This is a genomic window from Streptomyces sp. NBC_00005 (assembly GCF_045160215.1).
In the GTDB taxonomy this organism is placed as follows: Bacteria; Actinomycetota; Actinomycetes; order Streptomycetales; family Streptomycetaceae; genus Streptomyces.
In genome coordinates this window covers 1-54,537 of sequence record NZ_CP108317.1, presented here as the reverse complement: position 1 = coordinate 54,537, position 54,537 = coordinate 1, and the positions used below count along the sequence as shown (strand labels likewise).

The following is a 54,537-nucleotide window of genomic DNA, read 5'->3' as shown; positions in this document are numbered from 1 at the left end:
CCCGCAGACACGACGCGCCGCCGCTACGCGGCGGATTCCGGCTTCGCCGGAATAGGCCCGGAACTCCGTTCCGGGCACCGGATCACTCCGTGATCCGGCAGGGAATCCGGCTCCGCCGGCTTCCAACGGCACCCAGTGCGCTCCGCGCCCTGCATGCCTCAAAAGACGCAGCCACAGAGGGGGGTGACGGGGTGTGAGGTGAGGTCCCGTCACCCTGCCGAACGGGATCCAGTGGGTCGACTGCAGCGTCCTCAACTCCGAGTCGACTACCGAACCCTCGGGAACGCGACACAGTCAATCACATCCGGCCATCTTCACGCAAGCGCATGCGTCACTCTTGCTCGCCGGATAGAGTCTGGGATGTTGGCTAGGTACCCCTTCCGGGCGAGACCGGAAGGAAGCCAGAACGAGGAAACCGGCAAAATGGCCAGTGGAAATGAAACGGGAAAGGAAAAGGAATGACGCGCATGATGCTTCGTCCGCATCAGGTTGAGGCGGTTGATTCCGTCCTCCGGAATCTCTCCGAAAAGCCTGGCGCCGGTATTCCTCCAGATGGCTTGAGGACACAGGTAATCGCTGCAACCGGCTCCGGTAAAACCCTGATCGGCGTGGAGTCAGCGAATCGTCTTTCGGCTCGCCGGGTGCTCGTTCTGGTGCCGACTTTGGACCTGCTGACGCAGATGGCTGCCGCATGGCGGCAGGGCGGTCGCCGGGGCGCCATGGTCGGTGTGTGCTCTCTGCGAGCGGAGGAGAGCGACGGTGTCCCGTGCACGACCGACCCGCAGGAGCTGACTTCCTGGGTGTCCGGTCTGGAGACGGTGACCGTGTTCGCCACCTACGCGTCCGTGGGCCTGGGCATCCTCCAGCGGGCGCATGCCGCCGGCCTTCCGGTGTGGGACCTGATGGTCGTGGACGAGGCCCATCGAAGTAGTGGTGACGGAGCGAAGCCGTGGGCGGCCGTGCATGATCAGGCGCGGATTCCGGCGGTGCGGCGGCTGTACATGACCGCGACGGCACGGGTGTGGGAGGCGGAGGGGGGTGCGCCTCGGCTGGTGGCGAGCATGGATGAGGACTCACCCGTGTTCGGGCCGGTGGCGTACAAGCTGAAGCTGTCGGAGGCGATCCGGCTGGGGCTGGTGGCTCCGTATCAGGTGCTGTGCCTGGACATCCGCGATCCCGAGTTGTACGCGGCGCTGACGAGTGAGGACACCGGTTCGGACGCCGTGCGCGGCGCCCGGCTGGCGGCCGTGCAGACCGGGCTGATGCGTGCCTCGGTCGAGGAGCGGTTTCGTCGGGTGCTGTCCTTCCATAGCCGGGTGAACGAGGCGGAGGCGATGGCGGCCTCGGTGCCGGCGGTCGCAGCCCGGCTCGCCGAGGATGACCCGGATGAGTTCCCGCCCGCGGACCAGGTCTGGGCTGACTGGCTGTACGGCGAGCACCCGCCCGTGCACCGGCGTCGTGTATTGGATGAGTTCGCGTCCGATTTCCTCGGTGCAGACGAATTCGCGGGGCTGGATGTTCAGGCCGTCTTGCGTGTTCTGAGTTCTGTTCGCGTGTTGGGTGAAGGCGTGGACACCGCGAATTGTGATGCGGTGCTTTTCGCGGATGCGCGCGGCTCGATGGTGGACATCGTGCAGATGGTCGGACGGGCGTTGCGTATCACGCCGGGGGCGGGAAAGATCGCCACATTGATCGTTCCTGTATTCCTCGGACCGGATGAGGACGCGAACGAACTATTGACCTCGGATGCGTACGGGACCCTCGCGAAGATCGTCGGAGCGCTGCGCGCGCACGACACCGAGACCATCGAAGGGCTGGCCGATCCTCGCGTACGCAACAGTCGTCCGGCGGCCGGAGAGGACAACGAGGGCCAGGACGGCGGGGATGACGTCGTCGGGGACCAGGACGAAGACGAGGGCGAGCACCTGGTGTCCGCCAGGGCGTCGGGGGTTTTGCGGTTCAGTGAGGAGCGCGACCCGGCCGCGCTCACTCAGTTCGTACGGCTGCGAGTGATCGACCCGGAGGGCATCTACTGGCGGCGCGGGATCGAGGCGGCGACGCGATGGCGGCGGGAGAGCGGCTCGAGCGAGCTGCGGGTGCCGTACACGTACGTCACGCCGGAGGACTGGCCCGCGATCGGCGGGCATCCGCTGGGGGTGTGGATCGCCGATCAACGCAGGTACTACGCGGCCGGAACTCTCGAAGCCGAGCGCGTCACCGAGTTGGAGGCGCTGGGCATGGTGTGGTCGGTGCAGGCGAGCGCGTGGGACACGGGGCTGGACGTGGCCCGTGCGTACGCGGCCGCGCACGGCCACTGCCTGCCCGCGGCCACGGTCGTCTGGGACTCCTTTCCTGTGGGGACCTGGCTGAAGAATCAGCGTGCGGCGGCCCGCAAGACGCGTGAGAACGCAGTACGGCGCGCGGCCGGGGAAACGGGCGTCTCCAGCGCTGGTGAGCTGTCAGAAAGCCGTCTGGAGGCGCTGGAGGACGTCGACCCGGGGTGGTGCCCGGAGTGGGAGATCAGTTGGCAACGCTGCTACCGGCTCGCCCTCGCGCATGTGAAGGCGGGCGGCGATCTGCCCGCCGGGCTGGGCGAGGTGATCGTGCAGGGCGAGGACCTCGGGGCGTGGATCGCCGGGCAACGGGCCGGGTGGGCCCGGCTCGTACCTGTGCAGCAGTATCTGCTGGAGACGCTCGGCATCGAGCCCGCGAACGGGGATGCGCCGCAGCCCGCGCGCCGCTCGCAGAGCGCGGCCTGGGAGCAGAACATCGCGGCAGCCCGCCAATTCCACGCTCGCGAAGGGCACCTGTCGGTCCCTCGCAAGCATGTTGAAGAAGTGGACGGGGACGTAATCCGCCTGGGCTCGTGGGTCGATAACGCGCGCAGGCGCGCGGCGAAGTTGAGTGCGGAGCGCCGGGCTGATCTCGATGCCCTTGGGATGCGCTGGTGAGCATTCCGGTTGACGGTGTGCAGTAGGGTCCGCGGCGGGTCCGTACCGAACGCACTCGGTACGGACCTGCCGCTTTCTTGCTTCTCGCAGCGCCCGACGGTCAGGTGCCGGGCTGCCGGCCGAAGAGGGCCTTGATCAGGCCCGGTGGTTGGCGGGCGAGGTCGTGGCGGTCGGGGCGGTGGCGGCCGTCCTCTTGCGGGAAGTTGTCGTAGCGGATGCCAGGTTCGCCCGTGATGGACCGGCCGCAGCGCTCGCAGGGAACAGGCGGCGGCTTGGGCGGGGCGGCCGGGGTGGCCGCCGGCAGCTGCTGGAGAGCCAGCTGTCGCTCGGCGAACGCCTCATAGAGGGCCCCGTGTCCTGGCTCAGACACGAATCGCGCTGGACCGGTCCGGAGCCGACCCGGAACGCACCTGGAAAACACCGGGGCTCACCTCGTCGGACTGCGCGGCGACAACCGACGCCAACTCGTGAGGCCACTGAGTTTGCCGGTCCCAGACCGCTCCTGGCGGAAGCTCCATGCCCACAGCCGAGCTGAGGTCCGCGCCGGTCAGGCGTGCGAAGGTCAGGTCCGCGCCGATCAGGTTCGCGCCGTTCAGGTTCGCGCCGTTCAGGTTCGCGCCGTTCAGGTTCGCGCTGGACAAGGTCGCGCCGTTCAGGTTCGCGCTGGACAAGGTCGCGCGGGTCAGGTTCGCGCCGATCAGGGTCGCGAGGGTCAGGTACGCGCTGGTCAGGGTTGCGCCGTTCAGGGTCGCGCCGTTCAGGGTTGCGCCGGACAGGTCCGCGCCGTTCAGGTTCGCGCCGTTCAGGCGCGCGTCGTTCAGGGTCGCGCCGTCCAGGCGCGCGTCGGTCAGGGTCGCGCCGTCCAGGCGCGCGTCGGTCAGGGTCGCGCCGTCCAGGCGCGCGCGGGTCAGGGTCGCGCTGGACAAGGTCGCGCGGGTCAGGTCCGCGCCGGACAAGGTCGCGCCGGTCAGGTACGCGCCGATCAGGGTCGCGCCGGCCAGGGTCGCGCTGGCCAGGGTCGCGCCGTTCAGGCGCGCGCGGGTCAGGGTCGCGCCGGACAGGTCCGCGCGGTTCAGGTACGCGCTGGTCAGGGTCGCGCCGGACAAGGTCGCGCCGGTCAGGTCCGCGCGGTTCAGGGTCGCGTCGGTCAGGTCCGCGCGGTGCAGGTCCGCGGCGGACAGGTCCGCGCGGTTCAGGTTCGCGCCGTTCAGGCGCGCGTCGGTCAGGTCCGCGCCGGACAAGGTCGCGTCGGTCAGGTCCGCGCGGGACAGGTTCGCGCGGGACAGGTTCGCGCGGGACAGGTACGCGCGGGACAGGTACGCGCCGGTCAGGGTCGCGCCGATCAGGGTCGCGCTGGCCAGGGTCGCGCCGATCAGGTTCGCGCGGGGCAGGGTCGCGCCGGACAGGTCCGCGCCGGACAGGTCGGCGCGGGACAGGTTTAGACGGGCAGGAACAGACTGAGGGGGTTGCTTGAGCTGGGCGGCTTCGGGGACTGGTTCTCGGGGTGCTTCCTCCGCTCGCTGTGCAATGGCCCCAGCGGTCGCCGTGATCGCGGCGGCGGGGGCTTCCGGGCATGCGAGGTAGAGCAGCCCGCGTAGGGCTGCTTCGTGCCGTGCACGCTCGGCGTCTGTCACCACGCCTCCAGGGTAGGCCGGGGGGTCACAGCGGTCCCCGTCCCTGCTTGACGCAGATGGGGCAGCGGTAGTTCGGGAGCGTGTTCAGCGTGAGCAGGAGCTGGCGGGCTGCGTTCTCGGCCCGTCGGACGGTGCCTGCGGCATCGGGCTGTGCCAACGCCGCCGTGCCCATGATCACCTCGATCACGCTGGTGAAATGCCTTTCCGCGAGCTTCCAGTCCGGTTCGGCGTCCGCAGTGGCAGGGCCGAGGGGGTGGCGCGTGCCGAAGGACCGAACCGCCTCCTTGACCGTCTCGGTGCCCTGTTCATACACCTCGTGCAGCGTGATCATGCGCCGTTCCCGGACGAGGGGGGCGGGCCGGGGAGTTCGGCCAGGCGGCGCAGTTCGTCGAGGACATCGCTCAGTTCGCGCGCGTGGTGGGCTTGGATCTGCTCGGTGATGACGTAGCCGGCGGCCGCCCCGATGATGGCGGGGATTGCCGCCCAGCCGGTCAGGGCGAGCGGCCAGGCGCACCACTGGGGATGGACGTTTGAGGGTGAGGTGATCCCGGCCATCACGTCGTAGGCATTGGCCCAGCCGATCAGGAAGCCGTTCAGCAGGTACAGCGTCGCGCAGGCCGCCAGGACCATGGCGCCACGGCTGACCAGCCAGTAGCCGAAGCGGGGCAGCGCGTGCCGGTCGGCCCACCAGGCCCGCAGCCGGTGCCGCCGACCGGGTGGCGGGGGACCGCCGGACGGCGGGGCGGGCGCGTGAGACACGTCGATCACGGTAGACGTCCAACCGGCTGTCCGGGAAGAGAACGCCCAGTTCCGGGGCCGGAGTTGGGGCACGCGTCCGGCAACCGGCCCGGCGGCCCCCCGCCGCGACGGCGCCCCGGCACGGGAACCGTGCTCCGCCGACGCGGCGACGGCGAGGGGTGAACGCTCGCGCGGGGCAGGGGACATGACGAGGACCTCCAGCAGGGCAGTGCGGCCCGCCGGTCGGCCGGGCCGCAGCGACCTTGAAGGAGCCGGGGGTTAGCCCCGCAACCCCTGCCGTCTCGGACAAGCGCTCTGGCGCGTCTGCACGCCAGGGACGAACCGGGCGCCATCCAGACGGCCGCGTCTTCAAGAAGCGATGAGCACCGTGGCGGAAGCCGACGTCGTCGCCCAGGAGCTGGCCCTCGAGGACCTGACCGGGTGTGCCCGGAGTCGAAGGCCCGCCGACGCCCCGCTGACGGTCGTAAGCCGCGCGCGAGCCGGACGTCGGCTACGCCGCACCGGCCAGCGGTGTGCTTCTTCGCGCGGCACCCCGCGCGGTGTCGTACCGGGCCGGTAGGGCAGCATCTGCTCAGCCGTCGCCTGCCCGTGAGGGGTCATCATGCGTTCCACCCGCCGTGCCCCATCCGCTGTGGTGCTTGCCTGCCTGCTGCTGGCGAGCTGTAAGTCCGTCTCGCTCGGCACGTCGACGTCGTCCGAAAGCCGGAGCCCGGTGGCGGGAGCATCGGGCACGGCCGCGCCGGCCGGCGCGGGGCGGGCGATCGCTGTGGGGGCGGGCCCGCAGAAGCACTACACGGTGCAGCAGCAGCCGGCCGCGGGCAGTTGCCACTACCGCTACGAACACGGGGAGCCGCTCGAGGACCCGAAGTGCACGCCGGGCGCGATCTCTCCGGCGGTCACGCAGGCGAACCTGAAGTCGACGATCTGCCGCAAGGGCGGCTACACCTCCGGCATCCGCCCCTCCACGTACGTGACAGGCAAGGAGAAGCGGCTCAACGCGGCCTCCTACGGCTTCACCGACCGCATGTCGGACGCCGAGTACGACCACCTGATCAGCCTGCAGCTGGGCGGCGACCCCAACGACTACCGCAATCTGTGGGTGGAGCCCGCCGACCCCGGCCACCGCTCGGGCTCCGGCGTCAACAACAAGAAGGACCCGGTGGAGACGAAGCTGCACACCGCGGTCTGCAAGGGCCAGGTCACCCTCGCGGCCGCGCAGAAGGCCATCGTCACCGACTGGACCACCGCCCTGACCACTCTCCACCTCGGCTGACAGGAAGGGGGTGTTGAGCGCGTTGCTCGCTCCCACCTACACAACCAACAGTCCGGACGGTCAGGTGCCGGGCTGCCGGCCGAAGAGTGCTTTGAACAGACCTGTTGGCTGGCGGGCGAGGTCGATGCGGCAACCCGGGCAGTGGCGGCCGTCATCAGGCGGGGCGTCGTCGTAGCGGATGCCGGGTTCGCCGGTGATGGGCCGGCCGCAGCGCTCGCACGGAGCGGGCGGCGGCTCGGGTGGGGAGGTCAGGGTGGCCTCTTGCAGCTGCTGGAGAGCCAGCTGCAGCTCGGCTTGTTGCTGCTGGCGGTCTCGTTCCAGTTGCTGTTCGCGCTGGCGGCTGCGTTCGTTGTCGCGCCGGCGCCAGACGTCGATGTCGTCCGGGTTGGTGAGGGCGTCTGTGAGGGGTTCCCACTGGCGGTGGCCGCAGCGCCACCACACCGCATCGAGCGGCCCGTGCTTCTGCAGGCGGGGCAGGGTGGTGAACAGCAGGGGGATGGCGTCCGCGTAGTTCTGGTAGCCGTCGGAATCGCCATCGCCCAGGAGGACGCCCCTGCGCTCGTACCGGCCGGACCAGATGTCCCGGGTCAGGTCGAGCACCCGGTTCATCCGGTTCTTCAGGGCCTGCTCGCCGGTGCGGATGCCGGGGTTGAACACCACGGCGATGGGCGGGTGCCCTTCCCGGACAGTGGGCGGGTACAGGGTGCGCCACACCGGGATCTCCAGGCCCTGGGGGTCCTTAGTCTTCAGGCGGAAGAAGCGGCGGTAGCGGTCGAACTTGGCGGCCAGGACGTCTGCGGTCTCGGTGCAGTTGTCGACCTCCACCAGCAGCACCGGTGCGCCCGCTTCGGGAGCGTGCAGCACGGCGTCGGCCTGGACGCTGGAGCGGTTGCGGCCGCTGCTGGGCAGGTTGTGGGCCACCTCGGTGGCCCAGGAGGCCACCGTGCCGATGCCCGCCGGCCCCGATGCGGCCGCGCGCTGCACGGGCAGGGGTGTGGCCGCGGTGCGGCGTATGGGCCGGGTGGGCTCGGGGGCGGTGCGGGTGATGGCGATGATGGTCTCGTTGACCGCCATGGCGTGCGGGGCGCCGGAACGGGCCGCGCCGCGCGCGGTCCCGCCCATCTCACTCAAGGGGCGGGCGAGGACTTCGGCCGCCGCCCCCAGTCCGAGCGGGGTGAGCCCCCACAGCTTGTTGCCGTCCCTCGCGCTGCCCTCCGAGACCGCGAGCCCGTGACGGGCCAGATCCAGGCAGGCATTGCGGATCGCCTTGTTGTCCTTGTGCCCCGGACACGTCAGCCGGTGGATCTGGTCGGGGCTGGCGACCTTGAGCACACCCAGCGCAGCGAGCACATGCGCGCGCACCGCACCCGTGGATCCATACGGATAGGTCTTCGAGCCACCCACCGCCCCATCCCCTCCCTGCTCCCCGGCGCGGCCTCCCTGGCCGCGCAGCTGCGGGCCGGCGGCGCGGGCCCGCAACAAGCCGCGCCGACCCTCACCCGATGAACTCGACGTCACTCCCACCCCTACCACCTTCCACAGACATTCAGGTGGGGTGACAGAGAGAGAAAGAGGGTTGTCGGGATCCGTGGTCGGCCCTGGCCAAGGGGTCTGACCAGGGAAAACCCTGCGCAGCCTACACCGGGTACCGGTAGGGGGGTTGGTAGGGATCCCGGTAGGGGGACCGGTAAGGGGTTCGGAGGCTTGCCCGATACGCATGGCCGGATGCGCTCGCCTGCGCAATCACGGGCAACTGGTAGCGCCACACGTCGTGTTCGGCGCCGTCATGAGGCGCGCGGGAAGACGGCGGCGGGGCCAATGATGCCGGGGCCGAACTTGTCGCGGACGCGGTCGACGGCGACTTCGGCCACCAGCCGGGTCTCACGGTTGCCGTCCAGGCTGAGCTGTCGCGCAACCTGGTCGGCGTCGACCAGGTCCTCGCCGCGCAGCGCGAGAGAGGTGAGCCGGCCCCGCTGAAGCCCCGCGGCGTCCATCAGCTGGTAGGTGAGAAGGCGCAGGTCGTCCTCGTGCGCGGACGGCTCGGTCAGGCGGCGGGTCTTGTCCCACTTCGGTCCGCCGGCGAACGTCAGCGTGAGCGTGAGGGCGCGCGCGGCCTGCCCACGGCGGCGCAGCTCGGCACCGAGCCGCACGACCAGGCCGAGCAGAGCCGAACGCGCGCCGGCGCCGTCAAGGACGTCGCGGGGGAAGCGGTGGCGGACGGTCGCGGAGGCGGGCTGCAGGCGTGGGGTGACGGTGCGGGGGTCGATGCCGCGGGCCCGGTCGACGGCCGTACGGCCGGCCTTCGCCCCGAGCAACCGCTGGACCGTCTCCGGCGGGAGCGCGGCGAGCAGGCCGACGCGGTCGATGCCGTAGCGCTGGAGGGTGCCGGCCTGGTGGGGACCGATGCCGTGCAGGTCCTCCACCGAGAGCAGGGCGAGCCAGTCGGCGACGTCGGCCGGCTCGATGGCCAGGACGCCGCCCGGGTGGGGAACCTGCGCGGACGCTGTGGCGGCGACGGTGATGGTCGGGCCGATGCCGACGCGCACGTCGGCACCGAAACGGGAGACCGTCCGCAGCCGCAGCATCTCCCCCAGGTGGGAGGCGGTGGCGCCGTGATAGCGCAGCGCGCCGCGCAGGTCCGCCAACGCCGCGGTGGGCGGCAGGGCCTGCACCACCGGCGACAGCTCCCCCATCTGTTCCAGGACCTGCCGGTACAGCTCTTCCGGCAGCCGCTGCGGGCAGCGCACATGCATCACCACACCCGGCCCGCGCCCGGTCCACTCCAAGCTCATCCGCGCTCACCTCCCCCGCCACGTTATCGAACAAAGAATCGAACACGCGAGTGCGAAAGACGTGATCATGGGCCTAGAATCAAAAATATGTTCGATCACGCGCGGGATCTTCCGGACGATCTGGAGCGGCTCCAGACGCTGCGGATCTGGCACGCCCTGTGCCTGGACCGGATCGACCGCAAGATCGCTTACCTGCAGGAGCGGCAGGCCGCAGAGGAACGCGGCCGGGCGCGCCGCCCGCCGACACCGGACTGGATCCTCGAACTCAACCGCACCACGGGACACCCCCTGGCCGTGCACGTCGGCGACTGCGGCATGACCGGCCACCGAACACAGCCCGTCAGCCACGACAGCGCCCGCCGCCTCCTCACCACCGACCAGGTGCCCGCCTGCCCGTTCTGCCGCCCGGACACCGAACTGCACATCGTCGACTTAGCCGACCGGCCTGCCGGGCTCCAGGCCCGAACGCCGGCAGGCCCGTCCCTGGCGCGTGCGGCGCGACTCGAACAGCCGTGTCATTCCGGCGGCTATCCTGCGAGCGAGGTGACTGGCGTGTGTCACCCGGAACAGGAACCATGATGTCGACTCCCCCGCCCCCGATCTCCGAGCCGGACCCGTCCGCACTGACCTGCCCCGGTGACCGTGTCGGCCTGTGTTCCGGGTGCCAGCGCAAGACGCACAAGTACGGCAGCGGCGGCTGTCCCCTGTGCCAGTGGTGCATGGCGCCGGTGCAGGAGAAATGGGGCCCGGGCGTGGGCTACACCAGCACGCGCGGCTGACCCCACCCGCCGGCAGCGCTGACGTCAGTTCTCGGACGGGATGCGCGCAGCGATCTCCCGTGCCAGTCGGTCCGCCTCCGGCGACACCGGACCATCCTCCTGCGCGACGGTCAGCAGCAGCCGGAGCAGGTCATGCGCCTCTTCCAAGGTGAGCAACGCCAGCCGTTCGACGGTGCCCTTGAGAGGTGCGAAGTCGACCTTGTCGAGATCGAGGGGATCGTAGTCATCCATGTCCGGCGCAACGTGATCCGCAACTGCCGGGTCACGGGCAGGTCCGCGTGCGCGTGACTGCCGCAAACTAGTGGGACGCACACCGTGACTGGATAGCTTGGCTTACTGCACCCCCGAAACGACCTCCCGGTGCCCAAGCCCGCTCCGTCACCTGCACCCGGTACGGAGCCAGTGTTGCGCCGCTGCCGGAGAGACCGGTTCACTCCAGCCTGTCGGATGAGGTGTGGCGCTGGCTCGGCTCTCTGGGACTCCGCTCCCGCCCTCCCTGCCCGCCGGTGATCGTGGTGGACGAGCAGGGGCGCCACCTGCAGGGGCCCGGGAGTGGGGCACTCACTGATAGGCCCAGTACAGCCTGATTGCCGATGAGATCGAGACCAGGATTGCTCCCAGAAGGACCATCGACCAGGAGAACGCCTGATTCGCCAACTCCCCGAGCCTGCGCGCGTCGTCCTTTCCGCTTGCGCGGATGACACCAAGGTTCCGCGCGACCACCCGTTGCGCGCGGAACAGGGCCACGGGAGGAAGCTCCAGAAAGGCTTCCTTCGACTGGGCCCTCATCGTTTTCCACGTCCGGGTCGCCAACGTGGCAGCATCCTTCCGGCCGTTGAAGAGGGCTCTGACTGGGACAAGGAGCAACACCCCAACCATGCCCCCCAGCGTGATCCCTAGCAGAGAGCCGACTGCGCGAGGGGTGGACCAAAGCTCGATCGTGAATCGCAGCGCCACCTTCAGGAAGTCGGGAATCTGGGCCCGTTCCACCAGGTCTTGGTATTCCTTAAGTGCGAACCACGCACGCACGGCTGACCCCAGCCCCCCGAGAAGACCCCCCACTAGGGTGAGCCAAGATGCAGTCTGCGTCACGCTTGCCGGCATCGTGCCCATGCTCCTCCAACCTTGATTGCCCATTCCGCCAGATCGAGCCGGTCAGTTTTTCCGTAGCCACTCCCAGATGCCACATACGTCGGCACCACGACTCCGCGAGGAGGTCTCACCGCACCCGGCCCGGCCAGCGCGACTAAGTCACGGCAGGATCTGCCCGCTCGCGCCGGACAATAGACCGGCCTAGCGTGCGGAGATGGACTCCGAGGTGCTGACGTGGAACCTGCACATCACCAAGGTGTAGTGCTCTGGAGGGGAGGAGGACGCCGTATCAGGCGCTGCGTGGCCTGCGTCCCGTCGCCTTCTTCGTGGTCTTCTTCGCCGCGGTCTTCTTCGCGGCCGTCTTCTTGGCCGGCTGCTTCTTCGCGGTCTTCTTCGGCATCTCGTGGACGTCGGCATCCTCGCCGCGCGAGGCCTTGGCCTGCTGGACGGACTCGTTGAGGGCAGCCATGAGATCGAGGACCTTGCCCGGCTGCTCAGGCTCCGGGACTTCGGGGAGCGGCTTGTCTTCCCGCTTCGCCTCGATGATCTTCGCCATGGCGTCGGTGTAAGCGTCCTCGAACTCCGGGCCCTCGAGGTCGTCGCGGCTCATCGACTCCATCAGCGCGAGCGCCCCCTCGATCTCCTCTTCCGACACCATCTCGGTCGGTGGGTCGACAGCGGCCGGATCACGGACTTCGTCAGGCCAGCGCATCGCATGCAAAACGATGGCATTTTCGCGCACCCTGAGCAGGCCCAGGCGTTCCCGGCCCGACCAGGCGTACTTGGCGATCGCCACCTTCGACGACCTGCTGAGAGCCTGCCGCAGAAGCTTGTACGGCTTCGCCGCCACCTGCCCGTCCGGCACCAAGTAGTAGCCCTCCCCGATACGGATCGGATCAATGGACTCCAGCGGCACGAACGCCTTGATCTCGATCGCCTTCGCCGTCGGCAGCGGCAGCTCCCGCAGCTCCGCATCCGAGATCGGCACCACCTGGTCCTTGGCGTACTCGTAACCCTTGCCGATCTCCGACTGGGAAACCTCACGATCCTCGGTTTCGCAGTACTTCCGCACCCGCACCCGGCCCATGTCCTGCAGGTGGTACTGGTGGAACTGGATGCTGTGATTCTCGGTGGCGCTAGCCACGTGGATAGGCACGGTAACCAGGCCAAACGAGATGGCGCCGCTCCAAATGGTTCGGGGCATGGAAAACCCTCCGCAGTACGCCCCGAGCCCTCTCAGCCTAGAAGCAGCACCCACACCTGGCACCCCCGTCGCAGCCGTCCGCCACCGCAGCCGCGTTGTTTGCTCGCCGGCACGCTGACCTGCCGTGGTCAGGCCGCCTACGAGGGTACTGAACTACTCGCTCAGTACCGTGATGGCGTGTGTCTGGGCCCATTGGAGGATCCGGGGTTTCAGGTCTCCAGACCACGCAATGGACCGGATCTCTCCGTCTCGGGTGATGGGTGCCGCTTCGGCGATGCCGAACGCGTGGAAGAGTTCATCGGCCAACACCGATGCTGCCTGTACGAGGCCGGTGCCGCCGTCAGCGAGGTCGTCCAGCAGCGCTGCCGCCTGGCTGTCGGCGTAGGCACAGAACTGTGTGCTGAGCGCTCTGCGCCGGCCGCTGACGGGACTGACGTCGTCGATCCGGAAGGGTGGGAACGGGGTCATGCTCGGCTTGGGCGGTCCCTCATGGTGCGAGTGGGGGGCGTCCACGAGTGCCGCCTTGATCAGGGCGGCGCCGGTCGCGCCGGCACGGTCGCGGGCATGCGAGCCGAGCAAGTACAGCGCGGAGAGCAGCTCGTAGACCACGGTGTCGGGCTCCGCCCACGCGAATTCGACCATTTGCTCCGTCTCGGTACGGCCTCCCAGGCGCATCGCCGTGCCGCCGGACCCGTCACGATGCAGTTCGCAGCGGTTGTACCAGTACCCGTCTGGGTTCCCTCCCTGGGCGATGAGGCGCCGGGAGCCGATGCGCACATCGGTGAAGAGCGGTTCGTTATCGCCAAGGAACGAAGCGGTGGTGAGCAGCTCGTTCTTGTACCGGTTGTAGGACGCCTGCGTGATCTGCATGTCGCCGGGGTCTTCCGGGGTCAGCGACACCAGCAGGTGGGCCACGTTGCTTGCGGGCAGCCCGGTCAGCAGCTCGCGCTCGGTGTCCTGCAGGCGCTGGCCTCGGTCGGCGGCGGCGCTGAACCGGCGGTAGTAGGCGGTAGCGACATCGGTCTCCGTGAGCCAGTCGGTCTTGCTGGCCACCCGGCGGGGATAGCGCAGCGCCTTCTCGGTCTGCTTGGTTGGCGGGGCAGTGACCGCGTGCGGTCCCTGCGGGCTGCGTTGTACCGCGAGGATGAGGAATCCCTTGCCCGGAGTGGCCGGGTTGTGCAGGGGGCGCATTTCGAACCGCACCGGGGGCGCGGTGTTGCGGGCTACAACCTGGTGGAGATGACGCTGATGGGCATCTGATACGTCGCTGTCCATGACCTGCGTCGGGATGCCCTTCGTGTCGGCCATGCCGACCACGATGATCCCGCCGATGTGGTTGGCGAAGGCGGCGATGTCCTTGGCGAGCTCTTCCTTGCCCTTGTCGTCCGCGGCCAGCAGTTCCCGCTTGTAGTCCAGATCCTCTGCCTCAGCAGCTTCCGGGTTGTTGGCCAGAGCAGCAAGATCGGCGTAGGTGACGGCGTCCAGCGGGCCGCCAAGAAGCGCCTCCAGGCGCCGTGAGCGAAACAGCATGAACGGACGCTAGCCGACAACGGCAGGCGGACTCCGGCCCTTTAACCGTGGGGGTGGGAACAGCTGTGGCGTCGACGGCCATTACTCCCCCACTGTCGCGTGCCAGTCGCCCTCGGCTGAAAGGCGCCTTGTCGATACTCTTCCCTCCGTGAGTTGGGCGTATCGACCGAAGGTTCTGACATGAGCAGAGTTCTAGCGGTGTACAGCGAGAAGGGCGGCGTGGGCAAGTCCGCCTTGTCCGCGGGCCTGGTCGCGGCCGCGCGGAAACGGAAGCTCGGTGTCATCGCCGGCGACCTCGATCCCCGGGGAACCTTCACGGCGGAGCTCGGGATCTCCGCCGAGGATGCTCCCAAGTTCTCCATGAACGACCTGCTGGCGCTGGACCCGAAGGGCGAGACCGGGTTGGCCGCGGACGCGTTCGCGCCGGCCTCCAAGGCCTGGTCGGGAGTGCACGTCATCGCCGCAGAGCGGGCGTTGGCCAACCGGGAGACGGACAACGTGGCTGTCGGGCTCGAGTTCCGGCTGAGGCTGGGGCTAAAGGGCGTGGTCGAGGAGGACATGGTCGGCATTCTCGATCTGCCGCCCCGGGCCGGCGGAAAGCTGGTGACGTCGGCCCTGGTGGCCGCTACCGACGTGGTCATCCCGGCAACGCTGGATGAGGACGGCCGGATCGGCGCGGCGGAGGCTCTGAGCACGATCAAGCTTGTCAAGGACCTGGGGATGAACCCGGATCTGCGGGTGGTCGGCATCATCCCGTCGATAGTGCCTGGTGGCCGCAGCACCCTGAAGGACGCCATAGGGGAGTACCTGGCGGACACGTACGGCGCCCTCTACCGCGATGATCTGGTGATCCCCCGTCACTCGGTGAGGCAGCAGACCAGGTTCGCGTGCGTGCCCATCACCGATGCGCCGGGCCGTGAGGCACAGGCGCTCACCGACGTCTACGACCGGATTCTCACGGCATCAGGAGTGGAAGCGTGAGCACTAACAAGCTCATTGCGGCGGGGAACAGCCGCCTGAAGAAGGCCCCCGATTCGGCCGTCGACCCCGCAGTGCCCGCAGAGCTGCAAAAGCGCGCAGCCGCAACTGCCGCGAGGCAGGACTCGGTCGACAGTCAGGAGCCCAGCGTCTTCGCTCATGGCAGGGTCCTGAGCGCCGGCGACATCACCGGCACCCCGGAGGAGCAACTGGCCTACGTCACCGAGCGACTCCACGAGATCGACCTCGCCGGCAAGCGCGCTGAAGACTTCACCGTCCTGAACAAGGCGGTACTGCTGGAGGTCGCCCAGGAGCGCCAGCTTCACCTGGTGGCCGGCCACAACAACTTCTCGGTGTGGGCGGCCGACGTGCTCGACATCGAGCCGAAGTATGTGTTCGAAGTGCTGCAGGATGCGGTACGTATCCGGGCGATCGGCGAGTTGGGGCCCGACCTCGCGCAGCATCTGACGCGGGCGTCGGCCCGCAAGGTCATGGCGGAGGTGATCAGCAGTCAGGGCCTGGAAACCGCCCAGGTCGTTATGACCGAGGGACTGACTCAGGCCGCGGAGCAGGGCAAGAGGCGGCCGACCGCCTCGCTGCTCACCTCGATCGCCAAGAGCTTGACCATGCCCTCCATTCCGACGCAGGAACCGAGGTCAGAAATTTCTGACCCCCCGGCGGCACCGTCGGTGCCCCCCGAGGTCACGGCGCTGGAGCGAGCGACTACCTCACTCAAGGAACGCGTCTACGCACCACTGGCGCCTGCTGCGGTACAGGCTGCACTGGACGCCGATCCCGACGCCGTTGAACAGCACCTGGAGGACCTGCAGAGCGAGCTCGCGCGGGTCACCAAGCGACTCAACGCCGCTCGCCGCGCTCTGGCCGTCGTACAGCCGTCCGACCCTGAGTAGGACCGTCGGAGAGGTCAGAAATTTCTGACCTCCTTCAACGCAAAAGAGCCCCGGCCTCCGTGTCACGGAGGCCGGGGCTCTTTGAGGATGATGCTGTCAGCCGCGATCGGCGTCAGGTGTGCCATGCCGGGCGGCAGGCGCTCGCGTGGCGTTGGCTGTTTCGACGGCTGCCGTCAGCAGCGCGGCGGCGTCGCTCTCGTACGGGTCCCGGTAGGTCGCATGGTCGGAGACGTGGAACACGGCGCCCTTCACGACCAGCTTGAATCCGGGTACGGCGGTGTCTGACTTCTCTTCCAGTTGGGCGTTGAGGCGGTCGACGTCGCGGTCGATGTGCCGGGTCTGGGTGTAGGGGCCGAGGCGGAGCAGGAGGTATCCGGTGTTGTCCGGCCTGCGGGCTTCGACGTGGACGCCGTACAGCGCCGGGGGCATGCCGACGTCGTCGGGGAGGGGCAGGTCGGCCGCGGCGTGGGTGAGCATCGCGTAGGCCGGCTGCCAGATGCCGAGGATCGCGGCCGTCTCGCAGCGCAGCCAGCCCCTGCCTGTGTAGCCGAGTTGGTGGCCGTGGCGGTAGGCCGCGGCGTGCGGGGTGTCGGGGTGAATGAGGGTGACGGCGATCAGGTCGGGGCCATGGTCGTCGCCGGGGCGAGGTTGAGCGCGTTCGATGAATGGGCCGACCCGTACGGCAGCGTCCTGGTTGCAGCCGGGCGTCCAGGGCTGCGGATTCTTGCGGGCGGCGAGCATCGCGCGGAACTGGTCGACGGCGGCCTGGTCCTCGGGGGCCAGGGCGCCGGACGCATGGCCGCAGCGACGGAGGAGACGACGCTTCATCGGGTGACCTTCTGCTCGGTGGCGGGTGCGTTCGCGTCGGCGGCCGGAGTTTGTGCGGCGCTCGTCTCGAGCTCGTGGTGGCGCTGTTGGAGGTGGTCGATGGCCTGGTGGTCGGTGACGACCGTTTTGATCAGGGCGCGCTGGTACTCCATGCCGGCGAACAGGCCGCGGTGGTAGCGGCATTGGTCCTGGGCTTCGGCGCAGGCCGGGCAGTCCTCCCAGTCCAGGGCGTCGTACGGTGCGGTCTCCGGTCCGGGGCGCTCGGGGTCTGTCTGGTGGTGTGCGAGGGAGTCGGGGCTGGGGGTGAACAGGTCTTCCTGCCAGGTGGGCGGCAGGTCACGGAGGTAGACGGCCAGGGCGGCCGCGATGGGCCGGTAGTGCTCGTAGAGCGATGCCCAGATCCGTTGGGCCTCGGTGTCGGGGTCGAACCGCAGGGACAGCTGGTGGGCGTCGCGGGCGTAGGCCTGGATCTTCACGCGGCGCTCCGGCCAGGTGCTGCTGTCGATGCCGGCCTCCACGGCCGCACCCAAGATCCGGGTGTCGTGGAGGAACTCCGGGGCTAAGAGCGATGCGGCGAGGGCGTCGGCTGTGGCGGGGTCGCGGCGGGCGAGCGCGCCCACGGCCTGGTCGGTGAGGAAGGCCCAGCGGCGTGCCCAGAAGTCTGCGTTGCTGTACGCGGTGGCGAGCATCCGGGTGCGCAGACGCGTGAGGTGAGTGGTCGTCATGAACGGGGTCTCCTTGGATGGCGGGACGGTTCGAGCTGGTGGGGCCGCGGGGTTACCGGCGCCGGTCGTCAGCGGGCCAGCCGTCGCAGGGGCGGGACGGTCTGGACGCTGTGGCAGTCGACGGGGGTGACGCTGTGCGGGGAGCGACCGTGGGTGGGGCGCAGTTCGGCGAGGATCTCGATCAGGTCGTCCTCGGTGTCGAGCAGGATGTCGACGTACCCGCGGGTGCAGGTGCACGGCACGATCAGGGTGAGGACGTCGCGGGCGCCGTCGGCCTCGCTGATGTGCAGGGTGTGGTGCAGCCACAGTCCGCCGTCCAGCCACGCCACCGCCGACGGCTCGAACCGGCGGCCGCCGACGCCCTCCCAGGCCGGGTAGCCCTGCCAGTCCGTGACCTCCAGGACGTGCGAAATGCTGTTCAGGTAGGCCCGGTAGATGTGGTGGGCAGCGGTGGTCTGGGCGTCGTCGCGCTGTTCGTCCTCGCTGGGTTCGTCGACGTCGGCCGCGAGATCCAGCAGGTACGCGATTGGGGAGTCCGCCGCGTACGGAAGCTGTGCCAGGGTCTTGGTCATCGTGGCTCCGTTTGGTGAAGTGGTGCGCCGGGCCGGGCTGTCCGGCCCGGGAGGCTCAATTCGCGGGCAGAGCCAGCGCGTCGATCCAGTCGGGTCCGAGGCGCCGGGCCAGGCGGCTACGCAGCAACGTGCGCTCGCCCGCGGTGGTGGCCGCCCACACGCCAGTGGGGGTCTCGTCGGGGTTGGCGAGCGCCCATCGCAGGCAGCCCTCTGCGATCGGGCAGTGCCGGCAGGCGGCTTTGGCGGTGCGGATGCGGTCGGCTGCGGCCGGGTCGGTGGCCTCGCCGCGGGCGACGTCGAACGTGCGGGGGCTGCGGCGGCATGCGGTCGGGCTCGCGGGCGCGGGGAACGGGATGCGCTGGTCGTGCTGGACGGTGGTGCCCATGGGTCTCCAATCGCCGGCTCAGGCGTGGTTGTCGGTGGTCGAGGTGGGGCGGTGGTCCGACACGAAGCGGCCGGAGCGGGATTCGTCGGGGTGCGCGGCGATCCACTCTTCGGCGCAGGTCTTGTGCGCGGCCTGTCCAGGCTGATGGGGGTGCGCCTCTTGCTGTGTGATCGTGTGCGGCCGGGTGGGTCACGCGCGGCAGATGGAACGCTCCCTTCGGGCTCGCCGTGTCGGGCCACGCTGTCCGGTCCTGCGCCGGGTCCCGCCGCGCGCCGACTGGCGGCGCAGGGCGGGGCGGGACGCAGGACCGTCAGAGCAGCGCGCTGAGAGCGGCCAGAAGGAGCAGGGCCAGGGCAGCGAGGCTCATATCGACTGCGCGCCGCAGCTGGCTGAACTTGCCGACGGCGAGGCCGGACAGGACCCGGATGCGGGCGGCGCGGGTGTCGCCCTGCATGCTGGCGCGGATCGCGTCGTCGTCCAGGCCTGCCCAGTACGGGAAGGACGCGCGGTCGTTGCCACCCAGGCGGGGCCGGACGACTAAGAGCAGCAGTACGGCGGCCGCCGCCAGGGCGAGCACGGCGGCCGCGCCGAAGGCCTGCGTGACGGCCGGCAGCGGGTGGTCGACGACTGCGGCGAGTCCGGCGAGGACGGCTCCGTCGAAGGCCAGGAGCAGGGATGCCTTCCCGTCGGTTCGGGCGATCTCTGCCTCGACCGTCGTACAGGCGGTGTCCAGGTTCTTGTCCGTGTCGGTGTCCGGGGCAGAGGTGTCGGTGGTCACGACGGTGCTACTCCTCATCAAGGTCGGATGCGGGGGTCAGGCGGCCAGCTGGTGGGCCGGGGGAGCGAGGTAGGTGCGCGGGTCGGCGGGCGTACCGTCGTGGCACTCCAGGCACATCCCGAGGGTCTTGAGCGGAAGGCAGTAGTGGTAGCGCCGGCCGCACGGGCCCGGGCAGGTCTGCCGCGCGGCCATCGCCTTGTCGAGCGCGGCCTCCTGAGCGAGCGTCGGCACCCTTTTGGGTCGGGCCAGGCGGAGGTCGTAGAGCAATGCGCGGCCGCGGTGAGTGCGGGGGCATGACCATGCGGGCCGGTAGCGGCAGCGTGCGCAGCGAAGGATGCCCACGGGCCCGTGTCCTCCGGGGCTGACGTCTCGCTCCCGCAGCTGGCGGCGGGTGACGAGGTGGTCGGGGCAGGCGGCGCCGCGGTCGTACTCCGGCAGATCACCGGCGCCGCGCGGTAACCGGACCTGCGTGCAGCGTCGGTGGCGGGGGCGCTGTCGCATCACCCGCTCCAGGTGCCGGGCAGCCGGACGGGACGGCGCGGGTAGCGGGGGCCCGGTCGCATGGGGCGGGGTCGGCCGATCCGGCGGCGCAGTCGGGGGATGAGCACCTCGGGGTCCTCCAGCAGGTTGAGGCAGACGGCCGCGCCCCGCCGGCGATGTGGCTGTCCGGCGGGGCGCGGTGATGCTGTTGCAGTGGCGGCTACGGCACGGGCGAGGCGGGCGTGGAGGGGGACGTCGTGGCCGGCTGAGTCGCGGGCGAGCTGCCCGCGCCGGCATCCCTGGAATGCATGCCGATCCACAAACCGATCAGCGCTCCCACAATCAGCAGGACCTTGTGCCGGTTGGCCTTCCACCAGGTCGGCGGGGGCGGCTCAATCAGCACGCCTATGACGGCAGGGCCTTTCGCCACGACGGGATCTCCTTCTCGGATCGCGGACTGAGGTGGTGTTGAGGCCGGGCGGCCTGTCCGGACCTCGCGACCCACGCCGGAGCACGGGAGGGCAAGGACCAGGCGGAGCGCCCGGAAGACGGCACGAGGTGTAGCCGGAGTTTTGTGCGCTGGCATGCTGATGGCCCGCACCTTGGGTGCGGGCCATCAGCGGTGGAACAGCGGATTAGTCGGAGGGAAGCTGCTTCCCGCTCTCTGCGTCGTATGCGATCCCGGTGGGGGAGAGGCGGACAGTCCGGGATTCCGCCCGAGAGCCTTCCTTCCATTTCCTTCCGCCGACCGATATGCGGACTGTCACGTCGGCGAGAGAGTCCTTGACCGGCAGCTTGATCTCAGGTGCTTTGGGGAACCAGCGGTCTTCACCTCGGGTGGTGTAGGCGCTCTGCCCGGAGGCCTGGACTGCGTCAATGCGCAGGTACCTGGCGTTGCGATCGGCGTACGAGCGGAGCTCCACGACGACGCTGTCCCTGTCGCTGCTCCATTGGGCCACAAGGTCCGTGTCCACGCCGTCGACGCGAAGTGCGGCACCTGACCTGCCCTTGTAGGCGGCGGCTTTCTGCTGGCGTTCCTGGGTGTGCTGTTCGTTCTGGGCGTTCTGCCACACGCAGGCGCCCGCGATGGACAAGGTGGCGATCGCGGCAACGTAGGGCCAGGTGCGCCGACGTGCCGACGCGGGTTGTTCGTCGTCAAGCGGCGGTACGGGTGTGGGCGGCTGGGGCGCGCTATGCCATGCGGGGGATGTACTGTCGCCGCTCTTCTCGAACCATTCGGCGTCGTCGTTGCCCATGCGGGCGACGGTAGCGCGCAGTTGGGCGGCCTGTCCGCGGTCACCACGCAGTTCCGCCACCTGTGCCCGGGTCTCCAACCAGGCAAGCGCCTGGGGGGAGTTGAGCCCGTGGGCGGTGATGTCCTCGCGCTCAAGAACGGCGGCCAGCTGGGCGGCTTCGTTGAACCGGCCGTCCATCGCGGCCTGGAGGACGCTCTCGTGCCGGGCAAGGTCGAACTGCGCAGGCCCACCGCCGATGACGTTCGGTGGCAGCGTCTCCCAGTCCCAGTCGTCGTCACCGTTCGTGAACGGCGCGTACAGGTCCTGGCTCGGGTCGACGTCAGCGCCGGTGTCCTGGATCGGCTCCGTGACCTGCTCGGTCGCGGTGGCAGTGTCCTGTTCGACGGCCAGGGCCTGCTGTGCCATGCGGCGCCGTGACGAGGTGTCCGTGAGTGCGGCTTCCTCATCGGTGAGGACGGTCTGGACGATGTCGACGTAGTCGGGGCCGACCTTCCACACGGCCTGCCCCGGATCGAGCGCCGGGATCCTTTCGACTGCCCAGGCGGGCAGACCGAGCAGGGCGCCGACGATCGCGGCCTCTTCCGGGTTCAGGCGTCCGACGTGGGCGATCTCGCACAGCCGGGCCAGGTCGCGGGCCTTGCCCTCTCCCAGGTCGGACAGCGTGTGCATCACCACGTCCAGCGACAGCCCGGCCTTCCGGCTGTTCTTCAGCAGCCGCTGAATCAGCTCGGACGTGGCCGGGGACAGCAGGATCTGCCACGCCTCCTCCAGCACCAGGTGCCGGTGTACGGCGGTCGACTGACGCAGCCACACATGCTCTGCCCAGCAGCTGACCGCGGCCATCAGCGACGGGATCGCCGGGGAATTGCGGTCCAGGTGGGAGAAGTCGAAGGAGATGATGGGCAGGTCCGTCTCGGGCAGGCTCGCGCCCTGGCCGTCGAACAGGCCGCGCAGGGAGCCTTCGGTGTAGCGGGACAGGCCGATCGCCGCGCCCTCGCCCCACGCGGTCAGCTTGGCGGCCGGCCAGCGGCCGTCTTCCGGGCTGACCAGGGCGTCCACCAGGCCGTTGAGTGAGGTCGCCTTGGGGTGGTTCAGCGCGTGCTGCAGGGCGTGGGTGGCCTGGAAGGTGAGAGCGCCCGGCTCGACCGCCAGGATCAGCGACCGGACCAGCTGCTCGCGAACCTCGGGCGGGAACAGTTCACTGACCGGGTTGAGGGTGAAGGCGCCGGCCTCGATGACCCGGCCACCCAGGGAGCGCGTCAGCGGCGCCCACTCGCCCGCGTTGTCCTCGCCGAAGGAGTCGATGACGACGAACTGGTGGCCGTGCTCGATGATCTCGCGGTGGGCCCGTGTCTTCGCCGTGGTGCTCTTGCCGGAGCCGAGACCACCCAGGGCGAGCGAGTTGGTCGACGGCAGCAGTGCGGCCTGGACCTGAACGGGGGAGAGGTGGAAGGGCCTTCCATCGAGCAGGGACCGGCCGATCGGGATGCCGGCGAAGGCGGTGTTGGAGGCGACCAGTGGCGCCGTGATCGCGGCGTGGGTGGTGGGCAGACGAATCACAGGATCGCCCCTTTCCGTGTGGAGGCTCCGTGCGGGGTGGTCATCACGTGCGCACGGTGCTGCTGGCCGGCGAGCCAGTCGAGATGGATGCGGTGCCGGTCGGCCGTGAGGGAGGCCTGCCAGCGGGCTTCGGTGACGGTCTCGGGGCTGTCACCGAACACCGTCAGGTAGGCGTCCAGGTCCACGAGGGCCGCGCCCTGGACCAGCTCGCCGTGCGTCGTGCCGCTGGCGATGTCGTGCGCGTCCTGCTTGACCTTGTCGTTGACGAAGGCCTCGGAAGCGGCGCGCTGCCACTTTGCGGACCGGCGGGACTGGCCCGCCGGCAGGGGCCGGTACAGGACGGCGAGGGACCGGTCGGTGCCCGGCCCGAGCAGCAGCTTGGGCATGAGGCCGCCGTCCGTCTCTCCCGGCCAGGCGGTGATGCGGGCGGTCGCCACGTAGCGGCCGTCGTCCAGGCCTGCCCAGCCGGAGCCGCGTTCGGTCACGGCGGGGACCGGATCCGGGGTGAGGGGGGTCAGCGCCCCGAGGCTGGCGAACTCGCCTTCCATGGTGTCGAGGACCCGGGCGGGGTGGCTGATCAGTCCCTTGGGGACGTGGACCGTGATGGTCTGGGTGTGGTCGGTGCAGTCGCGGGCCGTGGTGTGGTGGGTGACGTGCACCTGGACGCCCGCATTGCGGGCCTGCCCGCCGGCGAACGTGAGGGCGCGGGCGAACGCGCTGTGGAACGCGGCCCGGCGCTGCGGGTCCTGCATGGTTCCGTGCTCCGGGTACAGCGCCCACGTCGTGGTCGTGCCCGGGTGGGCGGCGATCGTGTCCGGGATGCTGCGCTCGCGCAGGTGCCGGTAGCCGACCGTCGCCCACCGGGCGAGCGAGCGCGGCCCCGGCGCGAGGTTCAGCACGGCGGCCGCGGCGCCCACGGCGGCGAACGTCCACACCGGGGGCGGGGTGATCATTGCCGACATCATTACGGCGCTCCCGAGCCCGGCGTTCGCCTTGGTCATCAGGGTTTCGGTGCGGCTGAGTCCGCGCTGCAGGGCGGGGATGCGGTAGCCAGGAGTCAGGGTGTACACGGGAGCAACCTCCTGAAGTCTGTGGGTGAGCGCGCCCGGCCCCGGCGCTCTCTCCTGCCGCCGGGTGACAGGGCAGGAGAGAGCGCCGGGGCCGGAAACCGGCTCTTACGGGGTGTTCGGCTGGCCCGGGGCCAGCCGCGGCGTCGCAGCCGGGCCTTGGGGGCTCGGCTGCGGGGTGGGGGAATTGACTGGCTGGCCGGCGGGGGCCGCGGCCCCCGCCCTGGTGGTGCGGTACTGCTCGCGCACCTCCCGCAGCTGCTGACGACGGGCCGCGCTTTCGCTCGCCTCCCGCCGCTCCTTCGCGACGGCCGACGTGGTGGTCAGCCGTCCCTGCCGCTCCTTCGGCGTGATGCCGTAGGCGGCGAACAGGACACCGCGGTCCTGGGACATGGAGCGGCCCGGGGTGTTCACGGTGCGGGGACCGCGCGGGGCGTTCTCCTTCTCGTAGACGTCGGGTGCACCGGCCCGCATGACCGCATGGGCCAGCGGGCTGGGGGTCCTGCTCTCCACGTAGGACCGGGCGGCGCCGGCGACCTTGGGTCCGAAGTACGGCACACCGTGGAAGATCATCCGCAGCATCAGGACGTCCGCGGCGACCAGCAGGATGCTGTCGACGACCAGCGAGCCCTTCGTCATTTGGACGAAGGGTGAGACCAGCAGCAGTGCGAACGGGGCGAACATGAGCCCCAGCAGGCGCTGCGCCCACGTCTTGACCGCTGACGTGTCTCCCCCGCGTGCCAGCGATGCCAGCACCAGGGGAGCCACGCAAACGAAAGCGAGAATGCCGAGCTGGCGCGTGATGAACACGAGCACAGCGAAAGCGAGGGCGACCACGAGCGCGGCGAAGATCAGCAGCTTCGCCAGCGGATTTGCCGAGTCCGCCCCGTGCTGGAGGTCGTCGCTGATCGCGCCGAACAGGGTGGACTCGTTGCTGTTGAACGCGGCCGTGAACGCGCCGCTCACGGCCTTGTTCAGCAACATGACGGCCCCGGGGACCGACGCCATGCCGGCGACGGCCACCAGGGTCCAGCCGGTCGATGCGCCCATCTGCTTGAGGCGGGGTGCGCCCTGCCAGGCGGTCAGGGCGCACACGACGATGACGCTCACGAAGATCGCGACGGCCAGGTGCTGACCGAGCCACAGGAACGGCTCGTACAGCCCGCTGTCGGATCGCGCGGGCGCCCACGCATCCTTCGGCGCAATCAGATCAATCGCCTTCTTGATCAGACTGTCGGCGAGGTGCCTGATGTTGTCGGCGGCGTCACCGGTGACGCCGCCTCCTCCGCTGCCCGTGCCGGGTGGCCCGTCCGAGCCGCCCGGGTCCCTCGTGCAGTAGTCGTAGCCCGGCGTGCCCTTCAGGGCGTCACACGGATCATTGGCCATAGCGGATCAGCCCTTGGCCTGGGTGACGGTGCTGAACAGGGTGTCGCCGTACAGCGCGAGCACGACCGCGACGAACAGGGTGCCGATGGCCATCGACCCCTTCCGCAGGGCGCCCTTGGGGTCGCCCGACAGCTGCAGCAGCATGCGCAGCGCGATGATGGCGATCACGGCCGCGATCCCCTTGGTGACCAGGCCACCGCCGGTCAGGCCGATGGTGTCGAAGAAGTCCTTGAAGCCGACGGACATGTCCTGGGGCTTGGCGAGCAGGGTGAACTTGGGCATGGGTCAGATCTCCTTGTTGTGACGGGAAACGGGACGGCCGACGGCGATCAGGTCGGTCATGGTGTCCATGGGGTCGTAGCGGACCTGGGTGCCGGGCCGGGGAGCGTCGAGAATCCAGCCGCCGCCGATGTAAATGCCGACGTGGTGAATGCTCGAAGGGCTGGAGCCGTAGAAAACGAGATCCCCGGGCTGTACATCTCCGGGCTTGACGGGCTCCGACGCGGCGTACTGCTGTGCCGCCGTGCGGGGGAGGGAAATCCCTGCCTTCGCGTAGGCGTACAGCGTGAGCCCGGAGCAGTCGAAACCGGTGATTTCTTTTCCGGAACGGCCTTTGGGTGAGCAGCAGGTTCCCGTACTGGGACCGTGCGCGTCGCCGCCGCCCCACGAATACGGGGTGCCGAGCATTGCCTTTGCCGCGTTGATGGCAGTGGCGGCCTGCGTTGTGGTCGCCGTCTTGCTTCCGCTGGACGGCTGGTCGGCAAGGGCCTTGATGGATTGGACGTAGTTCTGTGTCTCCTTGTAGGGAGGCACGCCCCCGTATTTACGGACGGCGCCGCTTCCGGCGTTGTAGGCGGCCAGCATGTTGCTCTGCTTGTCGCCGGGCACGCTCTTGACGTCGTCAGCTATGGAGCACAGGTACTTGGCTGCCGAGGGGATCGCGTCTGCGGGATCCCACACGTCGCGTTTGCCGTCATCGTTGCCGTCGATTCCGTGGGTTTCCCACGTGGACGGCATGAACTGTGCGATGCCTTCCGCACCGACCGGCGAGTGGGCTTTCGGATTGAAGTTGGATTCCTGTGTGAGAAGCGCGGCGAGCAGATTCGGAGTGACGGCGGAGCAGGTGTTTCCCGCGTCCTGGATCAGGGTTTTGTAGTCGGTGGGAACGGACAGGCTGAGCGCCGTTCCCACCGGGTCGTCGCCGGCGGCCTGCACGAGCGCGGCCAGGATGACGGCCGCGGTTGCTCCCGCGCCGATCGTGACGGCTGTAGAGGCGCGCAAGAGCCTCTTGCCTCCCTTCTGGGGCTTGTTGATCGTTTCTGCTGGTCAGATCCACTTCCGGAGTCCGCCAGGAGTCCGCCAGGAGTCCGCCAGGCACCCGCCGGGGCCTGCCGTACCGGCGGGTGAAAGCTGCCGGTCGGCGGGTGTGTGGCGGGTGCCTGGCGGGTGGTCCGGCGGGTGCTGTGGACGGTCACGAACCGGACTTGGCGGCCGCGATGAGGTCGGCGAGGTGATAGCCCCGCACGCCCTTTTCGTCCTTGCCTGAAGAGACACCGAGGAGCTTCGAGAGCTGCTTTCCTTGCTCTCCGGGCCTGGTGTCTGTGATCCCGAGGGCGGGAGCCAGGTCGGCCGTGTACATGAACTCGCCCCCGGCATTCCGCATCAGGTCGATCGCCTGCTTGAGTGGCGATCCCGATGCCTTTTCGATGGCCGCATGCTGCCGGTCGTAGACCTCATCGACGACTTCCCACATGAACTCATCTTTGAAATTGAATCCTCGGATGAGAGTGGAAGCTCCGTGCGCGAACAGCACGCCCTGTCCCTTGATGTCCGGGTCGAGAAGCGCCGGGTTGATCGGGGCAATCGTCTCGAAGTACGTGTCTCCGAGAGCAACTTTCGCGGTTCCTTCCGATGCCACGTACAGACACAGCCGGTACTGGAACTGATCACGGACCTTGACCGGAATTGCGTTCTGGGCCGGGCGCTGTGTCAGCATCACCACGGCGATCCCGGACTCCAGGCACTTGGAGACGAGTGACCGCGCCGTTTCAGCAATCCGGGCGGCATCCTTGATGCCGGCGGCTGTTCCGTCGTGCGCGAAGAAGTCTGCCGCTTCGTCAACAATGAAGAACACCGGCCTGAACTTGGGTGCGGGCTGCCGGTTCCTTTTCGCCTCCTGCAGCTTTACGTACCGACGCTCAGCGCGAGCATCGAGTTCGTCGGCCATATCCTCGAACACGGCCGGATTGTCGGATGCCTCGTATCGGACAGCGACTTTCTCGAAGTGCGTCAGCCCGCAGAATTTCCCGTCGAGCAGATACAGGTCGAACTCGCCGTAGGCGATCAGCAGGCAGGTGATCAGACCGTTGATGAGCGTGGTCTTGCCCGTCTGCGTCATGCCTCCGACCAGCAGCGACGCCTTGTCGAAGGTCTTCGCACCGGCCAGCTGCCCGACGACGTCGTGCCCGAAGGGCACCCCGGCGAAGGCCTCGATCTGCTGCCGGGTGGGCGCGGCGAACGGCCGGGTGTGCGGGGGCTCATCAAGCACCAGGAGCCGTACCCGACGCTCGTTGTCCCGGACGCGCTCCATCGTGGTGTGCATCCGGGTGCGGCCGAACATGCCGGCCACGTTCCCGAGCCGCTTTTCGACGTCCTTGTAGGTGCGCCCCTCCGGGGTCAGGAAGTCGTAGACGGTGCCCTTGCCCGGCTCCTTGACCGGCTCGATGGTGACCTGGTCGGCGCGGACGATTTCGTCCTTGCCGATGGCCCCGGCGGTGGCGAGCGCCCGGGTCAGCTCCGGATGCACCACAGCCGCCTCAGCGGCGGCCTGGTCGCCCCCGATCACAGCGGTGGCCGGCGCCTCCTGCTGCAGAGCCGCCGCTGTCGCGGGCTGCTTCTTGTCCGTCTGGCCTGCCCACATGCCTCTGAGGGCTGTGCGGACCTTCCAGGCCGTATAGCCGAGCAGTACCAGGACACCTGCGGTGAGCAGCACGGTGACCGGCCAGGACAAGCCCAGCTTGGCTTTGATCGCACCAAGGATGGCGAATACGGTCGCCAGTCCGCCGATCGCTCCGGCGGTCTGGCCGTACACGTCGTCGCTGGCTTGTCTGACCTGCTGTTTCTTCTTCTTTGCCACACCCTTCCTTCCTCTTGATCGCAGGGCGCGTGCAGGTCTCCCGCACACGTGCGATTGGGCGGCTTTCGTGGTGTCGCCGGGTCTGCTTGCTGGGTCTGCGGCAGGGCCGCTCGCCAGGTCACTCGCCGGGTCTGCACCGGTCGACTGCGATGTGCTTCCGGCAGTCGCAGCAAGGGCCAGCCCGCGCGGATGCGGGCTGGCCCTCACTGGTGGTGCCGGACAGGCTGGTTCAGGCGTCGGCGTCCTCGGTCTCCTCGTCGGTGTCCTCGGACGTGTCGGTCGACGAAGGCTTGGTGCCGGCGGTGTGGCTGGTCTCCTCCTTCGACATCAGCGCGGCCCACACCCGGCGCACCCGCTCCTCGCTGCCGACGAATCCGGCGTCGCGGAAGGCGCTCATGGCCTGGCGGTAGGACAGCGGCGGGTCGTCGGAGTAGCGCAGGTGCCGCAGGACGACGTCCATCTGACCGTCGGTCAGCCGCTCGCCGGGCTCCGGGACCGGCACGCCCGTGACGGCCGCGATGTCCGCGAGTGTGTCGGCCCGTGCCGTCGGGTCGGCCGGTGTGCCGGTTTCGGCACGCCCGCCGTGACGGTTTCCGTCACGGTTCTTCGCGAGACTTCCCTGACCTGTGTGACGGTCGTCGGTGTCCGTGCCGGAACCGGCACGACCGGCGGGCAGAGCGGGGGCAGTGGGTGTCCACGTGCCGAGTTCCGGCAGCCGGATTGCCGCGACAGTGTCCGGCAGCGCCTTCTCCGTGACGGTGCTCGCGGTGGCCTCTGCCTGCCCGTGCAGCTTGTCGGTCATCTTCTGCTGGGTCTTGAGTACCGACTTGCGGTACGCCGTCTCCGCTTCGGCCACCCGCTTCTCCAGCTCGGTCGCGAGCTCCAGCAACTCGATCCGGTGCGCGGCCTCCGCCTCCATCGTCTCCAGCTGATCGGATACCAGCTGGCGCTTGTGGGCGATGGCCTGCTGGGTGTCGGCCGACACCTTCCGTCCCAGCGACGGCAGGGCGATCCACCATGCGGTCTTGGTCGCGACGATGGCGATCGGCGTGAGGATCACGGCCAGGTCGAACCCGCCGGAGCCCTTCATGATCAGGTCGGCCGTGGGGATGGCCGCGTTGACGACCGTCAGGGCCAGGCCGGCGAACTGCACGCGCCGGGCGCGAGCCTTGTTGTTGCCGGACAGGATCTCCGTCGCCTGGAACACGACCCACAGAGCGTCCAGGGCTCCCACGGTCGGAACGGCCCATCCCCCGAACTTCGGCTCGAGGATCTGGTAGCTGACGGCCATCGACAGGATCGCCACGCCCAAGGTGACAGCCCCCAGGACGGTGAGGACCATCCCGCGCGGGGAGGGCGCCTGCGGCCACTTCCACTCTCGCTTGTTCACGTTCGTTCTCCCTTTGCTCGGTCAGCCGGTGGCCGTGCCGGACAGGCGGGCGACCTTGGCGACGTGGGTGTTCTGGTCGTCGACGGTGCGGCGCAGCTGTCCCGTCAGGGAGCGCGAGGTGCCGTAGTCGTCGATGTACGCGATCTGCCAGTCCGCGCCCTGGGGGTATCCGGCGGCGGCCAGCGCCGCGGTGTGTCCGTAGTCGGCGTCCGAGTGCTTCTCATGGGCCTCAGCGATCCGGACTGCGCGGCAGTCGAACGCCTCAGCGGCTCGCAGTGCGCGCTCCTGGGCATCGATCAGCCGGGAGACCGCGGACCGCCACTCAGCTCCGGCTTCCGGACTGCGCAGGTAGGCGTAGGCGGCCTCCATGCCTGTCAGCTCTCGCTGGTAGGCCTTCCAGAGGGCGTCGGCGTCCTGGACAACCTGCTTCAGGTCCTCGACGTAGGCGGCGTTGCGCCACTGATCCCGCGCCTGCTCGTACAGGTCGTCCAGGATGCCGACGGCCGCGCTCCTTAACACGCGTTCGGCTTCGTCATCCGTCCCGTAGGCGAGCTTCGGGTCGGTGCGAACGGCCGGACTGCACGGCTCCTCCTCGCGTCCCGTGAACGGCTGGAACTCGAACTTGAGCCAGGTCGGGTGGTGGTGAACCGCTTTCAGGTACGGCGGCAGGTGCGGCCGGAGACGATCGAAGATCTCGGTCATGCCCTCCGGGGTGATCCGGTAGTTGCGACCGAGGGCCGTCGACGTCTCCGTCACGAGGGCAGGGGCCGGAACCGGGTCGTGGTGGGGCAGGCCGTTGTCGTCCAGCGGCGCCCTGAGCGGAAGGGTGTGTGCCATGGGTCCTCCTCCTTGACCGGCCGGACTGTCCGGCCGCCCGCCATCGCCCGCATCGGCCGCCGTGATGGGCGGGTAGGTGCGGGCGGTGACGGGCGGCCGTCAGGCGATGGCCGCGAGGGGACGGTGCGGAGCGACGACCCGGCCGTCGGGCAGCAGCTCGCCCGTGTCGTCGAAGAGCAGGGCACCGTTGCACAGCAGGCTCCATCCCTGATCGGGGTGGGCGGCCACCACGCGGGCGGCCTCCCGATCAGGGCTGTCGGACGTCGGGCACGCCGGGGTGTGCAGGCACAGGGAGCGCGGCTGGCGGCGGGTCGGGTCGGCGCTGGCCGGCGGGGTCGGTGTGCGCATCGAAACCTCCAGGAGGGCGGGCGAGGGGTGCGCGGCTGCGCGGCTCCCCTGGACCGCGCCCGGACCGGCCGCCGCACGGGGCGGGGTCGGGCCGGGCGGGTCAGGCAGCCGACAGAGGTGGCGGTGTCGGGCTGGGGCGGGGGCTCAGTAGTCCGTGTCGTGGTTGCTCTCGGCACGGTTGGGGTGGTGCGGGTGCAGGTCGGTGACGCGGTGGCCTGCCTCCCAGGCCGCGGTCGCCGCGATCGCGGCGGCGGCGAGCAGGATGCGGGCGAGGGGATGGCGGGGGCCGACCGCGGCGGCGGCCCGGGCGGCGCGGTGCTGCGCTGCCCGGGCCGCGTGTATGAAGTGCGGCATCAGTTCCCGAGGTTCTGGCACGCGCCGCAGGTCCAGGCGGTGGCCTGGCCGGGCTGTACCGCGGTGACTCCGAACCATCCGCCGCACACCTGGCACTGCATTCCGGTTCCCGCCGTGGCGGGTGCGGGGGCAGCGGAGGCGGGCGGGCAGTTGCTCGGGTCGCAGGTCCAGCGTCCGCACAGCGGGCAGGCGTCGTCGGCCATCACCGGCCGGTGCAGGGTCAGGACCGGCTGCCGCTCGTAGCCGGGCAGCATCTCTTGCAGCGTGCGCGGGACGCGCCGGTGGGCGGGGATCGCCGCGTCCTGCACACGGACGACGTCCAGGAGGTGCCGTCCGAGACGGCGGTGGGCGTCCTGGTCTGCCGTGGCGGGACGGGGGCGTGTCATGCTGTCGATCACAGGGACTCCTCAACCAGTTCCTGTACTGGCGGCCCCGGAAGGTCAGAGCTCCGGGGTCGCCGCCTTTTGACTGGCCGGACGGCCAGCCACGGCCCGTCTCCCATCCGCACAACTGGTGGGCAGGAGAGGGACCGTGGCGGATCGTCAGGCGGCCGGGGCGTAGGCCGGCGTGCCCTGGCGCAGCAGGTAGTCGGATGTCGTCCATGCCGATCCGACTGCGTGCGGCTGTCCGTCGGGGCGCAGGGTGTCGCGGACGATGACCGCCCACCGCGCACCGGTACGGCGCAGCAGCTGCGCGGCCTCGCGCGGGTCGGTGACAAGCACCAGGACCTCGAAGCGCCCGTCGACGTTCTGGTAGATCGCGCCGGGGCGGCGGGGGCCGATCTCCTCAGCGATGCCGGGCAGGGTGACGGTGGGCATCATGCTGCGGCTCCGATGAGGCGGGCGAGGTGAGCGAGGGCGGTGTCGTCGGTGTAGTCGACGGCTTCCTCGCGCCGGACACGGGCGAGGCGGTAGTGGTCGACCGCGCGGCGGCGGGCGCGCATCGCGAGGAAGCCGGCCGGAGAGCGCAGTTCGTTGCCGCGTAGTAGGTGCTGCCAGGTGTCGAGCCACGCCTCTTGGGCGATGTCGTCGGCCAGGCCGCGGTCGCCGGGGCGCAGTGCGCGGGCCGCGACTGCGGTGACCATCGGCGCGTGCTTGCGGTACAGCGTGTCGAGCAGCTGCCGGGCGGCGGTGTCGCCGGGGCGGGCGGCAGAGTGCTGCGGGTGCGGCCGGGGGCCGGACGGCGTGGGCCGGTCGGGCGTCCGCTCATGCGGGACGGGCCGCTGCGGTAACGCGGTTCGGGCGACGGCCACCGGGGCGTCAGCCATGATGGTCATGTGGGTTTCCCTTTCAGTGGAAGGGCTCGCCCGCGACACCACGAACCCCCAGGGGCGCAATCCCTGGGGGTTCGTCATGTGCGGCGGGCAGTGCGTCCTGCGCACTCCGCCGGCCACCGGCCCCGCAGTTGAAGCGGGGTCGGTCGACGGCGGGCAGCGCAGGCTGCGGTGGGCAAGACGGGTCAGAGCGTGTACTCGTAGACGGCGCCCAGGTCGACGTCCTTGTGCGTCTCAGGCTTCGTGACCAGCAGGACGATCCTCATCGGCTGACCAGTGCGGTCCGTCGTGCTGTACTCCTGCTCGCTCAGCGTCTCGCCCATCTCTCGGGAGAGGTCCAACTGGCTGTCCGCGTCCTCGGACGTCATCTGGTCCCAAGGCGTCCGCGGCTCTCCGGCTGGCGTCCAGTTCAGGTCCCAGTCGATGTCATAGACGGAGACGGCGGGCGAGGACTGTGTACTCATGGCTACTCCTGCCGGTCAGCGGTCGGAAAAAAGGTGCGTCCTGCGCACTCCGCCGTCGGCTGAACCCGCAGTTGAAGCGGGGCCAGTCGACGGCGGGCAGCGCAGTCTGCAAGGTCAGACCTGCGCGATCTCGATCACGCCCCGCAGGCTGCTGCCGTGCAGCGCGACGACGTCGCCCACCGGGGTGCGGGTGTAAACGACCGGTTCGAATCCAGCGAGGGTGTTCGCGCCGATCAGGCGCTGCGCCTCTTCCAAACTCAGGCCGGCCGTCACGTAGCTGGTGTCGGGAGTCCAGCCGAAGTACCGGTGCGAAATCAGAGCGTCTCGGGTCATGCCGTCTCCTGACGTGAGAGGGAAGGGGAGTGCGTCCTGCGCACTCCGCCGGCCACCGGGCCCACGGCTAGGCGGGCGCGGTCGACGGCGGGCAGCGCAGGGCTGCAACGGGTTGCGCGACACCCGCGAGGCGGGTGCCGGATCTCGGGAGACGCGGACCGCTACCGCCGGGAGATCCGTCCGGGCGGGTCTGCGGTGAAGGTGTGCCGCGTCGTTCTTTAGCGTCGTGGGGGTGCCGGCCCTCCGGGCTCTCCGCAGTAACAAGCGTCCGGGCCGTCTTACCGGCCCGAACCGTCAGCCGAAGCCGACGCCTGACGGGTCATTGCACGTGCCGACTGCCACCACCAGGGGTGATAGCGCCTCACGACGGGTCTCCACTCACCTCAGCCGGTGTGGTCACGGCTGTCGTAGCTGTGGTGGATCACTCTGTGGAGTTCTCAAACAACGAGCGCTTCCTTGGGCCTTGACCCCTCACTCGGAGGGAGACTTCCGGGCACCAACCTTGCTGACTTACTTAACTTAACTGATACAGTGCACTACCTCAGCAGACTGTGTCAACTAAGTTGGGGAAGCTGTCTAAATCAATGAGGGAGTCTTACGATGTGGCTCATGACCGCCGAGGACCTGCAGCCTTATCAGCGCATCGTGCAAGACGTGAAGGACCAGGTCAGGCTTGGCCGACTGAAGGGCAACGACAAGCTGCCCAGCACCCGAGAACTCGCAGACCACTACGGCGTCGCTCCGGGTACGGTGCAGCGCGCGCTCGCGGAGCTCCGCGCAGAGGGCGTCGTTTACTCCCACCAGGGGCGCGGATCCTTCATTCGCGAGTCGGCCGTCGATGCCGTCGACGATCCAACTTCCCGGGCGGTCAAAAGACTTGAGGAGAAAGTGGCTGACCTGACCGAGCGACTGGAGCGACTTGAAGCCGACGGCGACAAGCGAAGCTGACCAGGTGTCAGAAATTTGGGTGAACATGATTCCGTCAGGCACAGCGCTCATTAGTGCCGCCTATTGGAGGGCGCCAGGAAGGCCTTCACGATCAGCCCGGTTGCGCTGGTGCTGGCCACGGTGGTGACGATGTCGCGGATGACTACGAGCAGCACCGATACGACCAGGCCGACGGCCAGGACTGCGGCGACGGGTATGACCACGGCGCCGGGTCGGCCGCGCGGCCGGGAACCTGCAATGGGTCTCATGCAGGGGCAGACGTGTGTCGAGACCGGCCCTGTGAGCATGAAGTCGACCTTCCGACCATGCGCGTCGGCCACGCTGTGCGCCGTGTTGTGGACATGCCGAAGCTGGGCCATCTCGCCCTCCTGGAGAAGAGGTTGGGGTTTCCGACTGGAGGAGCCGGTAGTCCAGGTGTAGGCGTGATCTTCGGTGACTTCTACGGTTGGCGTGTATCCGTCGGCCGGATACACAGACTTGGATACATGGAGGGGGCTCGAAGTGGGGCAGCAGCCGAATGCGCTGACGCCGGATCAGTCGCCCCAGCACCGTCTTGGTTACGTAATCCGGGAGCTGCGCGAGGCGCGCGGTCTTTCCATGCGGGAGTTGGCCGCCAAGACGTTCGTTTCGCACTCCAAGGTGCAGCGATGGGAGAACGGCGACCGCCCGCCGAAGGACCAGGGTGAGGTAGAGCTCATCGACCGGGCGCTTGGCGCTGGCGGGTTCCTGATTGAGATGTGGCAGGAGATCAGCCGGGGTGTCTCTGAGCCCGGCCATGTATCCGATGGGGCCTCCCATGTATCCGATACATCGCTGGACCTGGCCACAGCCCTGTCCGAGGCGGCAGCGTCGGACGGCGAGGGGATCTTTGTCCCTCGACGTCTAGACGATGGAACGGTGGTGCTCGTGGCACTCGATCGACGCGCGCTCCTGCGCGCCGGTGCGGGGTTCGGTGCAGCAGCGGTGGCTGGCTTTCCCATGCCGGCGTCCGCGGCGGTCGCGGACGATCCATTCGGCTTCGCCAGAAGCGCGACCGAGAGCTGGTCCGGGCTTCGACTGTCTCGCCCGGCCCCCGAGTTCGGTGTCGACTGGCACGCTCTCCTTCCGGGAGGCCGCTCCATGCTCGGCTCCCAGCTCTCGCTCCAGGTACACCCTGCGCGCATCGAGGGGGGTCGGGTGATCGTGTCTGTGCCTGACCAGCGGCGCGCGGAAGAGTTCCTGGCCCGGCCCCATCGCGGTCTACTGGTCGGGGCAGTCGACACCGGTGGTACCACGAGGTTCTACGCCCTGGACGGCCGCGCGGCCCGCGCAAAGCTCGCAAGGAACGGCGGCGTGTGCGAAGTCGCCGCCCCCACTGCCTACGAGCTTGACGATCTCACCTACGGCATTCTGTGGGCCGTCAGCAACTACGACGACGCGCTCCAGGCCGATGACCAGGCTCTTTCCGAGACACGCAGCGATCTTCGGGCGTACGAGCGGCTGTCTGCCTCTGCGGTCAGCCGGGAAGCGGCGCCCGGGCTGAACACTGTCGCCCACATGTGGCTGGGCTCGGACTTCTGCGCTCGCCACATCCTGCGTGCGCTGCCGGATCTGCCGACGCTGCCCGCGTTCTGGACTCGGGAGCAGCGCGGCGAGGAGGCCAGCGCCTGGCTGATCTTCGATCACAAGTTTCCGTACCTGCGGGAGACCACCAAGGCGCTCGGCAGTACCAGTACCCGGGCGTTCTGCATCCCGGAGGACGTCGCGCGTTCCTCCCCGCGGTATGAACGGATCCTGTTGTTCCTGGCCGTGGCGCTGATGGAATCGTTGGGGATCCACGCCCAGTTCACGACCGATCCCGCGTACGAAGCCGTCGAAGGCTTCGTGGTCGCTCCCGACAAGGAGGCGGTGATCGCCAACTGGGTCCGCGGGGACGGGATGTGGCATGTCGACGTCACCGCCCGGTCCTCGGTCGTCCGGGAGTTCACGATCGCGGCGCGCGACGTCGACGCGGACTCACTCACGGCGGCGCCCACGCCCGCCGGACGGCTCCGTGCGCTCGCCCAGTACCTCGAGCTGCCGTGGTCCTGGCTGATCGAACGGTGCGGCCAGCTTGCCCGGCACGGGTCGTCCGGGCTGATCCAGTCCCGCAGCCGGCTCGTCTCAGCGGCCGGCATCGATGCCGCGTGCGCGTACGTGGGATCTCTCCCAGCCGACCGCTGACCCACCCCACAACCCGTATGTTCACGAAGGGGAAAGAGACATGGCTGACAATGCCCGGAACGTCGCGGTGCTCTCGCTTGGCGGCACCATCGCGATGACCACGCAGACGGACGGCGGCGCGACGCCGACGCTGTCGGCCGACGACCTCATCGCGGCCGTACCGGGTCTTGCCGACACAGGCATCCACGTGGAGGTTCACGACTTCCGCCGACTTCCCGGCGCCTCACTGGCCTTCTCCGACCTACTCGAGCTCGCCGTCAAGGTCGAGACGCTCGCCGTCGATGGCGTGGTCATCACCCAGGGGACGGACACGATCGAGGAGACCGCGTATCTGCTGGACCTCGTCACCACCGGAGACACGCCGATCGTGGTGACCGGAGCCATGCGTAACGCCTCCATGGCAGGGGCGGATGGTCCCGCGAACGTGCTGGCCGCCATCCGCGTCGCGGCCAGCACCGAGGTACGGGGCACGGGGTGTGTGGTGGTGTTCGCCGAGGAGATCCACGCTGCCCGCTGGGTCCGCAAGACCCACGCCACCAGCCCCACGGCCTTCACCTCGTACCCGGGGCCGATCGGCTACGTCGCGGAGGACCGTGTACGGATAACGGCACGCCCCACCCCCTCCCTGGCGCTCGATCCGCGGGCTGCCGCCTCGCCCGCGCGCACCGCGATCTATACGGTCGGCCTCGGAGACGACGGGACGCTCCTGCAAGCCCTGGGCGACCACGTCGACGGCCTGGTGGTCGCAGCATTCGGAGCCGGCCATGTCCCGATGGCATGCGTTGACGCACTCAGTGATCTCGCCAAGCGCATGCCCGTCGTCCTCGCCACGCGCACCGGATCGGGACCCGTGCTCCGGCAGACCTATGGCTTCCCCGGCTCCGAATCCGACCTGCTCGGGCGCGGGCTGATCTCCGGCAGCACGCTGGATCCGATCAAGGCTCGCATCCTGCTGCAGCTGCTCCTGATGACCGCCGCCGAAAAGGACCAGATCACCCAGGCCTTCAGCACCGTCTCGTAACCGTCCCCAACAGCCCCCGGGAACCCATCGTGCGCAGCTACGAACTGACCACCGGTCGGACCTTCGCCGTGAATTTCGACCACGGCGACGACTTCTTTCCCACCCTTGCCGAGTTCTGCCGCCACAACGGCGTCCGGCACGGCTACGTCCCGATGTTCATCGCCGGCTTCGCTGAGGCGGAGATCGTCGGTGCGTGCGAGAAGCTCGAGGACCCCGAGGCCCCGGTCTGGAGCAAGGTCCACTTGACCGGCGTGGAGGCGATGGGTTGTGGAACGCTCGCCTACGACGCAGAGACGGACTCGGTCTTGCCGCACATCCACACGTCGCTGGGGGAGAAGGCCCGATCGGCCACCGGCCACACGAGCCATCTACTCAGTGCTCGCGTCCAGTTCCTTGTCGAGATGCTCGTGGTCGAGGTCACCGCGCCTGTGATGACGCGCCCGAAGAATCCCGACCTCTACGACGTCCCGCTGCTGACCTTCGAAAGCTGAGAGCTGGCCTTAGCAACCGAAGGTCGCGCGGCCGGACTGGACTTGGATGCGCGATTCCCGCCCTTGCCGGGGCTTTTGCGTGACACACCGCCAACTTCACTGTTGCAGGTGGAGAGTTATGTATAGTTCTGGATCACGTGAGGAGAGGGGGAGCAGTGTCTGAACTACTTGATGCAGTCGACGCTCTACTCGCGCGGCCGGACACCATGCCGCCGCCGGAGGTTCGCGCACGTCTTCGCAAGGCCGACGGGCTGACCCAGGAGGAAGTCGCCGAAGTCTTCGGCGTCACCCGGGTCGCGTTCCACCGTTGGGAGACCGGGATGGCGAAGCCGCGCCGACGCCATCTGGAGGCCTACGTCCGCCTGCTCCAGGGCTGGGCGGAGAAGCATCCCCAAGCATCACTGAGCCCAGAACTGACTCGAGAGGCAGGCTGAGGAGACTGATGCTCGCCCGATCGCCGTAAATGCGAAGCGGCCCCTGTCGCCACAACAGGAGCCGCTTCCAAGTCCGACTCATCCGAGCTAGCCACTCTGAGTCGTGATCCGGTGAGGTGACCTCGCCGGGGTGATGCCCGTGGACCGTAGGTCCGCGTGGTCACCTATACCCAGGATATGCGCAACACTTCGCGCAACGCCACTATCCCGGGCTCCTCCTAGGTCACACGCACTGGACACGGCTCCCCTACCTGGGGAGATGACCCACCCTTGCACGGCCGGAAAGATCATTCCGCCGGGCCCGATCCGTTCGGGTACGACGAAGGCTCCGACACCAGTCAGCGTGCGGAGCTCCTAGGCCCTGACAACGATGAGGGCTTCTACACCAGCCAGCTGCACGACTGGGTGCCGCTGTGCCCGCAGCTTCGGGACAGCGCGGTGCGCATGTACTGGATCATGCGCGCGCTGGTGATCGAGAAGCGTGGCCCAGTGCGGAAGCTGACGTTGCTGCAGCTGTGCTATCTGCTGCCGTCGAAGCAGATGAAGGCCGGGGAGCCGGCGAATCCGTCCAGTCTGGCGCGGGTGCGGTCATTGCTGTCGGAGCTGTCCGGCGTCGGGCTGATCTGCACTCCGGAGGGCGCTCCGATCAAGACGTCGAGCCGTGCGGGAGCGAGTGCCGCGCCGCTGCGGATCCGTATCAACGACCGGCCCAAGCCCGGGTATGCCGGGCCCCGCAACGCCTTCGCCCTGCTGGATGAGGTGCGGCGTCCGGCCGCCGAGGCTGCCGAGCAGGCCGTCCGCAAGGAGCGGCAGCGGGCTGCCCGCAAGCGGGCGGAGCGGACTGAAGTAGTGGGCCAGAAATCTAGCCCGCTCGATGAGGCGGGCCAGATTTCTGGCCCACGGGGCCAGATTTCTAGCCCACGGGGCCAGATTTCTAGCCCGCATTCGGGGTCTGACCTGCAGAATCCCGAACCCCCGTTCAGACCTTCCGTTAAGACTCTCCGTTCAGAGGGTGGGGCCCCCGTCCGTCCGTCCGTGCGGGTAGTGGATGCACCGGTGAGTGACACGGACGGACGGACGGACGCGGCCGGCACAACAGGGGATGAGACGACTGGCGCCGCTGAGGCCCGTGAAGCCAAGCAGCAGCAAGGGGGCTTGAGGTCGAGCCGTCAGCGAGAGACGACCCCGGGCATGGAGGTGCTGCTGCGGGTCGGGCGCGTGCGGCCGGAGCTTGCTCTGGCGGGGCGGGTGCTGACCGATCAGGCGCGGAAGCTGGACGGTGTGATCGCGCAGTCGGAGGCCGCGGGTGAGCCCTGGCAGATCAGTGAGCTGGCGGCCGTGCTGGGTGCGCCACTGGACGGCCCGATCAGGCGGAGTCCGGGCGGAGTGATCTCCGCCCGCATCAACAGCCTGCCGCCCACGGCCCGTACGGCCCTGCTGCCCGGGCAGGCCTCCGGCGAGCATGCCGCTACGCCATGGCAGGGCCCGTCGTCGGCTCCGGCCTTTGATCGCACGGTTGAGGAGTCCGTACGCCGCCGGGTGCGCGGTGAGTGCCCTGAGTGCGGCGGTGACTCGCCCAGCGGGAGCCTGTGTGGGTCGTGCCGGGGCTGGCCCGCCTGCGAAGGGGGCTGCGGCCGCCGTCTGGAGCAGGGCCGTACCTGTGAGGCCTGCGAGATGACTGCCCATCATGCGGTGGTCGAGGCCGCCGGGAGCGAGGACGGCACCTGCCCCGGACACGGCGGTAAGCCGTGCGGACGACCCGTGCAGACCCTCGGGCTGTGCGCACGCTGCCGGATCCAGGCCGAACAGGACCGCGCCCGGCGCGACACCGACTGGCACGCCCAGGTCGCGGAAGTCTCCGCAATGACCGCGGAGACAGAAGCCGAGGTGGCCCGTGCCCTGTCCTGACCCCACGCGCGCCCCCAGTGCCCGCTACAGCGCCGGTTCCCGACTGCGCGTCAAATCCCCCACGGGGGCCGGAGTTCGGCCCTCACGGGCCCGTACAGAGATCCACAAGAGGAGGCGAGATGCCTGAGCGGAACATCGAGTTCGGCAAGTACGGCGCCCGCGGCATCAAGGGCCACGAAGCCGTCGCCCGCCAACTGGACGCCCTCGCCGGCTACATCGCCACCCCCGTCACCGCCCGCCGCGGCCTGCAAGCGCGCCTGCACTACCTCACCCGCACCGACCACGCCCGCGCCGCAGCCCGGGCCGCCGGCCTGACCGTCACCGACCGCACCCTGCGCGCCTGGCTCGACGGCACCCGCACGCCATCGAGGAAGAACCTCGAACGCATCGAGCAGGCCTACCGCACCGTGCGCCGCGAGAACGTCGCCCGCTACCTGCTGGCCCGCCTCAACCGCGACGGCCGCGGCACCCGCGTGGAGATCCACCCGCTCAACCAGTCACAGGTCGACCGGCCCCGCCAGCGGGCGGTGGAATTCCGCACGATGAACGTCCGCCGGTGGGACCGCATCGTCGCCGCGTGGGCGGCCGGCGACGACCAGGAATTCGACGACGCATGGATCGACCAGGTCACCGACCTCGGCTCGCAGTGGGGCCAGTACGAGTACGTCACCAACGTCGGCTTCGCCGCATGACCGTGCCCCGTTTACAGGTGGCTCATCACCCCACAAGGCACCCCGAAAGCCGGCGGCCGTGAACTGGACGGGCGGACCTGGGACCAGATGCCGCAGCCGTGTAGCTGTGAGGAATGTCCGACAGCCCGCGCCCCATGGCCAGGGGGCGCGGGCTGTCGGACACCAGCGGTGTCGTGGCGACGAAGCCGGGGTCTAGTGGGTCAGGGATCGATGCCCTGACACTTGAGAACATCGTCGCCTCTCCAGTGCACGAGGCAGACGACGACGTAGTCGGCGCCTCCCGGTACGTCTGCGGAGACGGCGAGGTTGACTTTCGCGGACGCCCCGCAGACGGGGGTGCTGCTGCTTTCACCGATGATGTGCGAGTAGCTGTCGTATGCGGTGGCTCTGGTGTACCGGCAGGAGCTCGGCGTCACGGATTTCTGTTCGCCAACCACACCAACGCTGCGGTTGTAGAAGATCACATCGCCCTTGGTGTAGGTCTGGCCAACCGGGACGTTGTAGCGGTAGGGAATGCCGTCGGCGTGAGCTGCTCCCGGCATGGCAAGGAGCATTCCCGCACTCAGGCTCAGGGTGCCGAGGCAAGCGGCAATCTTGGTGCGCATACGTCTCCCGTAGTGGTGTAGGTGAAACGGGCGGACCCTCCATGAGGACAAGGGACTTGTGTGGTCCTGTGGCTCTCACGGGCGCCCGTCAGTGAGGTTCAGCGGCCGGCACGCTACTCGGACAGGCCGCCACGGCTGGCTGCCAGTCTCACTGTGCGCGAAGCCCCAAGCCAGGCTCGGCGAAGGGGTCCGGCACTTCTCCATACGATCACCGTGAATGGCGGACTGCGTTCCGGACAGGCCCGACAACGGATGCGGTGCCTCCCACTCATTGACATTGATCATGCAGCAGCGTCACGAAGTGACTCCCGAAGTCGCAGACAAACGACTCCCGCTCTCGCGTCCACAGCCAGACCTGGGACCAGATACACCAGATGACACTGCCCGCGGCCGCCTGAACCGATCGTGCCCTCGCGTACCTCGAGATCTAGCTCGCGAAGACCCCGGCGGGTCGTGTGCGCCAGACGGATACTCAGGCTCGGCCTCGGTACGTGGTGCGAAAGATCAACAAGGCCCAGAAGCGGGGAACGGGCTCATAGGGAGGGTCAACGAACGTGGGGAGGGCAGCGCCGTACGTACTCACGCTGTCCAACTGCCATCCCTGCCCCTCGACGCCCTCGATCGCCGCTGCCAGCAGATGCTCAGGCACCTCCTGCGGGGTATAGGGATGATTCACCGGCACACTCACGGAGAACACCCTCGACTGGCTCTTGCGCGCTTGAGCCGTGATCTCGCCCAGCCACTCATCCGCGCTCACCATGTCCGCAGTCATTCCTCCCCCTCCCCCTCGCAGGGGGCCCGATGGCTGCCGGAGCCTTCGCCGGCCCCCAACCGCGTACCTGTCAGATCCGGATCCATCGGAGCGGGGCCCCGTCGTGCACGCCGCTCGTCCCTGCCCGCGTCACCAGGACTCGGCCTGTAGGAACAGCGTGATCACCTCCGCGAAGAACCAGATGGAGAAGGCAAGGCACGCAAGCCACAGCGCCCACAAGACCCAGCGGACCTCTCGGCGTATGCGCATGAGCGGATCCCCCCACCCTGGTCGTCATCTCCGTCGACCCCGAGGCCGGCGAACCGATCCCCGACGACACCAGCGGCCCGCAGCTGCGCCAGTGCACGGACGAAATCGAGCAGGTACGCGTCCTGTACTTCGTCATCGCCCTGCGCACCATGGTCGTCGTCGCCTACATCGAGGTATAGCTGCGCTGTAGCACGAAGTTGGTGCCGCCTTGAGTGCAGCTCGTTCCCACGCTTTGCTGCAGTGTCTCGGGCGTGCTGGGTCAGCGCCGATTGCGGTCGTCAGAGGAGGCGAAGAAGAAGCCGAATGCGGCGCTCGCGAGGGCTATGACTGGCGTGAACATCGAGTTCACTTCCCGGTAGGCCTCGGCGGTGAAGTGGAGCGTGTCGCCGAATATGAGAGCGACTGTGGGGGCGAGGGCGAGCAGCCCCACCAGAATGAGCAGCCCCAGCGCCAGCCATGTCCGGGTTCTGTGCATGCTCTGCTGAGCGTTCCACTCCTTTTGGCCCACGACCGTGTCTCGACGGGGCCTTTGGTCCTCTACGAACTCGCCTCCGGCCTGCTCGGGTTGCGTCTGGTGTGCATCACCAACGGGGTCATTCAGCGGCTGCGGGTCGCTTCCGTCGGGTGCAGCGGGCTGTCCCTGGATGTGATTGCGGAGATGCGTTCCGAGGGTGTGCTCGTCGGTACCCGCTGGAGCCGGCGTTTCGCGTGAGGTGAAGTCTCCTGCGGCCACCGTCAGCGCTCCTTACGGCGGTCGGGCCGCTCGCGAGGGCCGGGGACGACAGGCGCGGCCGACCCAATGGGAGGACAGGGTCTCCAAGGACCCAGCAGGTAGAAGTCATCCCCCTTTTCCGGGAGTTCATCCACCTGCGGCTGCGGGTCGCCTCCGTCAGGTGCAGCAAGCTGTCCCTGGATGTGATTGCGGAGATGCGTTCTGACGATGTGCTCGTCGGTGCCCGCTGGAGCCGGCGCTTCGTCTGAGGTGAGGTCCTCGTTTCCTGCGGCCACCGTCAGCGCTCCTTACGGCGGTCGGGCCGCTCGCGAGGGCCGGGGACGACAGGCGCGGCCGACCCAATGGGAGGACAGGGCCTCCACGGGCCCAACTGGTAGAAGTCATCCCCCTTTTCCGGGAGTTCATCCTCTTCCAGCTCTCCCCGTAACCGGTCCGATGGCTCTGCGTCGCCCAGCGAGTGCTGGGTGGACCTTCTGGGGTGTTCATGCCGATGTGCGCTCACTCATGTGTGATTACACCCGGGAGCCGTATGACCGCAGGCGATCAGTTGAAGTGGGGGGCCGAGTTTCCATATTTCCGTACCGAATGCGGGTTCGCCGCTGTCGGTCAGCACGGTCTCGTTGCTGTTGAACGGTGGCTCGTCGAGGGCCGACCCGATGAACTCCACGAGCTGAGGCTGGCGCTGACGGACCGTCTTCAGCTGCAGCAGGCTTTGCTTGTCCCAGAACGGTGCGATGTAGAGGATCCTCACCTTGCTGCAGAGCAAGATCACACCGTGCACGGGGCGGAGGGGTCCCCGGTACTTCGAACCTTGATCGTCCATGCTCGGCGTCCCCTAACGGGTTTGCCCTGGGGCGAGGGCTGTCCGGGGCGGGGCGCGCGGAGCGCCTCCAGCCATCCTTGACACGTCACGGTACCACACGCAATGTGATCTCTATACACACCTGATGTGTATCCGGCGCGCATAGTGGGCACATGACAGGTAGCAATACTTGACATCAGGTACGCCTTGAAGCAACATGGGGACACACGTTCCGCCCAGCATGCGGAAGGGAGTTCACGTGAGTTACCTGCTCATACCCACTCCTGCGCCATCATGCTGGCCGGTACGAACTGCCATCGCTGACTGGCGTAGGCAAGACAGCCCAGGCGGAAGCGCATCCGCCCTGCGGTGGTTCCTATGCCGGCCGGCGTCAACCGCCAATGCCGTCGGGAGAGGTCCAGGGGGAGTACGGACCTCGCCATAGCGAGGCACGAGGGGGTGCTTCGTCCATGCCACGGCAAAGGCGCCACAACGTGTCCACGATTCGTCGGGCTTGCCTCAGCCAGGCTAGGGGGAGGCAACCCCGATCGTTGTCGTGTCCAAGCCATGCGCGACACCATTGGAAATGGGGAATTTTCCATGCCTTCTGCACGCCGCACGAACGCCGAAACCAATACAAGCACCGACACTGGCACGCTCCAGCGCCTCAGCGTCAACATCAACTCTGAGACCGCAGAAAAGCTCCGGTGGTACAAGGAGCAAAAGCAGACGTCCATCACAGAATCCGTGCGGCGCGCCGTGGCCCTGCTCTACCTCGTTGAGCAGGAGAGCGAGGGCGGGAACGAGATCCTCATCAGGTCCAAGGACGGCAAGTCCGTGCGCCAACTCTGGATGATCTAGCTGCAAGCCGCCCTGTCAACGCGGTGAGGCCCGGCAAGATACCCCCAGTCGTCCACCGTGAAGGACGACTGGGGGTTTGCGTTAGTTGGCGTTCGGATCCCGCCTGTCGGCTTCGTGCGGGAGGCATCGACCGCCCGTCCAGTGGTTAGGGCTCGGTTTGCTCGCCCGTCTCAGCCTGATCAGGGCCGGAGGCGTCGCCGTGTGTGGCTGGAGGGATGACGCCGTGCATCTTTTGAAGGGTGCCTAGAGCTGCAGCGAAGAGCAGATACGTGGCGTCATCGGTCCTACGCTGCAGCCATCCGTAGCGTTCCAGACACCGCTGAGAGGCCTTATTTTCCGGATGGACCAGAGCGGTGAGGAAGACCTCGGCGCGGGGGTCGTGTCGGCTCGTGATGTCAGTGACGGCCGCCCGGAGCAGTGCCTGAGCAGCGTATTCGCCGTTCGAGAGGGTCTGTCCCTGGCGGTCACTGGCGATCGCGTAGAACTCGAGTCGCCGCTCGAAAATCGTAGGCCGCTCTGCCGCACTGGGATGCGGAGTGGAGGTGTGCACTGCTGCTCCGGCCAGATCACTCGCGTCATGCAAGAGCAACAGGCGCTGGTCATGAGACCTGCGCCTGCCATTTGTGTGACTGATCGCCCGCTGCCGGAAATACGCCTGCACTTCGTGCGCCCATGGCGTCACGCAGGGGCGGCGATCCTGCGGGTGTCGGACCGTATCGGCCCGACACCCGGGACAGCAGTCGAATCTTTGCAGCTCTATGCGGTCCGACTTGTCGCCTAATGACCAGTTAACGCCTTCCACCCATGGATTGTATGGGTAGTTGGGGTTACTCCGCCCTCAGCTCGTCGAAGAGCGCAGCGACGAAGCCTTCATCGCCCAGCGGGCGGCCGACCCTGTCGTCTGCACTGCTTTCGACAGCAGCACTGTCTGTGGCGTCTTCCAGGTCTGCGGTGAGAAGTCCTGGCTGCAGTCGAGTGATGATGGCTTCTCCCGTGAACTCGTTCGTAAGCAAGGCGGGATCGCCGATGGACAAGCCGGCAGACTCGAGCATCCCGTAAGGGAGCTCGCGGTCGACTCCGTGCGGTCCCGCTTCGACGAATCGAACCTTCTTCCCGTCCGTGCTCTTCAGGATGCCCGGAATGCGCTCCTCATCCGGAACAGCAGGCAGGAGCGCCAGAGCCTTCTGGGTTTCAACGCAGAGCCAGTCGAGAGCCTTCCAAGCCGCCCGGGAGGGGCCGGCTAGCGGCTCGAGCTCAGCGCGGTCGATCGACAGGCGATTCAGCAACTCCACGAGCTCATCCTCCAATCGTTGGGCGTGGGTGTGGTATGCCCGCGCGGCAGGCATGTCCTTCCGGCGGGTCAGTACGGCAGCGCTGACACTCAAGCGGCTGTAGAGCATGCCAGCACCTGCCAGCCTGCTGTGATTGTGCCTCGTGAACCGGAGCCCTTGCGACAAGACTCCATGGCTGCGCAACGTCTTCAGCGGTGCTTCGCTCACTGGGGAGTCTGGCCGGTAGGCGCGGACGATGTCGCGCCACCCTACGACAGGCCAGGCCTGCACATCATTGGCTCGAATCATCAAGCTCACCCGATCCGTCGAAACAACGTGTCGTGCTGAACAGGTTAAATCTCCTCCTTGACAATGTCAACGAGGAAGTGCTTGGTGCCGAGAAGCCGCCCGTCAATGGGGGTAGCGGCCCTGGCGCGCCCGGCATCATCGCCCCGCCTCGACCGGTGAGGGGTCTTCAACGTGCGCTCCTGCGCCCTCGTGAACCTTCGCCGGCGACAGCGGTTCTCCACGAGGCCGAGCCCGTAGCGGACCGGACCAAGTCGTCTGCCAGGAGGCGGCATTATTCTCCCCAGGGCGCCGCCGTCGACCACGTATCCGGCCGGTCTGCATGGCGATTCAAGTGCTGCCCGACGGATACTCAGGCTTGGGCTCGGTATGTGGTGCGAAAGATCAACAAGGCCCAGAAGCGGGGAACGGGCTCATAGGGAGGGTCAACGAACGTGGGGAGGGCAGCGCCGTACGTACTCACGCTGTCCAACTGCCATCCCTGACCTTCGACGCCCTCGATCGCCGCTGCCAGCAGATGCTCAGGCACCTCTTGCGGGGTGTAGGGATGATTCACCGGCACACTCACGGAGAACACCCTCGACTGGCTCTTGCGCGCTTGAGCCGTGATCTCGCCCAGCCACTCATCCGCGCTCACCATGTCCGCAGTCATTCCTCCCCCTCTCTCTCGCGGCGAGTTGCCCATGCGACCTAAGTGCGCACGTGACGATGCAGTGCCGCCTCCCTGCCTTCTATCCGCAGGCACGACCCCTCACACGAGATGTCCGCGAAGGCAGCCTGGAGGGCGAGTAGTTGCCTGATCCCGTTTGTCGCCCCGTATGGGTCTTCGCTATTCGACACGACATCCGATCGACAAGGCGGTCAGGGTCGGTTGTCGCCTCGCCCGTCGTCTCTGATGATCGCGTAGAGGATGCCTACGACGGTGGCCGAGACGACAATCGCACCTCCAGCAGCCGCGTTGGTGAACGCGGCGTAGCCAACGATTACGGCGATGACCGCCAGAAGGAGCAGGGTCTGGGTGGGCATGTGCGCAGCCACCTCCGGTGGTGTCTGGCCCGTCGCACACGTCTTCCAGGCGTCAACTGCGGCGGGCCTGCCGGTGCCTCGCTCAAGCGAACGCGGCCCAGTGTTTGTATGAGAGGCAGACCTAGTACTTACAGCCACTCCTGCCGCTAAAAAACGCAACACAGCAGCTCAGTAGGGGAGCGCATAGTGCAATTCGCCAATCGGACTGTGGCACGCCCTGTAGGGCGTTCTCGGTGAAGCTGCTGTCTTCGGCCCGCATCAGGCCGGCCTCGGCACGGCGTGCCAGTGCTGTGCAGGCGAAGCTCGCTGTATCCGTCCGGAGCTCTCAGTCCGAGTCGTCGATGAGGGACAGGGACAGGGAGTTCGCTCCGACCGTGAGCTCGTAGGAGGCGCTCAGCCGCAATGTCAGAGGAGTCTTGGAGCCCGTCGCCACGAGGCGCATGGTTTCCATCAGCGGCTGGGGCACCACCACACGCTCGGCGCGGTTGGGCAAGGTGAATGTCTCAGGCCCGGCTGCGGAGCTACGGGCCTTGATGTTGGCGCGGCGAACGGGCCGGCGCACACCGGGGTACAGCGCCGCATACAGGCCGGCGAAAGTGATGACGTGGTTGACGCCAAAGGTGGTGAGTCGGCAGACCGCGACGTCGTCCAGGGTGTACTGCTCGACCATGGAAGTGGGCAGCACCTGGGGGTCCTTGCACAACAGCTTGGTGACCGCCCAGGCGCTGGCGTCGGTCCGCACGGTTGCGTCGACGTTGTAGAGGTCGACCAGTAGCTGCCAGACGTCCGAGGGTTGGGTGCTGCGGTGGAAGCGTTCCAGGCGCTGAGGTATCCGGGCCAGGTCTCTCTCGAAGATCTCGGTCCAGCGGTCCAGCGCGTTCTGCGCGCTGGCTTGGCGGTCGTGGTCGGTGTCGTAGTTCGCGACGACCCGCTCACGCTGTGCGCGCACCTGGCTCTGCCGCAGCTCGCCTAGTTCGTAAGCGAGGACGCGGCGCAGGCGCTGCACCGGGCGGCCGTAGGTGGCGGCCAGTTCGATGAGGTGCGGGTCGTCAGGGGCGGGCCCCTTCCACTGACCGGGCCTGGGAACGTAGTGCTCGGCCATGGCCACGACCAGCTCGCGGGCGCGGGCCCGGCGTCGTCGTACGGCGGGCGTCCGGTCTATGGCGATCTCGACTGCCTGGCGGGGCATGCCCAGGGCGGCGGCGACCTCGTCCACGAAGCGGGGCCGGCGACTGGGCACGATGCCCTCGTTCTCGAACCGCCGGTAGTTCTTGGGGGAGATCCCAAGGCGTTCGACGATGTCTTGGGATCGCAGGCCGGACGCACGCCGGAAGTCTGCCAGCGTCCACGTCTCGCGCCCGTCGGAGTTCGTCAGCTGCGAAGGGTGGATCTTCAGCGCGCGGGCGAGGGCACGGAGACGCGGCGGGTCTGGCACCCGGTGCCCGTTCTCGTAGGCCAAAATCTGTGCCTTCGTCGCTCCGACGGCGCGTGCCAGTTCCTCGGCTGTCATCGACATCGCGCCCGGACGCGCGTAGACGTTCATCCGGTGCGCTCGCAGCTCGGAGGGGCTGAAGTTGGCCAGGCCCCGTGCCATGGGTGTGCTCTTTCCTCGTCGCCGGGACCAGTTTAGAGGTACCATCCGAAGGCCATAGGCGGTTCACATCAAGAGCGTCCCCGGGTGCTTCACCTGGACTGCAGTGTTTTTTAGCGGCAGAACTGGTGGATGCTTTCGCGGAAATGCGCGACGTTGTACGCCGATGGCCGCACGGTTTGGGGACCGCGGTCCACGTGTATCGGTTATGAATGAGGCCCTGCACCTCCACGGTTAGCTACACCGTCGGCGGGGGCACAGGGCCAGCGTCTGGGAGCGAGCTCCCGGAAGGCCCTCTGTTGGCGCAGGGGGCCTTTGACGTCTAGAGGTGGCTTTCGATCAGGTGGCGCAGCCAGACACCGAGTGCCTGGAGTGCCAGCCAACCGATTGCCTTCTTGACGAGCTTCCGGTCGTTCTGCTCCCCGCCCTCCGGCGGGTTCTCCATCCGCAACACCTCCTCTCGGTCGCGGAGCCGATCGGCCCCGATCGGGTCAACCGATCGACGGGTTACGCCGCGAGAGAAGATGTCGAGATGAGCATACCGGGCTGCACTTACAACACCGGTCCGTGAGCGACCAGCCCCGTATCAACTCCGGTTGTAAATCGCACTTTGACGGCTAGTTGATTCTTGTACCGTCTCGACCCTCACTGCCGCGGTCGGACGAACATCTGAACGAACATCCGCTGCTGAGGCGGCGTTTCCCGAGTGGTGACGCTATGTGCGGTTCGGGGGTGAGGAGGGGCTCTACGTCCGCTGACGCAGTCGCGATCACTGTGTGACCCATCGAATATCGACAGTGTGGCATCCGTCACTCCCGGTGCGCCCTCCCCTGCGTAGGGGGCGAGTTCCCCGGGCACCACCTACAACTGCAGGGCTCCTGAACTCCGTTCGCGCTGATCGGCGTACGCCCAGCGCACGTCAGCGCCCCAAGGGGCGCGTGACACTGTCGCGCGCCCCCTGTCGTGGGACGTTATGACGCTCAGCCTGGCGGACCGTTTCGGCGTGCGGGAAGCCGCCGCGCTCGAATCGCGCCGCCGCCCGCCGCGCGGGCATCTGCGTCCACCCTCAGAACAGAGCGTCACGGTCGGGCTCCTGACGCGGCAGCGGGTCGACGTCCTCGCCCCGCCACTTCGCCTCCAGGTGCTTGCGCCAGCCTGCCGGCGGAGGCCAGGGGACGCCCCACTCCGCGAGCTGCTTCTTCGTCCAGCCGCCGGCCGGAGTCTGCGCGGCGGCCACTTCGTCGGGCGAGGGCACGTAGTAGGTCATGAGGATTCCCATCAAGGCAGCGTCCAGGGGTGTCAGTTCCAGTGCCTTAGTTGCCGGGTCAGTTCGTGGAACCAGGGCGTACGGCGCGGCACGTACTCATCGGGTTCCGGCCCGAGCGCGACCACCTGGTCGGTGACGTCGTAGGTGATGCGGTAGGCGAGGACCTGGATGGCGAGGTCCGTCCACTCCTGGGTCTTGGCGGCCGGCGGCACGGGCCCGAGGACGGTCACGAACCACACCGGCAGCAGGGCACGCCCGCGGATCGAATCGGCAAGACGGCCGTGCAGCACGCCGTGCAGCTTCCGTTCCGCACGGGCGCCCTTGTCGATCAGCGAGGCCTTCGCCTGTCGCAGCACGTCATCCTGCGCGAGTTCGGCCTGTGCCTTCTGGGCTCCCGCGGTCAGTCGCTTGGCCCGCTGGTCATGGCTGTCGGCGAGGGTGCGGGACTGGCCGAACTCCGCCCCGGCCTGGGCGTGTGCGGGGATGGTGAGCGGGGTGGTGGCCAGGATCCCGCACGCCTCGATCACCCTGCCGCGGTGGACGTCGCGCTCCTCGAGCGCGTGCTGGTAGACGCGGATCGCGGATTGGTGGGCTTCGCGCTGCGCGTCGCTGAGCAGGCCGGCGCGCACCCGCCGGCCGCGGTCGGCGATCTGGGCGAGCTGGCGCCAGTCCGCACCGATGGTGTCGAAGTCGGCCACGGGGGCGCCCTCGGAGGCTCGGAAGTGGGCTTCGAGGGCCTGGACACGACCGGTCAGCCGTTTCAGCGCCCGGTCCGTGTCGCTGATGTCGGAGCGGACGTCGTCGCCCAGCTCGCCCACTTCGCTCTGAAGGCGGGCGATGTCGTCGCGGATGTCGCGCAGTTCGTAGTCGAGGTCCTCGACCTGCCCCAGCTTCGAGCGCAGCGAGTCGACTTCGCTGTCCAGGTCGGAGACCTCGCTCTCCAAGGACCTGGTGCGGCTGTCGAGCCGGTTGACCTGGGGACCGTAGTGGTCGCTCATGCTCACGCCTTCGCCCCCTTCGCGCTGGTCTCCGTCTCATCCAGCACGGCGCCCCATACGAGCGCCCAACCGATGAGGATGGCGATCAGGAACCACATGCTGATCACGCGCAGGCCGATCGCCACCTTGCGGCGGAACACGTGCCTGCCGGCGTCGACCGTCTGGAAAGCACCGGCCACCGTCGCCGCCAGGTGCGGGACCAGCAGCACGAGCCACCACCCGGAGCGATCCGAGACCAACACGACACCGATGAGCGCGGCCGCGACGACGGACTGCCCGGCCCAGGACCAGCGCACGATCCGCGTACTCAGCCGGCGCGCGGGCTCAGCCAGCCGCGCGGGGAGGGCCTTCTCGAACTCCACCAGCTTGCCGGTGACGTTCACCAGACGGGCATACTCCACCGCGAACTGCTCGTCCCGCGGAGAGTGCTTCAGCACTTCGGCCCGGCGCTCGCCGACCTTCTCCCGCAGCTGCTGGTACTGCTGCCCTAACTCCTGCTCTGCGCCGCCCATGAGCTCCCCCACCCCGCAATATGACGATGACCGTACAAACCCTTCCCAACGACAGCCCTGATCAGTGATCAAAATCGGCCGACCGCGGCCGCAGTCCCCCGGAGGGCAGGCCGTCCCGCACCTGCCGGGTGCACCTGTCGGCTTTTCAATCCAGACTGGTCCCGACGCTTGGTGCCCGGCGATACCGTGGTGAGACACGCCAGTTCATGCGTCTGGGAGTCCTCGATGACTGAACAGCCGGCCCCCGCCGACCACGTCCGGCAGCAGCTGGAGCCCGCGGCCGCCGACGCGATCCGCGCCTACGCGGCCCAGACCCGCGCGAACGCCGACCAGCTCGCCGCGGTCCTGGAGGACATCGCCACCAACGGCCTGCCCGACCCCGAGGGGTGCACACCGTGGGAAGAACTGCGCGAGGTCCACCTCGCCCGGCTCGCCGCGCAGCGCCCGGCCGTCGCCTGATGCCTCCTCACCAAGGCCCCCGCCGCGCCCGGATCGCCTTCTCCGACGCCGCCGCGAAGCAGCTGGAGTCCATCACCAGCGAAGCAGAACTCCACGCCCTGGACCGCACCCTGGTCGTCCTCTCCGTCGACCCCGAGGCCGGCGACCCGATCCCCGGCGACACCACTGGTCCGCAGCTGCGCCAGTACACCGACGAAATCGAGCAGGTCCGCATCCTGTACTTCGTCACGGCCCTGCGCACCGTGGTCGTCGTCGCCTACATCGAGGTCTAGCCCACGGAAGATCCCGCAAGCCCACACAGCGAACGCCGACGCTGGCACTGGCTTTACGTGGAGGATGAGTACAAAGTCCTCGCGAGCCATCACAATGAGGCCATGAAAGACTTTGAGTTGGAAGGCACCTGGTGGCTACCTGGGAAAGAAGGAGAGCCGCTCCCCGGGACTTTGTCCTTCACCCAAGACGGATCGCAGCTAAAGGTCTATGGGCCACTGCACCCTCTCGAAGAGGCAACCAGTAACGGGCTCCAGCCTATGACGACAAGGACCGTGACAGAACGGGTTGTATATGGCACTACTCGACAGGATCAGCGGGTAACTCTCTTCGAAGTCCACGGGCATTACCTACCTGGAATGCCCAGTTCCGAGGAGACGTACAGACCTGGATTGATTCTCGTTGGGGATCACGCGGCGAGTGAGACCTTCACCGAGGTACAAGTCGAGATCGAACATCTACATGACTGGGCCGCCGTTCCAGATCTGGTGAAATTCAGAGACCGTCAATTCTGCTTCAACGTTACCCAAAAGGAAGCGCTTAGCGCGCAGTCTGGCGACGACGTAATCAAAGTGTTGACGTCACTACTCGGGAACTCCAATGGGATCACAGTAAACTTCAAGCAGCACTCAATGATTTCAGTCGCGACGCCTAGCGGAGGAGAATGGCGTGAAATCTTCGAAGAAAAGGTCAGGCCGCTGCATGACCTGATGATTCTCTCCCTTGGTAGGCCGCTTGCCATGGATGCACTGTATTTGCGTCCAGACGCTCCCGGCGAGGAAAAGGGGGTACTGTGCGATGCTTACCTAGACGTGTTGCGGCCTGTCTCACGGCCAGGTTCTATCTTCTCGTATAGCGCGCCGACGCTCTATACAGCAGCTGATCACGACCTAGGTGAAGTTGTCTCCAATTGGTACTCGAGTTATGCATCAATTCGCCCGATCCTTACCCTGCTTCTTAACCCGTACTACGCCCCCTTCATTTACGGTGAGCATAGATTTGCGTCGATCTTCCAAGCAGTAGAAGCCCTTCATAAAGAATTCTTCGAAGGTCGAGATATGGAGAAAGCGCAACACTCGGCCCGGGTAGAGGGAGTAATTGGCAGGCTCTCAGAGGAGGAGCTTCCCGCAGAGACAATTGATTGGGCGAAGAGGGTGCTTACGGGGAGAAATGACAAGCCCCTATGGCGACAGGCTCAGGAAGTGGTCGAATCTACAGGCCCGCTAGGGGAGCACATTCTTGAAGCGGTACCTAAGATTTCTCGGATGGCGGCTAGTGCGCGAACAGGTGTTTCCCATGGCGGCGCAAACTCGATGAATTCTTCCGATCGTTACTGGCTAGGGGAAGTCCTCCTTTGGGTACTGCGAGCAAAAATCTTGACAGAGATCGGTATTCCTGGGATGTACGAAAAGACTCTGACGAGAGACCGCTACCTCCACGCCATTGATCAAATCCGTTCCTAATTTCCTAAAATGGAATGACTGTTGGCGCATTGCCTGCACCTAGAAGGGCGCTCGACCAAAACGGGACTGAGACAAGCCATGCCCGCCTCCGGGTTCATAGGTCGCGAAGGGGGGTCTCAGGGTCGGAAGAACTGTTTCCCGTTTCATTTTCACTGGCCATTTTGCCGATTTCCTCGTTCTGGCTTTCCTTCCGGTCTCGCCCGGAGAGGTACCTAGCCAACATCCCAGACTCTATCCGGTGAGAAATAGTGACGCATACGCTTGCGTGAAAATGGCCGGATGTGATTGACTGTGTCGCGTTTCCGGGGGTTCGGTAGTCGACTCGGAGTTGAGGACACTGCAGTCGACCCGCTGGATCCCGTACAAGGCAGGGTGACGGGATCTCACCTCACACCCCGTCAATCCCCTCTGTGGCTGCGTCTTTTGAGGCATGCAGGGCGCGGAGCGCACTGGGTGCCGTTGGGCTCGGCGGAGCCGGATTCCCTGCCGGATCACGGAGTGATCCGGTGCCCGGGACGGAGTTCCGGGCCTGTGCCGGCGAGCCGGAATCCGCGCCAGCGGCGGCGCGTCTGTCTGCGGGT

The 54,537-nt window shown here is 68.0% G+C and carries 63 protein-coding genes; 18 read left to right on the top strand and 45 right to left on the bottom strand.

All coding sequences use genetic code 11. The features are described 5' to 3' along the window. The first annotated feature begins 458 nt into the window (after positions 1-458). The gene (locus OG303_RS50770; protein WP_331724037.1) at positions 459-2,951 is read left to right on the top strand and encodes a Helicase associated domain protein; all 2,493 of its coding nucleotides are present in this window, start codon (positions 459-461) and stop codon (positions 2,949-2,951) included. A gap of 100 nt (positions 2,952-3,051) precedes the next feature. Here the strand turns inward: OG303_RS50770 and OG303_RS50765 are convergent, their stop codons facing one another. Genes OG303_RS50765 through OG303_RS50750 form a run of 4 tightly spaced genes read right to left on the bottom strand, consistent with a single transcriptional unit; the run spans position 3,052 to position 5,344 of the window. Further along, positions 3,052-3,321 (bottom strand): hypothetical protein, encoded by a 270-nt coding sequence (locus OG303_RS50765; RefSeq protein ID WP_331724036.1) that lies wholly within the window; start codon positions 3,319-3,321, stop codon positions 3,052-3,054. Beyond that, complete coding sequence (locus OG303_RS50760; protein ID WP_331724035.1) at positions 3,314-4,588, bottom strand: pentapeptide repeat-containing protein; 1,275 nt, start codon at positions 4,586-4,588, stop codon at positions 3,314-3,316. The genes OG303_RS50765 and OG303_RS50760 overlap by 8 nt, the downstream gene beginning before the upstream one ends. A gap of 22 nt (positions 4,589-4,610) precedes the next feature. Next, a complete protein-coding gene (locus tag OG303_RS50755; RefSeq protein ID WP_331724034.1) occupies positions 4,611-4,916 on the bottom strand; it encodes a hypothetical protein in 306 nt (101 codons plus the stop codon). Further along, positions 4,913-5,344, bottom strand: coding sequence for a DUF6313 family protein (locus OG303_RS50750; protein WP_405877993.1), 432 nt, complete (start codon positions 5,342-5,344; stop codon positions 4,913-4,915). The genes OG303_RS50755 and OG303_RS50750 overlap by 4 nt, the downstream gene beginning before the upstream one ends. A 358-nt stretch (positions 5,345-5,702) precedes the next feature. Between OG303_RS50750 and OG303_RS50745 the strand changes: the two genes are divergently transcribed. Both OG303_RS50745 and OG303_RS50740 read left to right on the top strand, forming a co-directional pair. After that, positions 5,703-5,903, top strand: a complete 201-nt coding sequence (locus tag OG303_RS50745) for a hypothetical protein (protein ID WP_405877991.1) — start codon at positions 5,703-5,705, stop codon at positions 5,901-5,903. 42 nt (positions 5,904-5,945) lie between these two features. After that, positions 5,946-6,617, top strand: a complete 672-nt coding sequence (locus OG303_RS50740; RefSeq protein WP_331724032.1) for a hypothetical protein — start codon at positions 5,946-5,948, stop codon at positions 6,615-6,617. A 60-nt stretch (positions 6,618-6,677) separates the two neighbouring features. On the opposite strand, the gene OG303_RS50735 is transcribed toward OG303_RS50740, so the two are convergent. Both OG303_RS50735 and OG303_RS50730 read right to left on the bottom strand, forming a co-directional pair. Then, on the bottom strand, positions 6,678-8,021 hold the full coding sequence (locus OG303_RS50735; protein WP_331724031.1) for a replication-relaxation family protein: 1,344 nt from the start codon (positions 8,019-8,021) through the stop codon (positions 6,678-6,680). A gap of 380 nt (positions 8,022-8,401) precedes the next feature. After that, positions 8,402-9,409, bottom strand: coding sequence for a hypothetical protein (locus tag OG303_RS50730; protein WP_331724030.1), 1,008 nt, complete (start codon positions 9,407-9,409; stop codon positions 8,402-8,404). A gap of 87 nt (positions 9,410-9,496) precedes the next feature. On the opposite strand from OG303_RS50730, the gene OG303_RS50725 reads away from it, so the two are divergent. Then, a complete protein-coding gene (locus tag OG303_RS50725; RefSeq protein WP_331724029.1) occupies positions 9,497-9,988 on the top strand; it encodes a DUF6233 domain-containing protein in 492 nt (163 codons plus the stop codon). Beyond that, positions 9,985-10,188, top strand: a complete 204-nt coding sequence (locus tag OG303_RS50720; protein WP_405877988.1) for a hypothetical protein — start codon at positions 9,985-9,987, stop codon at positions 10,186-10,188. The genes OG303_RS50725 and OG303_RS50720 overlap by 4 nt, the downstream gene beginning before the upstream one ends. Positions 10,189-10,212: 24 nt before the next feature. On the opposite strand, the gene OG303_RS50715 is transcribed toward OG303_RS50720, so the two are convergent. From OG303_RS50715 to OG303_RS50700, 4 genes are all read right to left on the bottom strand, one after another. Beyond that, complete coding sequence (locus tag OG303_RS50715) at positions 10,213-10,419, bottom strand: DUF6417 family protein (RefSeq protein ID WP_331724028.1); 207 nt, start codon at positions 10,417-10,419, stop codon at positions 10,213-10,215. Between the two features lie 330 nt (positions 10,420-10,749). Next, a complete protein-coding gene (locus tag OG303_RS50710) occupies positions 10,750-11,301 on the bottom strand; it encodes a hypothetical protein (RefSeq protein ID WP_331724027.1) in 552 nt (183 codons plus the stop codon). A gap of 268 nt (positions 11,302-11,569) precedes the next feature. Next, the gene (locus OG303_RS50705) at positions 11,570-12,484 is read right to left on the bottom strand and encodes a Ku protein (RefSeq protein WP_331724026.1); all 915 of its coding nucleotides are present in this window, start codon (positions 12,482-12,484) and stop codon (positions 11,570-11,572) included. 153 nt (positions 12,485-12,637) lie between these two features. Next, on the bottom strand, positions 12,638-14,014 hold the full coding sequence (locus tag OG303_RS50700) for an ATP-binding protein (protein WP_331724025.1): 1,377 nt from the start codon (positions 14,012-14,014) through the stop codon (positions 12,638-12,640). A gap of 153 nt (positions 14,015-14,167) precedes the next feature. Between OG303_RS50700 and OG303_RS50695 the strand changes: the two genes are divergently transcribed. Beyond that, a complete protein-coding gene (locus OG303_RS50695; RefSeq protein WP_405877984.1) occupies positions 14,168-14,995 on the top strand; it encodes a ParA family protein in 828 nt (275 codons plus the stop codon). Continuing rightward, on the top strand, positions 14,992-15,903 hold the full coding sequence (locus OG303_RS50690) for a hypothetical protein (RefSeq protein WP_331724023.1): 912 nt from the start codon (positions 14,992-14,994) through the stop codon (positions 15,901-15,903). The genes OG303_RS50695 and OG303_RS50690 overlap by 4 nt, the downstream gene beginning before the upstream one ends. A gap of 96 nt (positions 15,904-15,999) precedes the next feature. On the opposite strand, the gene OG303_RS50685 is transcribed toward OG303_RS50690, so the two are convergent. From OG303_RS50685 to OG303_RS50585, 21 genes are all read right to left on the bottom strand, one after another. Beyond that, positions 16,000-16,731 carry a hypothetical protein gene (locus tag OG303_RS50685; protein WP_331724022.1) on the bottom strand — a complete coding sequence of 244 codons (732 nt, stop codon included), beginning with the start codon at positions 16,729-16,731 and terminating at the stop codon, positions 16,000-16,002. Beyond that, positions 16,728-17,456, bottom strand: coding sequence for a hypothetical protein (locus OG303_RS50680; protein ID WP_331724021.1), 729 nt, complete (start codon positions 17,454-17,456; stop codon positions 16,728-16,730). Before OG303_RS50680 ends, OG303_RS50685 begins: the two co-directional genes overlap by 4 nt. 68 nt (positions 17,457-17,524) lie before the next feature. Further along, entirely contained in the window at positions 17,525-18,028 is a 504-nt protein-coding gene (locus tag OG303_RS50675) for a hypothetical protein (RefSeq protein ID WP_331724020.1), read from the bottom strand. 55 nt (positions 18,029-18,083) lie between these two features. Continuing rightward, positions 18,084-18,413, bottom strand: a complete 330-nt coding sequence (locus OG303_RS50670; RefSeq protein ID WP_331724019.1) for a WhiB family transcriptional regulator — start codon at positions 18,411-18,413, stop codon at positions 18,084-18,086. Between the two features lie 310 nt (positions 18,414-18,723). Continuing rightward, positions 18,724-19,191 carry a Pycsar system effector family protein gene (locus tag OG303_RS50665; protein ID WP_405877981.1) on the bottom strand — a complete coding sequence of 156 codons (468 nt, stop codon included), beginning with the start codon at positions 19,189-19,191 and terminating at the stop codon, positions 18,724-18,726. A 36-nt stretch (positions 19,192-19,227) separates the two neighbouring features. Further along, a complete protein-coding gene (locus OG303_RS50660) occupies positions 19,228-19,572 on the bottom strand; it encodes an RRQRL motif-containing zinc-binding protein (RefSeq protein WP_405877996.1) in 345 nt (114 codons plus the stop codon). A gap of 734 nt (positions 19,573-20,306) precedes the next feature. Beyond that, positions 20,307-22,487 carry a hypothetical protein gene (locus tag OG303_RS50655; protein ID WP_331724015.1) on the bottom strand — a complete coding sequence of 727 codons (2,181 nt, stop codon included), beginning with the start codon at positions 22,485-22,487 and terminating at the stop codon, positions 20,307-20,309. After that, a complete protein-coding gene (locus OG303_RS50650) occupies positions 22,484-23,557 on the bottom strand; it encodes a hypothetical protein (RefSeq protein WP_331724014.1) in 1,074 nt (357 codons plus the stop codon). Before OG303_RS50650 ends, OG303_RS50655 begins: the two co-directional genes overlap by 4 nt. A gap of 105 nt (positions 23,558-23,662) precedes the next feature. Then, positions 23,663-24,940 carry a hypothetical protein gene (locus OG303_RS50645; protein WP_331724013.1) on the bottom strand — a complete coding sequence of 426 codons (1,278 nt, stop codon included), beginning with the start codon at positions 24,938-24,940 and terminating at the stop codon, positions 23,663-23,665. A gap of 6 nt (positions 24,941-24,946) precedes the next feature. After that, positions 24,947-25,222 carry a hypothetical protein gene (locus OG303_RS50640; protein ID WP_331724012.1) on the bottom strand — a complete coding sequence of 92 codons (276 nt, stop codon included), beginning with the start codon at positions 25,220-25,222 and terminating at the stop codon, positions 24,947-24,949. 3 nt (positions 25,223-25,225) lie between these two features. Further along, positions 25,226-26,221 carry a bifunctional lytic transglycosylase/C40 family peptidase gene (locus OG303_RS50635; protein ID WP_331724011.1) on the bottom strand — a complete coding sequence of 332 codons (996 nt, stop codon included), beginning with the start codon at positions 26,219-26,221 and terminating at the stop codon, positions 25,226-25,228. A 190-nt stretch (positions 26,222-26,411) separates the two neighbouring features. Next, positions 26,412-28,076 (bottom strand): FtsK/SpoIIIE domain-containing protein, encoded by a 1,665-nt coding sequence (locus OG303_RS50630; RefSeq protein ID WP_331724010.1) that lies wholly within the window; start codon positions 28,074-28,076, stop codon positions 26,412-26,414. 229 nt (positions 28,077-28,305) lie between these two features. Then, a complete protein-coding gene (locus OG303_RS50625) occupies positions 28,306-29,466 on the bottom strand; it encodes a hypothetical protein (protein ID WP_405877977.1) in 1,161 nt (386 codons plus the stop codon). Positions 29,467-29,487: 21 nt separating this feature from the next. Beyond that, positions 29,488-30,303, bottom strand: coding sequence for a hypothetical protein (locus OG303_RS50620; protein ID WP_331724008.1), 816 nt, complete (start codon positions 30,301-30,303; stop codon positions 29,488-29,490). Positions 30,304-30,402: 99 nt separating this feature from the next. After that, a complete protein-coding gene (locus OG303_RS50615) occupies positions 30,403-30,594 on the bottom strand; it encodes a DUF5999 family protein (protein WP_331724038.1) in 192 nt (63 codons plus the stop codon). A 201-nt stretch (positions 30,595-30,795) separates the two neighbouring features. Beyond that, positions 30,796-31,005, bottom strand: coding sequence for a hypothetical protein (locus OG303_RS50610; RefSeq protein WP_331724007.1), 210 nt, complete (start codon positions 31,003-31,005; stop codon positions 30,796-30,798). Then, positions 31,005-31,391, bottom strand: a complete 387-nt coding sequence (locus OG303_RS50605; RefSeq protein ID WP_405877975.1) for a hypothetical protein — start codon at positions 31,389-31,391, stop codon at positions 31,005-31,007. Before OG303_RS50605 ends, OG303_RS50610 begins: the two co-directional genes overlap by 1 nt. A 156-nt stretch (positions 31,392-31,547) precedes the next feature. Continuing rightward, a complete protein-coding gene (locus OG303_RS50600) occupies positions 31,548-31,826 on the bottom strand; it encodes a hypothetical protein (protein WP_331724005.1) in 279 nt (92 codons plus the stop codon). Then, the gene (locus tag OG303_RS50595; RefSeq protein WP_331724004.1) at positions 31,823-32,281 is read right to left on the bottom strand and encodes a sigma-70 family RNA polymerase sigma factor; all 459 of its coding nucleotides are present in this window, start codon (positions 32,279-32,281) and stop codon (positions 31,823-31,825) included. The genes OG303_RS50600 and OG303_RS50595 overlap by 4 nt, the downstream gene beginning before the upstream one ends. Before the next feature lie 182 nt (positions 32,282-32,463). Next, on the bottom strand, positions 32,464-32,742 hold the full coding sequence (locus OG303_RS50590) for a hypothetical protein (protein WP_331724003.1): 279 nt from the start codon (positions 32,740-32,742) through the stop codon (positions 32,464-32,466). Positions 32,743-32,856: 114 nt separating this feature from the next. Next, a complete protein-coding gene (locus tag OG303_RS50585; RefSeq protein WP_331724002.1) occupies positions 32,857-33,075 on the bottom strand; it encodes a hypothetical protein in 219 nt (72 codons plus the stop codon). A gap of 609 nt (positions 33,076-33,684) precedes the next feature. On the opposite strand from OG303_RS50585, the gene OG303_RS50580 reads away from it, so the two are divergent. Further along, the gene (locus OG303_RS50580) at positions 33,685-34,023 is read left to right on the top strand and encodes a GntR family transcriptional regulator (RefSeq protein ID WP_405877972.1); all 339 of its coding nucleotides are present in this window, start codon (positions 33,685-33,687) and stop codon (positions 34,021-34,023) included. Between the two features lie 50 nt (positions 34,024-34,073). Here the strand turns inward: OG303_RS50580 and OG303_RS50575 are convergent, their stop codons facing one another. Beyond that, the gene (locus OG303_RS50575) at positions 34,074-34,271 is read right to left on the bottom strand and encodes a hypothetical protein (protein WP_405877970.1); all 198 of its coding nucleotides are present in this window, start codon (positions 34,269-34,271) and stop codon (positions 34,074-34,076) included. Between the two features lie 253 nt (positions 34,272-34,524). Between OG303_RS50575 and OG303_RS50570 the strand changes: the two genes are divergently transcribed. The 6 genes from OG303_RS50570 (at position 34,525) to OG303_RS50545 (ending at position 40,771) form a co-directional block, all read left to right on the top strand. Next, a complete protein-coding gene (locus OG303_RS50570) occupies positions 34,525-36,225 on the top strand; it encodes a helix-turn-helix transcriptional regulator (RefSeq protein ID WP_331723999.1) in 1,701 nt (566 codons plus the stop codon). A 40-nt stretch (positions 36,226-36,265) separates the two neighbouring features. Further along, positions 36,266-37,246 carry an asparaginase gene (locus OG303_RS50565; protein WP_331723998.1) on the top strand — a complete coding sequence of 327 codons (981 nt, stop codon included), beginning with the start codon at positions 36,266-36,268 and terminating at the stop codon, positions 37,244-37,246. A gap of 29 nt (positions 37,247-37,275) precedes the next feature. Then, a complete protein-coding gene (locus OG303_RS50560) occupies positions 37,276-37,737 on the top strand; it encodes a PCC domain-containing protein (protein WP_331723997.1) in 462 nt (153 codons plus the stop codon). Between the two features lie 155 nt (positions 37,738-37,892). After that, entirely contained in the window at positions 37,893-38,171 is a 279-nt protein-coding gene (locus tag OG303_RS50555) for a helix-turn-helix domain-containing protein (protein WP_405877967.1), read from the top strand. A 270-nt stretch (positions 38,172-38,441) separates the two neighbouring features. Next, on the top strand, positions 38,442-40,079 hold the full coding sequence (locus OG303_RS50550; RefSeq protein ID WP_331723995.1) for a hypothetical protein: 1,638 nt from the start codon (positions 38,442-38,444) through the stop codon (positions 40,077-40,079). Between the two features lie 119 nt (positions 40,080-40,198). Continuing rightward, the gene (locus OG303_RS50545) at positions 40,199-40,771 is read left to right on the top strand and encodes a transcriptional regulator (protein ID WP_331723994.1); all 573 of its coding nucleotides are present in this window, start codon (positions 40,199-40,201) and stop codon (positions 40,769-40,771) included. A 200-nt stretch (positions 40,772-40,971) separates the two neighbouring features. On the opposite strand, the gene OG303_RS50540 is transcribed toward OG303_RS50545, so the two are convergent. The 4 genes from OG303_RS50540 to OG303_RS50525 all read right to left on the bottom strand — a co-directional run bounded on the left by OG303_RS50540 (position 40,972) and on the right by OG303_RS50525 (position 43,911). After that, positions 40,972-41,376 (bottom strand): hypothetical protein, encoded by a 405-nt coding sequence (locus OG303_RS50540; protein WP_331723993.1) that lies wholly within the window; start codon positions 41,374-41,376, stop codon positions 40,972-40,974. A 472-nt stretch (positions 41,377-41,848) separates the two neighbouring features. After that, positions 41,849-42,148: a hypothetical protein gene (locus tag OG303_RS50535; RefSeq protein WP_331723992.1), complete on the bottom strand. Its 300-nt coding sequence runs from the start codon at positions 42,146-42,148 to the stop codon at positions 41,849-41,851. Between the two features lie 508 nt (positions 42,149-42,656). Then, positions 42,657-43,130 (bottom strand): hypothetical protein, encoded by a 474-nt coding sequence (locus OG303_RS50530; protein ID WP_405877964.1) that lies wholly within the window; start codon positions 43,128-43,130, stop codon positions 42,657-42,659. 502 nt (positions 43,131-43,632) lie between these two features. After that, positions 43,633-43,911, bottom strand: a complete 279-nt coding sequence (locus tag OG303_RS50525; protein WP_405877962.1) for a hypothetical protein — start codon at positions 43,909-43,911, stop codon at positions 43,633-43,635. Between the two features lie 588 nt (positions 43,912-44,499). On the opposite strand from OG303_RS50525, the gene OG303_RS50520 reads away from it, so the two are divergent. Beyond that, positions 44,500-44,793, top strand: a complete 294-nt coding sequence (locus OG303_RS50520; protein ID WP_331723988.1) for a hypothetical protein — start codon at positions 44,500-44,502, stop codon at positions 44,791-44,793. A gap of 145 nt (positions 44,794-44,938) precedes the next feature. Here OG303_RS50520 and OG303_RS50515 read toward each other — a convergent pair whose 3' ends face one another. The 9 genes from OG303_RS50515 to OG303_RS50475 all read right to left on the bottom strand — a co-directional run bounded on the left by OG303_RS50515 (position 44,939) and on the right by OG303_RS50475 (position 51,764). Next, complete coding sequence (locus OG303_RS50515) at positions 44,939-45,595, bottom strand: hypothetical protein (RefSeq protein WP_405877960.1); 657 nt, start codon at positions 45,593-45,595, stop codon at positions 44,939-44,941. A 25-nt stretch (positions 45,596-45,620) separates the two neighbouring features. Continuing rightward, positions 45,621-46,193, bottom strand: coding sequence for a hypothetical protein (locus tag OG303_RS50510; protein ID WP_405877958.1), 573 nt, complete (start codon positions 46,191-46,193; stop codon positions 45,621-45,623). Between the two features lie 529 nt (positions 46,194-46,722). Beyond that, positions 46,723-47,022 (bottom strand): hypothetical protein, encoded by a 300-nt coding sequence (locus OG303_RS50505; protein ID WP_331723985.1) that lies wholly within the window; start codon positions 47,020-47,022, stop codon positions 46,723-46,725. Positions 47,023-47,231: 209 nt separating this feature from the next. Then, on the bottom strand, positions 47,232-47,396 hold the full coding sequence (locus OG303_RS50500; protein WP_331723984.1) for a hypothetical protein: 165 nt from the start codon (positions 47,394-47,396) through the stop codon (positions 47,232-47,234). Positions 47,397-47,721: 325 nt separating this feature from the next. Continuing rightward, positions 47,722-48,990, bottom strand: a complete 1,269-nt coding sequence (locus tag OG303_RS50495) for a helix-turn-helix domain-containing protein (RefSeq protein WP_331723983.1) — start codon at positions 48,988-48,990, stop codon at positions 47,722-47,724. Positions 48,991-49,309: 319 nt separating this feature from the next. Next, the gene (locus OG303_RS50490; protein ID WP_331723982.1) at positions 49,310-49,432 is read right to left on the bottom strand and encodes a hypothetical protein; all 123 of its coding nucleotides are present in this window, start codon (positions 49,430-49,432) and stop codon (positions 49,310-49,312) included. Positions 49,433-50,053: 621 nt separating this feature from the next. Beyond that, positions 50,054-50,266, bottom strand: coding sequence for a hypothetical protein (locus OG303_RS50485; RefSeq protein ID WP_331723981.1), 213 nt, complete (start codon positions 50,264-50,266; stop codon positions 50,054-50,056). A gap of 20 nt (positions 50,267-50,286) precedes the next feature. Next, complete coding sequence (locus OG303_RS50480; RefSeq protein ID WP_331723980.1) at positions 50,287-51,252, bottom strand: hypothetical protein; 966 nt, start codon at positions 51,250-51,252, stop codon at positions 50,287-50,289. 2 nt (positions 51,253-51,254) lie between these two features. Then, a complete protein-coding gene (locus tag OG303_RS50475; protein WP_331723979.1) occupies positions 51,255-51,764 on the bottom strand; it encodes a hypothetical protein in 510 nt (169 codons plus the stop codon). A gap of 225 nt (positions 51,765-51,989) precedes the next feature. Between OG303_RS50475 and OG303_RS50470 the strand changes: the two genes are divergently transcribed. Genes OG303_RS50470 through OG303_RS50460 form a run of 3 tightly spaced genes read left to right on the top strand, consistent with a single transcriptional unit; the run spans position 51,990 to position 53,956 of the window. Further along, complete coding sequence (locus OG303_RS50470) at positions 51,990-52,223, top strand: hypothetical protein (protein ID WP_331723978.1); 234 nt, start codon at positions 51,990-51,992, stop codon at positions 52,221-52,223. Continuing rightward, positions 52,223-52,495, top strand: coding sequence for a hypothetical protein (locus tag OG303_RS50465; RefSeq protein WP_331723977.1), 273 nt, complete (start codon positions 52,223-52,225; stop codon positions 52,493-52,495). Before OG303_RS50470 ends, OG303_RS50465 begins: the two co-directional genes overlap by 1 nt. A 57-nt stretch (positions 52,496-52,552) precedes the next feature. Beyond that, positions 52,553-53,956 (top strand): HEPN domain-containing protein, encoded by a 1,404-nt coding sequence (locus tag OG303_RS50460; RefSeq protein ID WP_331723976.1) that lies wholly within the window; start codon positions 52,553-52,555, stop codon positions 53,954-53,956. Positions 53,957-54,537 lie beyond the last annotated feature (581 nt).

Excerpts from the sequence above, each read along its gene's own strand:
- OG303_RS50500 (WP_331723984.1), bottom strand. The coding sequence starts at position 47,396 with ATGCCCACCCAGACCCTGCTCCTTCTGGCGGTCATCGCCGTAATCGTT.
- OG303_RS50510 (WP_405877958.1), bottom strand. The coding sequence starts at position 46,193 with ATGCTCTACAGCCGCTTGAGTGTCAGCGCTGCCGTACTGACCCGCCGG.
- OG303_RS50705 (WP_331724026.1), bottom strand. The coding sequence starts at position 12,484 with ATGCCCCGAACCATTTGGAGCGGCGCCATCTCGTTTGGCCTGGTTACC.
- OG303_RS50590 (WP_331724003.1), bottom strand. The coding sequence starts at position 32,742 with ATGAGTACACAGTCCTCGCCCGCCGTCTCCGTCTATGACATCGACTGG.
- OG303_RS50715 (WP_331724028.1), bottom strand. The coding sequence starts at position 10,419 with ATGGATGACTACGATCCCCTCGATCTCGACAAGGTCGACTTCGCACCT.
- OG303_RS50645 (WP_331724013.1), bottom strand. The coding sequence starts at position 24,940 with ATGGCCAATGATCCGTGTGACGCCCTGAAGGGCACGCCGGGCTACGAC.
- OG303_RS50540 (WP_331723993.1), bottom strand. The coding sequence starts at position 41,376 with ATGCGCACCAAGATTGCCGCTTGCCTCGGCACCCTGAGCCTGAGTGCG.
- OG303_RS50725 (WP_331724029.1), top strand. The coding sequence starts at position 9,497 with ATGTTCGATCACGCGCGGGATCTTCCGGACGATCTGGAGCGGCTCCAG.
- OG303_RS50485 (WP_331723981.1), bottom strand. The coding sequence starts at position 50,266 with ATGGGAATCCTCATGACCTACTACGTGCCCTCGCCCGACGAAGTGGCC.
- OG303_RS50640 (WP_331724012.1), bottom strand. The coding sequence starts at position 25,222 with ATGCCCAAGTTCACCCTGCTCGCCAAGCCCCAGGACATGTCCGTCGGC.
- OG303_RS50700 (WP_331724025.1), bottom strand. The coding sequence starts at position 14,014 with ATGCTGTTTCGCTCACGGCGCCTGGAGGCGCTTCTTGGCGGCCCGCTG.
- OG303_RS50730 (WP_331724030.1), bottom strand. The coding sequence starts at position 9,409 with ATGAGCTTGGAGTGGACCGGGCGCGGGCCGGGTGTGGTGATGCATGTG.
- OG303_RS50580 (WP_405877972.1), top strand. The coding sequence starts at position 33,685 with ATGACCGCCGAGGACCTGCAGCCTTATCAGCGCATCGTGCAAGACGTG.
- OG303_RS50545 (WP_331723994.1), top strand. The coding sequence starts at position 40,199 with ATGCCTGAGCGGAACATCGAGTTCGGCAAGTACGGCGCCCGCGGCATC.
- OG303_RS50520 (WP_331723988.1), top strand. The coding sequence starts at position 44,500 with ATGCGCGACACCATTGGAAATGGGGAATTTTCCATGCCTTCTGCACGC.
- OG303_RS50745 (WP_405877991.1), top strand. The coding sequence starts at position 5,703 with ATGAGCACCGTGGCGGAAGCCGACGTCGTCGCCCAGGAGCTGGCCCTC.
- OG303_RS50480 (WP_331723980.1), bottom strand. The coding sequence starts at position 51,252 with ATGAGCGACCACTACGGTCCCCAGGTCAACCGGCTCGACAGCCGCACC.
- OG303_RS50600 (WP_331724005.1), bottom strand. The coding sequence starts at position 31,826 with ATGATGCCCACCGTCACCCTGCCCGGCATCGCTGAGGAGATCGGCCCC.
- OG303_RS50680 (WP_331724021.1), bottom strand. The coding sequence starts at position 17,456 with ATGACGACCACTCACCTCACGCGTCTGCGCACCCGGATGCTCGCCACC.
- OG303_RS50565 (WP_331723998.1), top strand. The coding sequence starts at position 36,266 with ATGGCTGACAATGCCCGGAACGTCGCGGTGCTCTCGCTTGGCGGCACC.
- OG303_RS50535 (WP_331723992.1), bottom strand. The coding sequence starts at position 42,148 with ATGACTGCGGACATGGTGAGCGCGGATGAGTGGCTGGGCGAGATCACG.
- OG303_RS50720 (WP_405877988.1), top strand. The coding sequence starts at position 9,985 with ATGATGTCGACTCCCCCGCCCCCGATCTCCGAGCCGGACCCGTCCGCA.
- OG303_RS50470 (WP_331723978.1), top strand. The coding sequence starts at position 51,990 with ATGACTGAACAGCCGGCCCCCGCCGACCACGTCCGGCAGCAGCTGGAG.
- OG303_RS50475 (WP_331723979.1), bottom strand. The coding sequence starts at position 51,764 with ATGGGCGGCGCAGAGCAGGAGTTAGGGCAGCAGTACCAGCAGCTGCGG.
- OG303_RS50575 (WP_405877970.1), bottom strand. The coding sequence starts at position 34,271 with ATGAGACCCATTGCAGGTTCCCGGCCGCGCGGCCGACCCGGCGCCGTG.
- OG303_RS50595 (WP_331724004.1), bottom strand. The coding sequence starts at position 32,281 with ATGACCATCATGGCTGACGCCCCGGTGGCCGTCGCCCGAACCGCGTTA.
- OG303_RS50770 (WP_331724037.1), top strand. The coding sequence starts at position 459 with ATGACGCGCATGATGCTTCGTCCGCATCAGGTTGAGGCGGTTGATTCC.
- OG303_RS50585 (WP_331724002.1), bottom strand. The coding sequence starts at position 33,075 with ATGACCCGAGACGCTCTGATTTCGCACCGGTACTTCGGCTGGACTCCC.
- OG303_RS50620 (WP_331724008.1), bottom strand. The coding sequence starts at position 30,303 with ATGGCACACACCCTTCCGCTCAGGGCGCCGCTGGACGACAACGGCCTG.
- OG303_RS50505 (WP_331723985.1), bottom strand. The coding sequence starts at position 47,022 with ATGACTGCGGACATGGTGAGCGCGGATGAGTGGCTGGGCGAGATCACG.
- OG303_RS50610 (WP_331724007.1), bottom strand. The coding sequence starts at position 31,005 with ATGCCGCACTTCATACACGCGGCCCGGGCAGCGCAGCACCGCGCCGCC.
- OG303_RS50605 (WP_405877975.1), bottom strand. The coding sequence starts at position 31,391 with ATGACACGCCCCCGTCCCGCCACGGCAGACCAGGACGCCCACCGCCGT.
- OG303_RS50465 (WP_331723977.1), top strand. The coding sequence starts at position 52,223 with ATGCCTCCTCACCAAGGCCCCCGCCGCGCCCGGATCGCCTTCTCCGAC.
- OG303_RS50685 (WP_331724022.1), bottom strand. The coding sequence starts at position 16,731 with ATGAAGCGTCGTCTCCTCCGTCGCTGCGGCCATGCGTCCGGCGCCCTG.
- OG303_RS50755 (WP_331724034.1), bottom strand. The coding sequence starts at position 4,916 with ATGATCACGCTGCACGAGGTGTATGAACAGGGCACCGAGACGGTCAAG.
- OG303_RS50710 (WP_331724027.1), bottom strand. The coding sequence starts at position 11,301 with ATGGGCACGATGCCGGCAAGCGTGACGCAGACTGCATCTTGGCTCACC.
- OG303_RS50495 (WP_331723983.1), bottom strand. The coding sequence starts at position 48,990 with ATGGCACGGGGCCTGGCCAACTTCAGCCCCTCCGAGCTGCGAGCGCAC.
- OG303_RS50670 (WP_331724019.1), bottom strand. The coding sequence starts at position 18,413 with ATGGGCACCACCGTCCAGCACGACCAGCGCATCCCGTTCCCCGCGCCC.
- OG303_RS50490 (WP_331723982.1), bottom strand. The coding sequence starts at position 49,432 with ATGGAGAACCCGCCGGAGGGCGGGGAGCAGAACGACCGGAAGCTCGTC.
- OG303_RS50740 (WP_331724032.1), top strand. The coding sequence starts at position 5,946 with ATGCGTTCCACCCGCCGTGCCCCATCCGCTGTGGTGCTTGCCTGCCTG.
- OG303_RS50675 (WP_331724020.1), bottom strand. The coding sequence starts at position 18,028 with ATGACCAAGACCCTGGCACAGCTTCCGTACGCGGCGGACTCCCCAATC.